The following is a 55,448-nucleotide window of genomic DNA, read 5'->3' on the forward strand; positions in this document are numbered from 1 at the left end:
TTGGTGATAATGGCGGAAGGGAACCACGCGTACCCATCCCGAACACGAACGTTAAGCCTTCCAGCGCCGATGGTACTTGGACCGCAGGGTCCCGGGAGAGTAGGACGTCGCCAAGCCGACATAACAAGAACGCCTCCGATTCGCTTAGCCGATCGGAGGTGTTTTTGCATTGGAAGAAGCTGTCGGTCGCCGTGCGGGGAAGCATCGCAGCGGCGGAAACAGGGAAAAATCCATGTGACGATTATACCGAATAAGGAAATATGAGGAAGAATCAGCGGAGAGGAGGTACTGCGATATGAAAAAAACGCCGCGGTCCGGGTGGACGCTGCAGCGAAGAATCGCATGGTTTACAGTGTTCCTTGTTTTACTGCTTATCGTTCAAATCGGCATCCTGACTTATTATTCCGTGTCCCGCACGGTCGAGGAAGAAATCGGCAGTCGCGCGCTTCATATCGCTTCTCAGGTCGCGGCATCTCCGGAAGTGCTTCATGGATTCAAAGAAGAAGATCCGTCAGCGACGATTCAACCGTTCGTTGAGCGCATTCGCATCCTTACGGAAGCCGAATTTATCGTCGTCGGCAACGCCGAGGGCATCCGTTATTCTCATCCGATCCCGTCTCGCATCGGGAAAGAGATGGTCGGCGGCGACAACGATCGCGCGCTGCTGCATGGGGAATCCTATACGTCGGTGGCAAGGGGATCGCTCGGCTTGTCGCTTCGGGGGAAAGTCCCTATTCGCGACGAAGCCGGGAACGTCATCGGCATCGTATCGGTCGGATTTCTGTTGGAGGATATTCGTCAAATGACGATCGACTACGGGAAAAGGATCGCTTGGGTCGCGGGGGCGGGCTTGTTCGTCGGCATCGCGGGCGCCATGCTGCTGGCGAGAAATATCAAGCGAACGATGTTCGGACTCGAGCCGGAAGAAATTTCGTCGCTGTATCAAATTAGGGATACCGTCATCCAATCGATCCGCGAAGGCATTATGGTCGTGAATAAGGACGGAAACATCGAACTGCTTAATCAGACGGCCCGAAACATCTTGTCGGTGCCCAAGGGGAAAAATATGATCGGACAACCCGTGATCGAGTACGTGCCGAACGGCGAATTGCTCGAAGTGCTGCGCACCGGGGAGCGCCAACTGGATCAGGAGAGCGACTTGGGCGGGAAAACGATCATCGCCAACCGGATCCCCGTGAAATCCGGAGGAGAGGTGATCGGCGTCGTATCCAGCTTCCGCTTAAAATCGGAGATCGATCAGCTGACTGAGGAATTGTCCCAAGTCAAACGTTATACGGAAGCGCTCCGGGCGCAAACCCATGAGTATAATAACTTTCTATATACCGTCTCGGGCCTCATTCAGTTAGGAGCTTATGACGAAGCGTTGGAACTGATCCATAAAGAATCGAGCGATACGCAGGACTGGATCCAGGCGATTACGGACCGGATTCGCGACCCGGCGGTGGGCGGCATCTTGCTTGGTTTTGTAAACCGTTCCAGGGAGTTGAAGGTCGATTTGACGTTGGACCGGGAGAGTTCGCTGAAGAAGCTGCCGGCTCGAATCCGAAGCGAGGCCGTCGTTTCGATTCTCGGCAATTTGGTCACGAACGCGTTCGAAGCGGTCGGGAGGAACGACGAAGCCGACCGCAAGGTACGAATTTTCTTGCTCGATCTCGGTGACGATCTGCTGCTTGAGGTTGAAGATTCCGGTCCGGGAATCGCCGAGGAGGATATGCCGCACCTATTCGAGCTCGGGTTTACAACGAAGGAAGCGAAACACGGAAAACGCGGCTTCGGTTTAACGAGAGTCGCGGAGCTTACTAAGCAGTTGGGAGGCACCGTCTCCGTAGAGGAAGGCGAATGGGGCGGCGCTCGTTTTGTCGTAGCGATACCGAAGGAAGGACGGCAGGGAAATGAATCCGAATCAAGAACCGCCTATTGAGGTGCTGATCGTCGAGGACGATCTGCGGATCGCGGAAATTCATCGCCGATTTACGGAGAAGAACGAAGGATTCCGAATCGTGGCGACGGCGTCGACCGGAGAGGAAGCCAAGGATTGGTTAAGCGTCGTCAAGCCGAACCTGGTGTTATTGGACGTCTATCTACCTGATATGTTGGGAATCGATCTCGTACGGTTTATCCGGAGCGAAAACTTCGATACGGATATTATTATGATCACCGCCGCGTCGGAGACGGATGTCGTGAAGCATGCGATGCACGGCGGCGTATTCGATTTCATCATGAAGCCGCTTACCTATGAACGCTTCAAGAGCAGTCTGGACCGGTATCGCGAGGCGCGGGCGCATCTGCGGGGAAGCACCCGGCTGTCCTCGGAGCAGATCGAACGGCTGTGGCAGGGAACGGGGGCGGCGACGGGCGCAGCGCTTCGGGAATCGGGCGAAGCGATGCCCAAAGGAATCGACCCGCTAACGTTGGAGAAGGTGATGGAAAGCATTCGTCTCTCCGGACCGGAGGGCGTTACGGCGGAATCGGTGAGCGGCAATACCGGGCTCAGCCGTTCCACCTCGCGCAGATATTTGGAATACCTCGTATCGCAAAAAAGGCTCGCCGCGCAGCTGAACTACGGCACGATCGGAAGGCCGGAGCGAAGGTACGTCGCAAAGCCGTGAATTTTATGAACAAAAGGAACGAAAAGACGTTAATGCCGTTTATGACCGCAAACTAGGAGCGGTCATTTTTTTTTGGTACAGTAAGTGAGCGCTTTCATTCCGGCGTAATCATCTGGTCCAGGGGGTCCAACCATGAAAAAACGGTTTTCCAAAACGATACCTGCACTCCTAATTGCAAGCGCTTTAGTCGCAACGCTCACCGCATGTTCGACGGGAGGCGCCGGCGGCGGCAGCGCCTATCCGGAGCGGGCGATTACGATCGTAGCGCCGTCCGGTGCGGGCGGCGGCTGGGATAAGACGGCTCGCTCGGTCGCGAAGGTGTTAAGCGAAACGAAGCTCGTTGAAAAATCGATCACGGTCGAAAATAAACCGGGCGGCGGCGGCGCCGTATTCATGGCGGAATACGCGACGGCGGACGCGAAAAACGATTACAAGCTGTTCGTCAATTCGCCGCCGATTTTGATCAACCATAACAAGAAGGAAGGGAACAGCCCTTACGGGTTCAAGGATACGACGCCTCTCGCGCAATTGACGAAAGATTTCGGAGCGATCGTCGTCGGCGCGGATTCGCCGTATAACGATCTTCCGAGCTTGCTGGAAGCGATCAAAGCCGATCCTACGTCGATCACCGTGGCCGGCGGATCGGCTCCGGGCTCGATGGACCACCTGATCGCCGTGCTGCCTGCCTTCAAATACGGCATCGATCCGAAGCAAGTGAAGTATGTGTCGTACGACGGCGGTGGCGAAGCGGTCGCCGCGCTGCTTGGCGGGTCGGCCGACGTCATCGCGACGGACGTGTCCGGCGTAGGCGAGTACTTGAAGGCCGGGAAGGTGAAGGTGCTCGGGATTAGCGCGCCGGAACGGCTGGGCGGCGAGCTCGGCGAGCTGAAGACGTTCAAGGAGCAGGGCGTCGAAGCGGAATTTTTAATTTGGCGCGGCGTGTTCGGCCCGAAAGAGATGTCCGACGACGCGAAGACGTTCTGGTCGAAGAAGCTCAAAGCGCTCACCGATGCAGAGGGTTGGAAGTCCGAACTGCAAGCGAACGCATGGGAAAGCGATTATAAAGATGCCGAAGCGTTCGCGGCGTTCCTTAACGAACAGGACAAGTTGGTGCAAGAGTTGTTATCCGCGCTCGGTATGTCGAAATAACGATGCTGCCGGCCGAGAGAAGGGGGATCCCCTTCTCTCCTTTTTCACCTTAGAGAGGAGGTTTCCTTCATGAGCAATACGTTCAGCCGGATCGTCAGCGTCGCGCTGTTCGTCCTTGGGGCGGCCTTCGTTACGGAGAGCGGGCGGATTTCGGAAAGCGCGTACGGGAGCAACGTCGGTCCGAACCTGTTTCCGATGGGGCTCGGCATTGTTCTGATGCTGCTATGCGTCCGATTGTTTTATGAAACGTTCCGGTATCCCAAAGAAGAAGGCGCTCCTTCGGTCAAACTCGATCATAAGCGTTTTCTTATGATTTTGGGGGCGGCGCTGCTATATGCGATGCTGCTGCAACCGCTCGGTTATTTAATTACGACCTTCGCGTTCCTGGCGTTTAGTTTTCAGGTGATGGAGAAGGGGACGCTGTGGAAGAGCTTGGCCATTGCCGCCGCTTTCGCGTTCGGGGTGTATCTCTTATTCGTCGTCGTGCTGGAAGGCTCGCTGCCGGGCCTCCCGGTCTGGTTCCGGTAAACAGAGAGAAAAGGAGGGATAGAGAGTGGATACGATCCAATTTTTAATGAACGGCTTCGCCGAAGCGCTGCAATGGCATAATCTCGTCTTCGCCTTCGTCGGCGTGCTGATCGGGACGGCGGTCGGCGTGCTGCCGGGCATCGGACCGATGAGCGGGGTGGCGCTCCTCATCCCGGTCACCGCGTCGCTGACCGCTGGCCAGGACCCGGAATCCGCGGCGGCCAGCGCCATCATCCTGTTGGCCGGCGTCTACTACGGCGCCATGTACGGCGGGTCGACGACGTCGATTCTTCTGAATACGCCAGGGGAGTCGTCGTCGGTCGTAACCGCGCTGGACGGCTACCAGCTCGCGCGGCAAGGGCGAGCCGGCTCGGCGCTCGCGATCGCGGCGATCGGCTCCTTCGTCGCCGGCATCGTGGCGCTCGTCGGACTCGTGGCGCTGGCGCAGCCGTTGTCGGCCGTCGCGTTGTCGTTCGGGCCGGCGGAATACTTTTCGCTCATGTTATTGGGCTTGTGCGCGGTCAGCGGTCTCGCCGGAAAGTCGATGACGAAGGCGCTTCTGATGACGGTGCTCGGGCTGCTGCTCGCGACGATCGGGATCGACAACGTGTCCGGGGTGGCCCGCTTTACGTACGACATTCCGGTGTTATACTCCGGATTGGAGTTTTTGACGGTAGCGGTCGGTTTGTTCGCGCTCGGGGAAGTGTTTAAGACGATTTTGGAACGAGAAAAGGGCGGGGGTACGATCGCGAAGGTCGGACGCATCCTGCCGACGAGGCAGGATATAAGGGACAGCGGCGGTCCGATTTTGCGAGGCTCGATCTTAGGCTTCTTCATCGGCATCTTGCCGGGCGCGGGCGCGACGCTCGCTTCGTTCTTCTCTTACATTCTAGAGAAAAAAATCAGCAAACATCCGAAGAAGTTCGGCCAAGGCGCCATCGAAGGCGTCGCCGCGCCGGAATCGGCGAATAACGGGGCGTCGGGCGGAGCGTTGATTCCGCTGCTGACCCTGGGCATCCCCGGTTCGGGCACGACGGCGATCTTAATGGGCGCGCTGATCATGTACAACGTCCAACCGGGTCCGCTGTTATTCACGGATCATCCGACGATCGCTTGGGGGCTGATCGCCAGCATGTTTATCGGCAACTTGATGCTGCTCGTGCTGAACATGCCGCTCGTGAAAATTTTCGCGAAAATTATCGACACGCCGGCCAAATATTTGCTGCCGATCATTATCGCGATCTCGATCTTCGGCGTATATGCGGTGCAGTTTACGACGTTCGATCTGGTGCTCTTGATCGGATGCGGCGTCGTCGGATATTTCTTATCGAAGCACGATTTCCCGATCGCCCCGCTCGTGTTGGGACTCGTGCTCGGACCGATGATCGAAACCAACTTGAGGCGCGCGCTGACGATTTCCAACGGCGACTTCATGATTTTCCTTCAGAAGCCGGTTTCGGTCTTGTTTTTAGCGATCGCCATGCTTTGGATGGTCGTGCCGCTCCTACTGAAGAGCAGAGGCAAGAATGTCATTGTGAGCGAAGAAGCATGAGCGTCTTGGCCCTGATCGTGCAAGAGGTGATGGTTCCGTTCTTCCTGTTGGCCGGGCTAGGCGCTTTCTTGCAACGACGGTTCCGCTTGGATATGGGAACGTTGTCTAAGGTATTAAATATTTATTTGTTGCCGGCGGTATGCTTCGTAAAGCTATATGACAGCTCGATCGACGCGGCGCTTGCCGGAGCGACGATCGGTTTCTGGTTGTTGTTGAACGCGACGGTCAGCGTTCTCTCCGCCGCGGCGGTCAAGGCGGTTCGCGTCGGGAAGGAAGACGCGGACGTCGTCCAGAACAGCTTCATCCTAAGCAACCAAGGAAATTACGGGTTGCCCGTCAGCGAGCTCGTATTCGCGCAGCATCCGCTCGGCGTGTCCGTACAGGTCATCATTTCCGTGATTCAAAATGTGTTCACGTACACCTTCGGCACGTTCCGAATGATCCCCGGCAAAGGCAAACAGCTTGCGGCGGCCCTTGCCGTTCATACCGTTCGGCTTCCGGTCATCTATGCGATGCTGGGGGCGGCGGCCCTTCGAATGCTGGACGTTCGAATCCCGGCGATCCTATGGGAGCCCGTCGAGGGGGTATCGGATGCGTTCTTCGCGATCGCCTTGTTGACGCTCGGAGCGCAGCTGGCGAACGTTCAAGCGGTAAGCCTGGGGCGATCGGTCCTGCTGGGCACGATCGGACGGTTGCTGCTCGCGCCGGCCGTCGCGTTCGCGCTGATCCGCGGTTTCGGCTGGGACGGCGTCTTCGCTCAAGCGTTATTCATGGCCAGCGCTTACCCGGTTTCCCGGAATAGTTCGTTGATCGCTTTGGAATACGGCCGAAGTCCGGAGCTGGCCGCCCAATTGGTGGCGGTCACCACTGCAATCAGTTGCATCACGGTGACGGCGGTCATCTCTTTGGCGCAGCATATTTGGTAAAAAGGGGTTTTGAAACATGGCGAGTCCAACTAGCGCAAGCACCACGATCGTATTGAGATTGGAAATCGACAAGGAGAAGGCGACGTTCGGTAACATCGCGACAGCGATCGGGGAAGCGGGCGGCGACATCGTCGCCGTCGACGTGAATCGGCCGGGACGAACGACGACCGTTCGCGATATTACGGTGAACGTCATGGATGCTCAACAAAGCAAGACGATCGAACGGGTTTTGAACGATATGGACGGCGTACAAGTCCTGCAGGTGTCCGACCAGACGTTCCTGCTGCATCTCGGCGGTAAAATCGAGGTGACGCCGAAAATCGCCATTAAGACGCGCGACGATTTATCCCGCGTCTATACGCCGGGCGTCGCGCGCGTGTGCACCGCGATCCATGAACAACCGAGCCGCGCGCACTCGCTGACGATCAAGCGAAACACGATCGCCGTCGTATCCGACGGTTCGGCGGTGCTCGGACTCGGAAATATCGGTCCGCTGGCCGCCATGCCCGTCATGGAAGGGAAAGCGATGCTGTTTAAACAACTGGCGGGCGTGGACGCCTTCCCGATCTGCTTGGACACGCAGGATACCGAGGAGATTATTCGAACCATTAAGCTGATCGCGCCTGCGTTCGGCGGCATCAACCTGGAAGACATCTCGTCGCCGCGCTGCTTCGAGATCGAGGAACGGTTGACGCAAGAGCTGGATATTCCCGTCTTTCACGACGATCAACACGGTACGGCCGTCGTTCTGCTGGCGGGGTTGTATAATGCCGTGAAGGTCGTGCGGAAGCGGTTGGAGGATTGCAAGGTCGTCCTCTGCGGCGTCGGCGCGGCGGGCATCGCCTGCACGAAAATTTTGCTTGCGGCGGGCGTACGAAACATCATCGGAGTCGATCGGGACGGCGCGCTCGTTCGCGGGAAACCTTACGCGCATGGCGCTTGGAGCTGGTATGCGGAGCATACGAATCCGAACGGGGAAACCGGATCGTTGTCGGACGTCATCGACGGCGCGGATATATTCATCGGCGTATCCGGTCCGGGCGCGTTGAAGCCGGAGGACGTGAAACGAATGGCTCCGGATCCGATCGTCTTCGCCATGGCGAACCCGACGCCGGAAATTTCGCCGGAGGAGGCGGAAGGGTACGTGCGCGTCATGGCGACCGGGCGATCCGATTACCCTAATCAGATCAATAACGTGTTGTGCTTCCCGGGGCTGTTCCGGGGGGTGCTCAATTGCAGAGCTTCGCGCGTGACGGAACGAATGAAATTGGCCGCTGCGCAAGCGATCGCCTCCGTCGTAACGAGCGAAGAATTGAACGAGCACTATATTATCCCGAGCGTGTTCAACCAATCGGTGGCGGATCGGGTGAAGGACGCAGTCATGGCTGCGGCGATCGAAGACGGCGTGGCGCGCCGTCGGCCGCGATAAATTTTTCTTCGGAGGTGCTTGTATGAGCGGAATCGAAACGCGGACGATCGTGGACATCAACAAGGAGGCGAACCGTTTCCGATCCAGCATCGTACTGCGATGGGACGAGAAGGTTATCGACGTCAAGAGCATCCTGGGGTTAAGCTTGACGTTGTTGGGGTCTCAGAGCTACGCGCTGGAGATCCACGGACCGGACGAGGCCGAGGCGAAAGCCGCCATGCTTGCGGTATTTCGCAAGCATCATCTTACGATCGAGGCCATGTAGTCCGCGATCCGATCCATGCGGATTCCGAAAAACCCCGCGAGATCCCGATCTCGCGGTTTTTTTTCGTCGAGCGGCGGAGAAAACCGGCCATTTTTACAGCGGCGGAGCAAAGGGACAAGCTATTTCCGTAAAATCGCCCTTGATCGCCGCCCTTGCCGCTGCATCGACGTTGAAGCGGAGAAAAAAATTAGTATATTAGTAATTGTTGGCACTCTATCGGTGAGACTGCTAACAAAATATCACCTTTTTTAGGAGGGCAAAGTCGATGTTGAAGCCTCTAGGCGACCGTGTCGTAGTTGAACCCCTGAAACAGGAGGACCGAACCGAGAGCGGCATCGTGCTACCGGAGAAGGCGAAGGAGAAGCCGATGCGCGGCGTGGTCGCGGCCGTCGGCCGAGGGCGGGTCGAGAACGGCAAGACGATTTCGCCGGACGTGAAGGTCGGCGATCTGGTGCTCTATAACAAATACGCAGGCACCGAAATCAAGTACGAGCAGAAAGAACTGCTCATTATGAGAGAATCCGATGTGTTAGGCATTCTGGAGCCTTCGAAGGAAAAGGAGCTGGTCCACAATGGCTAAACAGATTGTATTCAGCGAAACGTCTCGTCAGAAAATGCTGCGCGGCGTCGACACGCTGGCCGACGCGGTGAAGGTGACGCTCGGGCCGAAAGGGCGCAACGTCGTGCTCGAGAAGAAATTCGGATCCCCCCTCATCACGAACGACGGGGTTACGATCGCGAAGGAGATCGAGCTGGAAGACCCGTTCGAGAACATGGGCGCGAAGCTCGTGAAGGAGGTCGCCACGAAGACGAACGACGTCGCGGGCGACGGCACGACGACGGCGACGGTGCTGGCGCAAGCGATGATTCGCGAAGGCCTCAAGAACGTGACCTCCGGCGCGAATCCGATCGGCATCCGTCGCGGCATCGAGAAGGCGGTGCGCGTCGCCGTCGAAGAAATCCGGAACATCTCGAAGGCGGTCGAGACGAAGGCGGAGATCGCGCAGGTCGCCTCCATCTCGGCGGCGGACGAAGAGATCGGCCGTATGATCGCGGAGGCGATGGAGGCAGTCGGCAGGGACGGCGTCATTACAGTGGAAGAGTCGAAGGGGTTCACGACCGAGCTCGAAACCGTAGAGGGTATGCAGTTCGATCGCGGCTACATATCGCCGTACATGGTGACCGACTCCGATAAGATGGAAGCGGTGCTGGACAACCCTTACATTCTGATCACCGACAAGAAGGTGTCGAACGTCCAAGAGCTGCTGCCGGTGCTCGAGAAGGTGATGAAGACGGGCAAGCCGCTGCTCCTGATTGCCGAGGACGTCGAGGGCGAGGCGCTCGCGACGCTCGTCGTCAACAAGCTGCGCGGCACGTTCACCTGCGTCGCCGTGAAGGCGCCGGGCTTCGGCGATCGCCGCAAGGCGATGCTTCAGGACATCGCGACGCTCGCCGGCGGGCAGACGATAACGCAAGAGCTCGGCTTGGAGCTGAAGAGCGCGGAGCTCGACCAGCTCGGGACGGCGCGTCAGGTCCGCGTCGCGAAGGAGTCGACGACGATCGTCGACGGCGGAGGCGCGAAGCAAGACATCGACGCGCGCGTGCAGCAGATTAAGAAGCAAATCGAGGAGACGACGTCGGATTTCGACCGCGAGAAGCTGCAGGAGCGCCTCGCGAAGCTCTCGGGCGGCGTCGCCGTCGTGAAGGTGGGCGCCGCTACGGAGACGGAGTTGAAGGAGAAAAAGCTGCGCATCGAAGACGCGTTGAACGCGACGAGAGCGGCGGTCGAAGAAGGCATCGTCTCGGGCGGAGGCGTCGCGCTCGCGAATGTCGTCAAGGCCGTGGAATCGCTTAAGACGGATGTCGAGGACGAGGCGACCGGCGTCAGAATCGTGCTGCGCGCCCTGGAGGCGCCGCTTCGCGCGATCGCTCAGAACGCCGGCGTGGACGGCTCTGTCGTCGTCGAACGCATGAAGCGCGAACCGGTCGGAGTCGGCTACAACGCGGCCACGGGCGAATGGGTGAATATGATCGAGAGCGGCATCGTCGATCCGGCGAAGGTGACGCGATCGGCGCTGCAGAACGCCGCCTCGGTCGCCGCGATATTGCTCACGACGGAGGCCGTCGTCAGCGACAAGCCGGAGCCGAAGAAATCGAGTCCGACGCCGGCCGATCACGATATGTAAACCGGCGCATCCGTTCTTCGCGAGTCGGGTGAGAAACCGTGCGCGAATTTTTGCTCTATTGTACCGATTGCCGTCAGTACACGGCGCTTGGAAGATTCGTCGAGAACGAAGGGCATTTCGAGGGCGAATACTCGCTGTTGCATAATCGAAGGGCGAACCACGACGAATTGCTGTGCCGGTTTTTGATTCGCCATGCGAGACATCCGCTTCGAATGGAGGAAAACCGGACGAAGACGTACGCCGACGTTCTAAGAACGGCGGAACGATTCATGGAGTCGGACATCGACGACTTCGTCGAACGACAGGCCGACCGAGACGTAAATCGAGAAAGAGAACGGGCGTTGGAGAGAAATCTGGGTCAGCTTCAACTGAACGTATTGAGCGGGCTGCTGGCGCAAGAAGCGGAATCGATCTCGCGGGTGAAAGCCGATCACGCGGCGAAGGCGCAATTCCTGCTCGGGAAGGAAGAGGGGCTGAAGCTCGCGGCGAAGCTGCTCGACGAGCTGTCGCAAAAGACGAATGCGCTGTTCCGGTAAAATTCCTAGGAAAGCGCAGAAATCGATTGCAGACAACCCCGAAATACCTATTCCATAATACCTAAGTTTGGTATATACTAGACGTATAACTTTTGTAAAAGGGCAAATCCGGCGAAAGTCGGAGACGCAAAGCCACGGGCCTACCGCGTAAGCAACGGCAGCCGGGTTCCCAAGAGATATACGTCGATTTGGACGCTATCCCCTGGGATGGCGTTTATTTTTATTTCATGGGAGGAATGGAAGATGAAGAAGAAAATTGCGTTACTCTTGGGAGCCGCGATCGTCGCTCAAGCCGTAATGGCGATGTCCGCTTCGGCGGCGCACAAATCCGCTTACGACATCAACATCCGTTTGAACTCGTCGTTGCTCGGCAAGGTCGTACAGCCGTTGACCGGCACGGGAGAGACGACGTACCAGCTTCAAGAAGGCGTACATAGCTTGTTGGGCAACACGACGGGACTGGAGCTCGATTATTTCTACGTCAATCTGTACGTGAACGACCAACATGTAGCCGCAATCGATCCGCCGCTTCCGATGTATTAATCGATACGTTATAGCGCAAAGAACGCGCCCGCAGCCCTCTTCAGCGAGAGGGAAGCGGGCGCGTTCGTCGTTCGTCGAACTAACCGTCGAGCCGATCCGCATTCAGGAACAGCGCTTCGACGGCTTCCGGGTGGTACGTCTTGCGGCTCCGGTCGATCTCGTCGAGCGCTTCCGCCTTCGGGATGCCGGGACGGTACACTCGATTGGTCGTGAGCGCGTCGTAAGAATCGACCACCGCCACGATCGCCGAAGCGAGGGAGATCTCGGAAGCTTTCAGTCGGAGGGGATATCCCGAACCGTCGAATCGCTCGTGATGCTGTTCTACGATCGGACCCGCCGACAGCAGGCTGGGCAGTCCGGTCTCGTGCAGCATCTGCCTTCCGAACGTCGGGTGCAGACGCATGACGCGCCATTCCTCGTCCGTCAGCTTGCCGGGCTTGCCGAGAATCGAGTCGGGCACTTTGATTTTTCCGACGTCGTGCAGGAACGATCCGAAATTCAAGTAAGCGAGCTCCGTGGAGGACAGCGCCATCGTCTCTCCGAGCATCATCGATAGCCGCATGATTCTATGGCAATGGTCCGCTGTGTATCCATCCTTTTGCTCGATATCGACGGCGAGACTCATCAATTCGCGAATTTGATTGCTGTAATGATGGAACACCGGTTGGGAGGAGCAATATAGAAACTCGACGTCGGTCTCCGCGACGAAGACGGCTTCCTTCAACACCGGAGAAGCCGAGAGGAAATCGCCCGCCTGCAGCAATCGCTTGTCGCCCGCGCCTCCGGTCCAACGCAGCCGCCCCGAGATCATGAACAACCCTTCCAGGGCTGTCCACCCGTCCGCCGGACTAAGTCCCCAATGCGATCCCGCCGATAGCTTATGTAAAATCAATTCCGTGCCGTCCCCCGAGGCCAGAAGTCGCAGCTCCAACCCCTTCAAGGTGACCCGTTCCAACCCTTCGCCGGAACGCAGCAGCGTAATTCCGGAATCGGGTTCGTCTTTGTGCATGATCGTATCCCCCTTTCGTACAGGCTATTTATACCATTATAAGCGACATAAATAAAAAATGGATGTCTTTTGCGCGAGTCAAAATGCGCTTTTTTGTATTTAGGCGGCGTTTTCGGTAAAATGGTTCAGATAATAAAGAAGAAACAGCGAACGGAAAGCGGTGAGTAGGGATATGTTATGGCACGAGCTTACGATATATACGACCGAAGAAGCGACGGAAGCGATCGCCGATTGGCTGCACGCGCAAGGCGCCGGCGGCGTCTCCATCGAAGAATCCGGAACGCTCGAGCGCAAGCGCGACACGTCGCTCGGACAGTGGTACGAGAAGCCGCTGAACGATATCCCGGAGGGAGACGCGGTCATGCAGGCGTATTTCGGAGAGGATACGGATATGGAAGCGATTCAAGCGGGCGTAAGAGCACTGCTCGCGAATTTGCCTTCCTTCGGACTGAACCCCGGTCGCGGAGAGTTATCGTTGGCGTCCATCCAGGAGGAGGCGTGGGCGGAGGCGTGGAAGCAATATTTCAAGCCGACGCACGTATCGGATCGCCTCGTCATTAAGCCGACGTGGGAGACGTACGAGCCGAAGCCGCACGAGACGATTATCGAGCTGGACCCGGGCATGGCGTTCGGCACGGGCACGCACGCGACGACGGCGCTATGCATGCGCACGCTCGAGACGGTCGTGAAGCCGGGAGATCATGTGATCGACGTCGGCACCGGATCCGGCATTCTCGCCGTCACGGCGATCCGCCTCGGCGCGGAGCACGTGCTTGCGCTCGACCTCGATCCGGTGGCGGTATCGAGCGCGAAGGAGAACGCCAAGCTCAACCGTCTCGAAGATCGGATTACAGTCCAGCTTAGCGATCTGCTCGGCGCGTTGAAGATGACCGAGGCGTCGCCGGTGAAACTGCCCGTGCAGGTCGTCGTCGCGAACATTCTCGCCGAGATTATCGCGACGTTCGCGGACGACGTCTACCAAGCGTTGGAGACGGGAGGCGCCTACGTCGCGTCCGGCATCATTACGAGCAAGGAAGACCTTGTGACCGAGGCGCTTACGCGGGCCGGCTTCGCGATGGAGAGCCGAAGCGAGGAGAACGGTTGGGTTGCGCTCGTCGCGAGAAAGAGGTAACCGATGGACTTCCGATTGCCGTTCGAACCGGAACATCTGCCGTTTCTGTTTCTCGCGATCGTGATCGCCTTCACGGTGCACGAGTTCGCTCACGCCGCGACCGCGTATCGGTTCGGCGATCCGACGGCACAAAAGCTCGGACGGGTGACGCTTAATCCGATGCCGCACGTCAGCTTGCTGGGCCTGCTCTTCATCTTGTTCCTCGGGTTCGGCTGGGCCCGGCCCGTGCCGGTCAATCGTTCCAACTTCAAAAATCCGAGGTTGATGAGCATCGTCGTGTCCGCGGTCGGACCGCTCAGCAACCTCGTCGTCGCGATCGTCTCGGCAGCGGCCGCATACGGCCTCTTCGCGACGGGGGCGTTGGACGCCGCGTCGCCCGGGTTGTATCGGGCGGTCGGACTTATCTTTTTCTATCTCGTTCACATCAATATGTTGTTATTCATCTTTAACTTGATCCCGCTGCCGCCATTGGACGGGTATCGGATCGTCGAAGACCTCGCGCCGCTGCGGCTGCGTTTGCAAATGATGAAGTACGAGGCTTGGGGCGTATACATCTTCCTCCTGATCGTCTTCATCACGCCGGTGTTCAACGTAACGCTCGGCCCGATTCTGGGTCAGGTCGTCGTCTGGCGCCACGCGCTGCTCGCCTTCATGTCCGCGCTGTTCGGCGCGAATATCGATTGGGTGTACGTCTTCGGAGGGTAATATTGGCGGAGCCGACACGGTTGGAAAACGATGCGGAAACGATGTAAACTGGAGTGAAGACAGCGGAATGCAAAGATATTTCGTGACGCCGGACAATATGCTCGAGGACAAAGCGATCGTTCGCGGCGACGACGCCCATCATTTGATGCGCGTCATGCGCGCCGCCCCGGGAGACAAGGTGATCGTCAGCGACGGGGCGAACCGCGAATGTCTCGCGGAAGTCGTAGAGCTGTACAAGGAGAACGTGCTGCTAAAGCTGCTGGAGGAACGTCCGATGGAGGGCGAGCCGAAGCTCGACGTCTGGATCGCGCAAAGCCTGCCGAAGGGCGATAAGCTCGAGACGGTCATCCAGAAGGGGACCGAGATCGGCGCGACCGCGTTCCTGCCGTTCGCTTCGGCGCGCACGATCGTGCAATACGACGCGAAGAAGGAAGCGAAGCGGCTCGACCGCTGGCGGAAGATCGCCAAGGAAGCGGCCGAGCAGGCGCATCGGAGCAAGGTGCCCGACGTGCGCGACGCCATGCGTTGGAGCGACGTGCTCTCGGCCGCCGAGCGGGCGCAGCTCGCTTTGTTGTGCTACGAGAAGGAGAGCGGCCGGCAGCTGAAGGACGCGCTTCGCGAAGCGAAGCTCGATCCGGCGCGCGGACCGGTGCTTGTCATCGTAGGGCCCGAAGGCGGCTTTACCGAAGAAGAAGCGGCGGAAGCCGAACGGCGCGGCTGCGTCGCCGTAAGCCTCGGGCGGCGCATTCTGCGCACCGAGACGGCAGGCTTGGTCGCGGCGGCCTGCATCCTGTACGAGTCCGGGGAGATGGGAGGATAAAAGAAAAGATGCCAACTGTGGCGTTCCATACGTTAGGTTGTAAAGTAAATTTCTACGATACCGAGGCGATCTGGCAGTTGTTCAAGAACGACGGCTACGAGCAGGTCGACTTCGAATCGCAAACGGCGGACGTCTACGTGATCAATACGTGTACCGTCACGAACACGGGCGACAAGAAGAGCCGACAAATCATCCGCCGCGCCGTACGGCGTAATCCGGACGCGGTCATCGCGGTGACGGGCTGCTACGCGCAGACGTCGCCGGCGGAAATTCTCGCGATTCCCGGCGTCGATCTCGTCATCGGCACGCAGGGGCGGGGCGAGATCATCGAGCTCGTCAATCACGTGCGCGCCGATCGAGAGCCGATCAACGCGGTGCGGAACATTATGAAGACGCGGCAGTTCGAAGAGCTCGACGTGCCGGATTTCGCGGATCGGACGCGCGCGTTCTTGAAGATTCAAGAGGGCTGCAACAACTTCTGTACGTTCTGCATCATTCCGTGGTCGCGCGGCTTGCTGCGCTCCCGGGAGCCGGAGAGCGTCGTCAAGCAAGCGCGGATGCTGGTCGAGGCGGGGTACAAGGAAATCGTCCTGACGGGCATTCATACGGCGGGATACGGCGAAGACTTGGACGATTACAACTTCGCCGCGCTGCTTCGCGATCTCGCGAAGGTCGAAGGCGTGGAGAGACTTCGAATTTCTTCCATCGAAGCGAGCCAGATCACCGACGAAGTCATCGACGTGCTGATGAGCTCGAACAAGTTTTGCCGGCACTTGCACGTGCCGCTGCAGGCGGGCGACGATGCCGTGTTGAAGCGGATGCGCCGCAAGTATACGGTCGCCGAGTACGCGGAGCGGATCGCGCGCATTCGGGAGCGCTGGCCGGAGGTGGCCATCACCACGGACGTGATCGTCGGCTTCCCCGGCGAGACGGACGAGATGTTCGAGAACGGCTTCCGGTATATGAAGCAGATCGGATTTTCCGAGATGCACGTCTTCCCTTACTCCAAGCGGACCGGTACGCCGGCGGCGCGCATGGAGGATCAGGTGGACGAAGAGCTGAAGAACGAGCGCGTGCATAAGCTGATCGACCTGTCCGAGGAGATGCAGCTCGCCTACGGCCAACGCTTCGTCGGCCGGGAGCTCGAGGTCATTCCGGAACGCGAAGCGAAGGGCGCCGAAGGACAAGGGCTCCTTAGCGGGTACACCGACAACTATATTCAGGTCGTCTTCCCGGGCGATCCGTCGATGATCGGCCGTCTGGTGAAGGTGCGCGTGACGGAAGCGGGCGTCAACGAATGCAAGGGCGTCGCGATCGAGGCGGAGCGCCTGACGAAGGCGTCGTCGTTTTAAATCGGGAGAAGGCGAAGGAGGGGAACGGCGTTCGAGTGCGGCGCGCGGTTCTCCTTTTTCGTAACTTAGTAATGAGAGGTGAGTCCGATGAAAGAAATTTCTGCCGGAGGAGTCGTCTATCGGAAGATCGGCGGCAAGCTTCAGATTCAATTGATTCAAGACCGATACGGACGGACGTCGCTGCCGAAGGGCAAGATGGAGCCGGGGGAAACCGTCGAACAGACGGCGTTGCGGGAAATTCTCGAGGAGACCGGCATCCGGGGCGATATCCGGGGACCGCTCGCCTTGATTCAATATCAGTACAAGCATCCGGAGAAAGGGATGATCGACAAGGAAGTGCACTACTACCTCGTCGAAGCGTCCGGCGGCGAACTGGTACCTCAAATCGAAGAGATTCGCGGCGTCGCGTGGTACGAGCCCCTCGACGCATGGGAGAAACAGAAAGCTTCGGGGTACGATAATAACGATGCCATCTTACGGAACGCGTTACATAAGCTGGGGGTTCGAACCGAGGAGGACGAAGCATGAGCTTTGAAGTGAAACATATCGAAAAGTATATCGACCACACGTTCCTGAAGGCCGACGCGACGACGAAGGACATCTCGAAGCTGTGCGACGAAGCGAAGACGCACGGCTTCTACAGCGTCTGCGTGAACGGCGCGTGGGTGCCGTATTGCGCCAAGGCGCTCGAGGGGACCGGCGTGAAGGTAGCCGCGGTCGTCGGGTTCCCGCTCGGCGCGGGCGCTTCCGAAGCGAAGGCGTTCGAAGCCGCGACGGCGGCGAAGCAGGGCGCGGAGGAGATCGACATGGTGCTGTCGATCGGTCGGCTGCTCGAAGGCCGTCATGACGACGTTCGCGCGGACATGAAGGCCGTCGTCGACGCCGTCCGGGGCAAGGCCATCGTGAAGGTCATTTTCGAGACGGGATTTCTGACGCCGGAGCAGATCAAGATCGCCTGCGTGCTGTCGGAGGAGGCCGGCGCGCATTTCGTGAAGACGTCGACGGGCTTCGGGCCGGGCGGCGCGACGGTCGAGCATATCGAGCTGATGCGCGCGAGCGTCTCCCCGTCCGTCGGCGTGAAGGCGTCCGGCGGCGTGCGGGATTACGACGCGGCGGTGAAGATGATTCTCGCCGGCGCGAACCGGCTCGGCACGAGCTCGGGCGTCTCGATCGTTACGGGCGGATCCGCTGCGGCCGGAGCTTATTAAGTCCGAGGTAACATAGCGGCAAGGCGATCAGCGAACAGAGCACGTTGAAGATCGTCTGGGCTCTCGCGATCTGGTCGTAGGGCGATTCGGTCCAGAAGGCGGACAAGGCGGCGAGCTGGTCGATGAACGGGAAGAACAGCAGACTGCCGCCGAGGTTCAACGCGATATGGGACCAGGCGACGTACCGGCCGGACTTGGAACCGCCGAGGCTGGCCAGCAGCGCCGTGGAGCAGGTGCCGATATTGGCGCCGAGCACGATGGCGATGCCGAGCTCGATCGGGACCGCCTGCACGCTGGCGAGGCCCATCGTAACGGCGATCGTCGCGGCGCTCGACTGGATGACGGCGGTGACGAGCGCGCCGGCGAGCAGCCCCCACGCGATGCTCTGCTGGGACATGTCCAGAAACCAGACGAACAATCCGCGCGACTGCAGCACGGGAACGATCGTGTTCATTCGTTCCATGCCGATCAGGACGCAGGCGAAGCCGCAGACCGTCAGCGACAGATGCCTAAGCGACGGCGCCACACGGGCGAGGCGGGATGCGGACGGGCGGAACCGCTCGACGGCGAGGCAGGCGAACCAGCTTGCGCCGGCGCAGACGAGCATCGGCAGCGCATCGGCGGACATGTCGAGGCCGAGCATATCCGCGGTGATGCTGCCGCCGACGTTCGCGCCGAGCACGATGCCGAGCGTCTGTCGGAACGAGAGCACGCCCGCGTTAACGAGGCCGATGGTCACGACAGTGACCGCGTCGCTCGATTGAAGTACGGTCGTCGCGAGCGTGCCCGCGACGAGTCCGCGGAACGGCGTGCTCGTAAACCGGCGGATGAGGCCCGATAGGATCGGTCCGGCCCATTCGTGGAGCCCGATCTCCATCGCCTTCATACCGAACAGGAAGACGGCGAAGCCGAGACCGAACGGGATCGCTAACTCTTGCCACATTCGAGAGTCCCTCCCGTCTTCGCGTTTCGGATGGATATGCAATGCATCGAATTATTTATATGAATCGAGCGGGACGGGCATGACAGGCTCTCCGCTCGCCGGAAGAGGTGCAAGACGCCATTGGCGACGATGATACTAACGAAGACGCGGAAGAAGCGTCTGGAAGCGGGCCATCCGTGGATATTCAAGAACGAGGTCGAACGTTTCGACGGCGAACCGGAGCCGGGCGGGATCGTTGCGGTAACGGACCATAGAGGTAAATTTTTGGCTTCGGCGTACGCGAACCCCGCGTCCCAGATGATCGGCCGGGTCGTATCCCGCGGGCAGCTCGAACGAATGGATAAGGCGTTCTTCCTGGAACGGTTCCGGACGTGCCTCGAGGTGCGGGAGCGGTTCGTCGACGACCCGCGCTATTGCCGCATCGCTTACGGCGAAGCGGATTTTCTGCCGGGATTGACCGTCGACCGGTTCGGCGATACGCTCGTCGTACAGATCGTCACGCTCGGCATGGATCGGGTGCGCGAACCGATCGTCGAGGCGTTGGTCGAGTTGTTCGCCCCGCGCACGATTTACGAGCGGAGCGACGTCGGCATCCGGGCGCTCGAAGGGCTCGAAGAACGGACGGGCACGCTGTACGGCGAAGCGCCGAGCGGTCCGATCGTCATTCGGGAGAACGGGCTGGAGATCGAGGTCGACGTCGTGAACGGACAGAAGACCGGTTATTTCTTCGACCAACGGGAAAATCGGGCGGCGATTCGTCCGCTGATGACCGGCTGGGGGCGCCGAAGCGGCATCGCGGTGCGGGAGCTGACCGAAGCGGACGGCACGACGCGATCCGCGCCCGTCAATGCGAACGGCAAAGAGGTAACGTTCCCGTATTGGGACGGCGCGACCGTGCTCGAGTGCTTCTCGCATACAGGCAGCTTCACGCTGCACGCCTGCAAATACGGCGCCAAGAAGGTGACGTGCCTCGACATCTCGGAGCACGCGATCGAGACGGCGCGCCGCAACGTCGAGCGGAACGCCTTCTCGGAGCGCGTCGAGTTCGTCGTCGCGAACGCGTTCGATTACTTGCGGGAGCAGGCGAAAGGGCTGGAGGAGCGCGCGGCGCGCGCGAAGGCGGGCGAAGCCGGAACGAAGGTGGATACGTCCAAGCCGATCGCGGCGGGCGCCGGCCGGTCTTGGGACGTCGTCATTCTCGATCCGCCCGCGTTCGCGAAAAACCGCGGCGCGGTCGAAGGCGCATGCCGCGGCTATAAGGATATCAACTTGCACGGCATGAAGCTCGTGAACGAAGGCGGCTATCTCGTGACGGCGAGCTGCTCGTACCACGTCCGTCCGGATGTATTCCTCGAGACGATCCGCGCGGCGGCGGACGATGCCGGCAAGACGCTGCGTCTCGTCGAGTTCCGCGGCGCCGGCAAGGATCATCCGCAGCTGCTCGGCGTGGACGAGGGCAATTATTTGAAGTTCGCGATTTTCGAGGTGCGGAGCCGCTAACGCGGCGGGTGCTTCGGCTATTAGCCGTCCGATGGATATCGGGCGGCTTTTTTTTCGAGGGGAATGTTCCGTTATGAAAAAAACCGACGGGACTTCGCTTGTCCCGTCGGTTCGCCGTTATACCGCTTTGATGTCGAGCAGCTCGTACGTAATTTCGCCCATCGGGGCGTTCACCGTGATTTTGCTGCCGATCGATTTGCCCATGAGCGCTTGGCCCAAGGGACTCTCATACGAAATTTTATTATCGGCGACATCCGCCTCGGCCGGTCCGACGATCCGGTAATCGATCTTCTCGTCGAATTCCAAGTCGTGCAGCGTCACCACCGAGCCGACCTGGACGGTCGACGTGTCGATCGATTCGACGACGCGGGCTTTCCGCAAAATGTTTTCGATCGTCAAAATTCTCGTTTCCATGAACGCTTGATCGTCTTTCGCCGAGTGGTACTCGCTGTTCTCCTTCAGGTCGCCGTAGCTGATCGCCGTCTTCAACCGAGCCGCCAGCTCGCTCCGCTTGACCGTCTTCAGCTCCTCCAGCTCGTCCTTCAATTTTTGCAGTCCCTCAGGGGTCAGCACGATTCCTTCCGCCATGCGACGCAACTCCTTCTTCCACCCATTTTTCTTCTACATCTCATTGTACTCTATTTTGCGATCGAAATACGATTCGCCTCGGCAAAAAAATCCATTGCAAACACCCGTTCGACGGTGTACCTTGGAAAAAAAGACACTCTCGGAGGGGTTCGGTTTGGGTATTCGATTCGTGCTGGGACGCGCGGGGGCGGGCAAGAGCCGAAGCGCGTTCGAGCAAATCGGGGAAGAGCTGGAGCGCTCTCCCGACGGTCCGCCGCTGATCCTGCTCGTGCCCGAGCAGATGACGCAAGCGGCCGACCGCGCGTTCGTCGCCCGCTTCGGCGGAACGATCCGCGCGCAATCCTTAAGCTTTCGACGGCTGGCGTTCCGCGTCATGCAAGAGGCGGGGGGCGCATCCCGTTTACATATCGACGATACGGGCAAGAAGATGCTTCTATATAAAATCGCGCGGTCGCGAGGCCGCGACTTCCGCGCGTTCCGGCGCTTCGCGGAAGGCGGCGGCTGGATCGACGCGGCGAACGAATGGTTCGCGGAGTGCAAGCGGTACGCGGTCGACGCGGCGCGGCTGCGCGAAGCGGCGGAGGACGATGCGTTCCCGCCTGCGCTGCGGGACAAGCTGCACGATCTGGCGCTTCTGATCGGCGGCATGGAGACGGAGCTCTCCGGCAAATACGTCGATTCGGAGGATTATTTAACGCTGCTAGGCGAGCATGCATCGTCGTCGGAGACGATCCGCGGCGCGCGGATCTGGGTGGACGGCTTCCACGGCTTCACGCCGACGGAGCTCGCGGCGCTGCGGCAGCTGTGCAAGCATGCGGAGCGCGTCACGTTCGCGTTGACGATCGACAGGGCGTACGGCGCTCATGAAACGCCGGACGATCTGGAGCTGTTCCATCCGACCGCGTCGACGATGACGACGCTGCTGCGCATGGCGGAAGAAGAGGGCATTCCCGTAGAAGGGGCGACGATGCTGGAAGGCGGCGCGGCGGGACGGTACGCTTCCGCGCCGGCGCTGGCCGCCCTTGAGCGGGCGTTCGTGGACAAAGCGAACGGCCGACTCGTTACGCCGGCGCTCGATGCAGGCGAAGCGGTGAGCGTCGTGTCCGCGGCGAATCCGCGGGCCGAAGCCGAAGCGGCCGCGCGCGACATCGTCCGCCTCGTCTCGTCCGGCGCGGCGAGGTGGCGGGATATCGCGGTTTACGTCCGGAACTGGGAAGGGTACGGCGACGTAATCGCGGCGGCGTTCCGGGATCACGGCATACCGTGCTTCCTGGATCAGAAGCGCGCCGTCGCTCACCATCCGCTCAGCGAGCTCGTCCGTTCGGCGATCGACGTCGTCCAGTCCCGGTGGACGTACGATGCCGTGTTCCGTGCCGCGAAGACCGATTTGTTGTTTCCGAGAGGCGCGTTCCGGACCGAGTCGGAGGCGAGATACGCCATGGACCAGTTGGAAAACGTCGTTCTCGAGTACGGCATCAAGGGGACGCGGTGGACCGACGGGAAACCTTGGCGGCTGAACGCGGGCGCGCCGCTGGAAGGGGACGAAGCGGCGCACGCGGAACGCCAGCGGGCGCGGGAAGAGCGCGTCGAACGGTGGCGATCGCTCGTCGTCGCTCCGCTGCACGCCTTCGAGAAGCGGTTTAAGAAAGCCAAGACGATCGAGCAGCAGGCGGCGGCGTTGTTCGCGTTCCTGGAAGACGCCGGCGCGGCCGATACGCTCGCGCGCTGGCGCGATTCCGCGGAACGCGCGGGGGATCCCGATCGGGCGAAGGAGCACGAGCAGCTGTGGGACCGCGTCGTCGACACGCTCGATCAGCTGGTCGAGCTCGTCGGCGACGAGCCGGCGGACGCGGAGCTGTTCGCCGGCATGATCTCGGCCGGTCTCGACGGCATTCGCATGGGACTCGTGCCGCCGGCGCTCGATCAGGTGCTCGTCGGTAGCTTGGATCGGACGCGCGCGTTCGGCGTCAAGCGGTTATACCTGCTCGGCGTGAACGACGGCGTCATCCCGATGCGGCCGAAGGAGAAGGGCGTCGTGTCCGAAGCGGATCGCGAGCGGATGCACGCAGCCGGTCTCGAGCTCGCGCCGGACAGCCGCAGGCGTATGCTCGACGAGCGTTTTCTACTGTATAACGCCTTGTTTCTGCCGTCCGAAGGGCTCTGGGTCAGTTACGCTCTCTCGGACCCCGAGGGGACGACGCTGCTGCCGTCCGAATGGATTCGCACGCTGAAGCGGCTCGCGCCCGACGCGAAGACGATGTACGTGCCGAGCGACGTGCCGGCCGGGGCGAGCGACGAGGAGGCGCTGGAGCGCCTCTCCACGCCTTCCCGCGCCTTGGCGGAGCTGCTGCCGCAGCTGCGTCGCTGGAAGCGCGGCGAGCCCGTCTCGGGCGTATGGTGGGCCGCGTACAACTGGCTGACGGAACGCCCGTATTGGCGCGAGCGTCTGCTCGGGCTGCTCCCGTCGCTCGATTACGACAACCGGCGCGGCCGGTTGTCGGAGGAAACGGCGATCGCGCTGTACGGCGAGACGTTCCGCACGAGCGTGTCCCGGCTCGAGACGTTCGCCGGTTGTCCGTTCGCCCATTTCGCGGGATACGGACTCGGTTTGAAGGAGCGCCGGCTGTACCGGCTCGAAGCGCCCGACATCGGGCAGCTGTACCATGCGGCGCTCAGCCAGCTGTCGAAGAAGCTCGCCGAAGAAGGCCGGACGTGGGCGGAGCTCGACGAGGCGGAGTGCGCGGAGCTCGCGTTTCGGACGGTCGAGGAGCTGGCGCCGAAGCTGCTGTCGGAAATATTGTTCAGCTCGAACCGGCATCGCTACATGACTCGGAAGCTGCAAGCGGTCGTCGGCCGCGCGTCGGAGGCGCTGCGGGGCCAAGCGGCGCGCAGCGGCTTCCGCCAAGCGGCGGCGGAGCTCGCGTTCGGCGAGGACGGCGGCATGCCGGCGATCAAGCTGCCGCTGCCGGACGGCCGAGAGATGGAGCTGCGGGGACGCATCGACCGGATCGACGGAGCGCGCACCGAACGCGGCGAATGGTACATCAGAATCGTCGATTATAAGTCGAGGGCGCATCGGCTGCGCTTGTCCGACGTGTATTACGGGCTGTCGCTGCAGCTGCTCGCTTATCTTGACGCGGCTTCGGAGGAGGCGAGAGCGTGGCTCGGCGCCGAAGCGGCGCCGGCGGGGGCGCTGTATTTCCACGTGCACAAGCCGATGCTGACGCTGCATAACGCGGTCGAGCCGGAACAAGCGGCGCAGGAGCTGTTCAAGAGGTTCAAGATGCAGGGGCTGCTTCTCGACGATGACGAGGCGGCGCAGCTGATGGATACGGAGCTGCGCTCCGGCATCTCCCCGATCGTGCCGCTCGAACGGAAGACCGACGGGTCGCTCGGCGCGCGGTCGAAGGCGGTCGACGCCAAGAAGTGGAGCCGGCTGCGCGCGTTCGTGCGCGGCAAGATGACGGAGCTCGGCGCCAAAGCCGCGTGCGGGGACGTCGAAGCGGCGCCGTACCGCAGCAAACAGGAGACGCCGTGCACGTTTTGCAAGTTCAAGCCCGTCTGCGGGTTCGATCCGGAGATCGGCGGCAACGAATATCGAGTGCTGCCGCCGCTCGCGGACGAAGACGTCTGGGCGCGCATCGACGGAGAGGAGAGAGACGCATGACGAAGAGAGGCATCGAACCGAAGCCCGCGGGCGCGACCTGGACGGACGAGCAATGGCAGGCGATCGCCGCCCGCGGCGATCATCTGCTCGTCGCGGCCGCGGCCGGGTCGGGCAAGACGGCGGTGCTCGTCGAGCGCATCATTCGAACGGTGACCGACGAAGCGCGGCCGATCGACATCGATCGGCTGCTCGTCGCCACGTTCACGAACGCGGCCGCCGCGGAGATGCGCCACCGGATGCGCGACGCGTTGGAGAAGGCGCTCGCGTCGAACCCCGGTTCGCGTCATCTGCGCAGGCAGCTGGCGCTCGTCGGCAGAGCGTCGATCACGACGCTGCATTCCTTCTGCCTCGACGCGGTGCGCCGCTACGTACACCTGACCGATCTCGATCCGGCGTTTCGGATCGCGAACGAAACCGAAGCGGCGCTGCTGCGGCAAGAGGCGCTGGAGAGCGTGCTCGAGGAGCGGTACGGCGCGGCCGAGGAGGACGGGCCGTTCTGGGCGCTCGCCGACCGTTTCGGCGGCGAACGGGGCGACGACGGGCTGATGAAGCTGATCGATCGGCTATACGACTTCTCGCGCAGCCATCCGTTCCCCGAAGCGTGGCTGCGCGAAGCGGCGGCGGCGTTCCGCCTCGGCGCGACGGCCGGCGACGGCGGCGGGGCCGGGATCGAAGGCGAGGCCGGCATCGAAGGCGGCTTGCCGGAAGATCACCCATGGCTGCTGAGCATCGGCGCGGACGTCAAGCTGGAGCTCGAGGGCATCGCGGCCGGTCTTCGCGCCGCGCTCGAGCTCGCGCTGCAGCCGGGAGGTCCGCACGCGTACGCCGACAACTTCCGCGCCGACATGGCCGGCGTCGAACGGCTGCTCGCGGCGCTGGCCTCGGGCGGTTGGCGCGCGCTGCGGGACGCGGCGTTCGCGGACGACGGCGGGGCGTTCGGGCGGCTGAAGCCCCAGAAGGGCGATTCCGTCGACGCCGCGTTGAGCGATCGGGCGAAGAAGCTGCGGAAGGACGCCAAGGACCGCCTCGACGGCCTGAAGGAGCAGCTGCTCGCGCGAACGCTCGAAGACTATGCGGAGGAATGCTTCGCGCTCGCGCCGCTGATGGACGAGCTGACGCGCCTCGTACTCGATTACGCCGAGGCGTTCCGGCAGGCGAAGACGGCGAAGGGCCTCGTCGACTTCGGCGATCTCGAACACGCCTGTCTTCAGGTGCTGCGGGATCCTGCGTCGACGCCGGAACGCATCGTTCCGACCGAAGCGGCGCTCCAATACCGGGAGCAATTCGAAGAGGTATACGTCGACGAATACCAGGATACGAACGCGGTGCAGGAGACGATTCTTCGGCTCGTCTCGCGAGGAGACGGGACGGACGGAACGGACGCGCCGCGGGCGGGGAACCGATTCATGGTCGGGGACGTCAAACAGAGTATATACCGGTTCCGCCTTGCGGAGCCCGGGTTGTTCCTGCGCAAGTACAAGACGTACCGCGCGCTCTCGGAAGCGGCGGAGAACGTCGCGGCCGGCGGCGGCATCCGCATCGACCTGGCGCGTAACTTCCGCTCCCGGCGCGAAGTCGTCGACGCGGTCAACTTCGTCTTCCGTCAGACGATGCACGAAGAAGCCGCGGAGCTCGATTACGACGAACGGGCCGAGCTCGCGCTCGGGGCGTCGTACCCGGAACCGGACGGCGAGCACGATCTCGCCGCGGACGTCGTGCTGATCGACCGCGACGGCGGGCCGGACGAGGAGGCGGAAGGAGACGGTCCCGCGACGGAAGCGCCGGATCTGGACGCCGCGGAGGCCGAAGGCCGCGCGATCGGGCGCCGCATTCTAGAGCTGACGGGCGGCGCGGGTCGACCGGCGATGCAAGTGTACGACAAGGGCGTAGGAGGCATGCGCCCGATTATGTACCGCGACATCGTCATCTTGCTGCGTGCGGACAAGGCTTGGGCGCCGTCTCTGATCGAGCAATTGCGGTTGTACGGCGTTCCCGCCCACGCCGAGCTCGGCGGCGGGTACTTCGAAGCGGTCGAGGTGGAGACGCTGCTCTCGATGCTGCAGACGATCGACAATCCGCTGCAGGACATTCCGCTCGCCGCGACGATGATGTCGCCGGCGTTCGGCTTCACGGCGGAGGAGCTGGCGCGCATCCGCGTAGCCGGGGGACGGAGCCGTCCCTACTACGAAGCGGTCGGCTCCGTCGCTTCCGGCAAGGAGCCGAATCCGGGCTCGGTCGGTAGCGCGCTTAGGGAGAAAGCCGCTCGTTTCGTGACGACGCTGGAGCCGTGGCGGACGGCGGCGCGGCAAGGGCCGCTCGCCGACCTGATTCTGAAGCTGTACCGCGAGACCGGCTACTTCGACTTCGTCGGCGGCCTGCCGGGCGGCGTGCAGCGGCAGGCGAACCTGCGGGCGCTGTACGACCGGGCGCGGCAATACGAAGCGACGAGCTTCCGAGGCCTGTTCCGCTTCATTCGATTCATCGAGCGTCTGCGGGACTCCGGCTCCGATCTCGCGCCGGCCCGAGCGCTCGGCGAGACGGAGGACGTCGTACGCATCATGTCCATCCATAAGAGCAAGGGGCTCGAATTTCCCGTCGTATTCGTCGCGGGCCTCGGCAAGTCGTTCAACCGAGGAGACGAACGGGAACCGTTCCTGCTTCACAAGGAGCTGGGGTTCGGGCCGCGCTACGTCGATCCGGAGCTCGGCGCGGCGCATCCGACGCTGCCGCAGCTGGCCATTCGGCGCCGCCTGCGCGCGGAGTCGCTCGCCGAGGAGATGCGGGTGCTGTACGTGGCGCTGACCCGGGCGAAGGAGAAGCTCATCCTCGTCGGGTCGGCCAAAGGGCTTACGAAGCGGCTGGAGGATTGGAACGCGGTCGCGGCAAGCCCCGGTCCGAAGCTGCCGGCGCATGCGATTCATCGAGGCGCCTGCTTCCTCGACTGGCTGCTGCCGTCGCTGCTGCGACATCCCGCGGCGGAACCGGTGCGCGACGCCTACGGGCTGCCGGCGCTTCCGCCGGGGGCGCGCGTGGCCGACGGCTCCCGTTGGCGGCTCATGGTCGAGCTGCCGGACGCGATGGCGGAAGCGGCGGCGGCCGGCGGGCGTACGGAGCCATGGGGGCAGCACGCGGTGACGGAAGGGCTGCCAGTGCCGGACGACTGGACGGCGCGGGACCGAGACGTGCTGCGCGCGCTCGGCTGGACGGATCCGCGGCCGTCGGCGTCGGCGTTGTACGCGAAGACGTCCGTTACGGAATGGAAGAGAAGGCTGCTCGAAGAGGACGAGGAGGAAGCGGAAGCGCCGTTCGCGGCGCCTTCGCCGGCGCGGGGGCCGTCCGGCGCGGCGGTCGCGAAGCGGCCGCGGTTTCTCGCGAAGCGCGGACTGACGCCGGTGGAACGCGGCGTCGCGTACCACGCGGTCATGCAGCATCTGCGCCTCGCCCCGGGCCTGACGACGAGCGACGTAGAGGCGCTGCTGTCCGATATGGTGCTGCGGGAATTGCTGACGGAGGAACAGCGCGCGGCCGTAGACGTCGAATCGGTCTGGCGGTTCGCGGCGAGCGAGCCCGGTCTGCGCTTGGCATCGGCCGCGAGGACGCATCGAGAGCTCCCGTTCAGCGTCGGACTGCCTGCCGCGGAAGTGTACGGCGAGGCGCCGAACGGCGTCCCGCTCGACGCCGAGACGGCCGCGGAGACGGTGTTGGTGCAAGGGATCATCGACTGCCTGTTCGAGGACGACCGGGGGCTGGCCATCGTCGATTACAAGACGGATGCGATTCGAGGCGATACGGGACTTAGCGAGCTGACCGAGCGTTATCGGCTGCAGCTGTCCGTCTATGCGAAGGCGGCGGAGAAGGCGCTGGGCCGGGACGTGCCGGACCGATATTTATATTTCTTCGACGGCGCGCGCGCCGTGAAGCTGTAGGGAGAGGTGGCGGAACAGGATGCGATTGCTGCATACGGCGGATTGGCATTTCGGCAGAACGTTGGAAGGAAGAAGCCGACAGGCGGAGCATGAAGCGTTCGTGGACGAGCTCGCGCGAATCGCCGACGAGGCGGACGTCGACGCGGTGCTGCTCGCGGGGGACGTATACGACTCCGTCAATCCGCCGGCGGACGCGGAGACGTTGTTTTACGAGGCATTGACGCGCTTGTCGAACGGGGGGCGGCGGCCGGTCGTCGCGATCGCGGGCAATCACGACCACCCGGATCGCTTGAGCGCGGCGGGGCCGCTCGCTCGCGCGCAAGGCGTCGCGCTCGTCGGGCTGCCGACGTTGGACGTCGTTCGGCTTACGATCCCGCGAACGGGGGAGCGGGCGAACGTGTACGCGCTGCCGTATCCGTCCGAGTCGCGGCTGAAGGAGCTGTTGTCCGCCGAGGCGGACGAGCAGGCGCTGCAGCTCGCGTATTCCGCGCGCATCGCGGCGTTGGTGCGGGATGCGACGGGGGACATGTTCGGGAAAGGGAGCGTCGACGTCGTCATGAGCCACCTGCACGCGCTGGGCGGGTCGCCGACCGACTCGGAGCGGCCGATCGAGGTCGGCGGCGCGTATACGGTCGATCCGTCCGCCTTCGGAAGAGCCGCGCAGTACGTCGCGCTCGGTCATCTCCATCGCCCGCAGGACGTGCGCGTGCGCGACGACGGCGAGAACGGAGCGGCGGGAGCCGCGCCGCGTATCCGCTACAGCGGTTCGCCGCTCGCGTTCAGCTTCTCCGAAGCGGGACAAGCGAAGTCCGTGTCGATCGTCGATCTCGCGCCGGGCGGGACGCCTCGGGTCGAGGAGGTGCCGCTCTCGGCCGGCCGCCCGCTTGTGCGCTGGATCGCCAAAGAGGGGCTCGCGGACGTGCATCGCTGGTTCGACGAGGGAAGGGACGCCCGCGCCTGGATCGATCTCGAGCTGCACGTGACCGACGCGCTGACGATGGAACAAATCCAGACGCTGCGCCGGTCGCATGAGGGGCTCGTCCTCATCCGGCCGGTGTTCGCGTCCGCGCCGGAGTCCTTAAGCGTTCGCGCGGAACGGGCGCTGCCGATCGACGAGCTGTTCCGACGGTTTTACGCCCGGCAGACCGGCGGCGCGACGCCGGACGAGGCGACGGTCCGGCTGTTCCTCGAGCTGGTGCAGGAGGAAGCGGAGGAGGAGAGCGCATGAAGCCGATTCGCTTAACGATCCAAGGCTTGCAGAGCTACCGGGAGGAGCAGACGATCGACTTCTCCCGGCTGGCCGAGGCGGGCGTGTTCGGCATCTTCGGACCGACCGGCAGCGGCAAGTCGACTATTCTCGACGCGGTGACGCTGGCGATGTACGGTGCGGTGGAGCGCGCCGGCAGCGGCATTCAGAGCATTATGAACGCGCAGGAGGATACGCTGTCCGTGTCGTTCGCGTTCCAATTGTCGGACGGGGCCGACCGACGTACATACCGCGCGGAGCGAACGTACCGGCGCAAGCCCGACGGGACGGTCGAGCAGCGTCTATGCCGTCTGTGCGAGGAGACGAGCGAAGGCGCGATCGTGCTGGCGGACAAGGCGGGCGAGGTGAACGCCGCGGTGGCGTCGCTCATCGGCTTGTCGATGACCGATTTTACGCGCGCCGTCGTACTGCCGCAGGGCAAGTTTTCGGAGTTTCTCGCTCTGAAGGGGAAGGAGCGCCGGGAGATGCTGCAGCGGCTGTTCCGCCTCGAGCGGTACGGCGACGAGCTCGCCGCCCGTCTGACGGCGCGTCTGCGCCGGACGGAGGCGCTTGCGCGGGAGGCGGCGGCGGAGCTGCAAGGGCTCGGCGACGCGTCTCCGGAGGCGCTCTCCGCGGCGGAGGCGGCGTTCCGCGACGCGTCCGAGGCCGAGGCGCGTTTGAAGGAAGCGCTGCTGGCCGCGGAGACGGCGCACGCGGAAGCGGCGCGCATCCGCGAGGCGATGCAGGAAGCGGCCGCGAGCGAGGCGGCGTGGGCCGCGCTGGAGCGCCGCCGGCCCGAGATCGCGGCGATCGAGGAACGGCTCGCGTCGGCGGCCGCGGCGGAAGTGCTGCTGCCGACGTGGCGCGCGCGGGAGGAAGCGGCGTCGCGGGCCGAGCGGCTCGCGCGCGAAGCGGTCGACGCGGCGGGCGAGCGCGAGCGCGCGGCGGCGCGGCAGGCGGCCGCGCAAGAGGCGCATGCCGCGGCGGAACGGGAGCTGCGGGAGCAGGAAGCGCCGACGGCGGTGCGGCTCGAGCGGCTGCGCCAAGCGGTCGCGCTGGCGGAGCAGGCGTCCGTCGACGCGGCGGCGCTCGAGCGCGCTCGCGCCGAGCTGGCGAGCGGCCGAGCGGAGCGGGAGGCGGCGGCGAACGCCCTCGCCGCCGCGCAGCAGCAGCGCGCCAGGGCGCTGCAGCTCCAAGCGGAGCTGAAGGCCGCGTACGCCGCGCTGGCGACGCCGCCGGAGCAGCGCCGCCGGATGGCCGCCGCGGAGCGGGAGCGGACCGCGGCGACGACGGCCGCGGCGCAGGCCGCCGCGCTGCGCGGGGAAGCGTCCGCGCTCGCGGCGGCGGCGAAGCGCGGCGAGGCGGAGACCGCCCGCTTGGACGAAACCGTGCGGACGTCGATCGCGCAGCTGGGCGCGGCCCGCGCCTTGTTCGCGCAAGGCGCGGCGGTGCTCAATGCGGCGGAAGACGACCTGCTGCGCGAGGAGCGCCGGCTCGGCGAACGCATCCTAGCGGCGAAGACCGCTGCGATCGGCGGCGAACGGCATGCCTGGGCGCATGCGCTCGCGGCCGGCCTCGCGCCGGGCGAGCCGTGCCCGGTATGCGGCTCGGCGAGCCATCCGGCGCCCGCTCCGCCCCCGTCCGGCGCGCCGGACGCCGGCGGCGAGGCCGAACGCCTCGAGCGGCTGCAGCGCGACGCGCGGGAGCTGGCCGAGGCGGTACGCCGGGAAGCCGGTCGCGCGAACGAGACGATGCATCGGCTGAACGCGGCGCTGGAAGGGAGCGAAGCGCCTTCGGCCGTCGACGAAACGGCGGCCGCGGCCGAAGAGCCTTACCCGGCCGGGGACGCCGGCGAGACGCCGCAGGCCGAGTCGCTCGAGAAGCGTCGCCGCGTCGTCGAGAGGGTCGTCGCCCGGCTGAACGCCGTAGCGCCGGAGCTGAGGGCGCTGCTAGAGCGGTTCGAAACGGCCCGCGCCGCCTTGCGGAACGAGCGGGCGACGCTCGCGGCCGCCGCCCAATCGGCGCGCGCGGCGGATTCGAAGGCCGAGGCGGCGGAACGGGAGGCGGCGATCGCCGCGGCGCGATGGCGGGAGGCGTATCCGGAGTGGACGCCGGAGACGTTCGAAGAGGCGCTTCGCGACGCCGAACGCAAGGAGCGCGAAGCCGAGGACATTCGGCTTCGTCTGGAGAAGAGCGAGCCGTTCCTCGCGCAGAACGCGGAGGAGCTGGAGCGCCTCCAACAGCGGCAGTCGCTCGCGGAGCGCCGTCTCGCGCAGGCGGAGGCGGAGGCGGCCGCCGCCGAACGGCAGCTGGCCGCGCGCCGCGAGGAGATCGCCGCGCTGACCGGCGGCGACGCAACGCCGCCGGCCGAGCTGGCGGCGGCGCTGAGCGCGCGCCTCGAGCGGTGGCGCGCGGAGGAGCAAGCGGCGCGAGAGGCGGCGGACGCGGCGCGGGCCGCGGCGGAGACCGCCGGCCGGCGGCTGGCCGCGGCCGAGGAGGCGCTGCGAGGCGCGGCGGACGCGAGGGAGCGCGCCGAGCGGCAGTGGAGCGACGCGCTGGCGGCCAGCCCCTTCGACGGCGTAGAAGCCGTGCAGCGCGCTGCGCTCGAGCCGGAGCGGCGCGAGGCGCTCGCCAACGAGGCGTCCGGGTACAAGGAGGCGCTCGCGGCGGCCGCGGCGAAGCGGGACGCGGCGCTTGCTCGGCTCGGCGGGCGGGCGATCGACGAAGCCGCGATGCTGGAGGCGGGGCGCCGTCTCGCCGAAGCGAAGGCGAAGCGCGAAGAAGCGCTCGCGGCGCGGGCGAAGGCGGAGCGGGCCGCTTGGGAGCTGCGGCAGCGGCACGAGCGGTGGCGGCTCGTCACGCGGCAGCATGAAGAGGCGGTCGCCTTGCAGCAGCAGCTAGCGAAGCTGCAAGCCGTGTTTCGGGGCAACGCGTTCGTCGAGTTTCTCGCGGAGGAGCAGCTGCTCGGCGTGACGCGCGCCGCGTCGGAGCGGCTCGCCGGCCTGACGCGGGGGCGGTACGCCATCGAACTCGATTCGACCGGCGGCTTCGTCATCCGCGACGACGCGAACGGCGGCGTGCGCCGCCCCGTGTCGACGTTGTCGGGCGGGGAGACGTTCCTGACGTCGCTCGCGCTCGCGCTCGCTTTATCGGCGCAAATCCAGCTCAGCGGCAAATATCCGCTCGAGTTTTTCTTCCTCGACGAAGGGTTCGGCACGCTCGATCCGGAGCTGCTGGACAACGTCGTGTCGGCGCTCGAACGGCTGCACGTCGAACGGCTCGCGGTCGGCGTCATCTCGCACGTGCCGGAGCTGCAGGCTCGGCTGCCGCGCAAGCTGATCGTTACGCCGGCCGATCCGATGGGCGCGGGCAGCCGCGTTCGGATCGAGACGACCTAGGAATCGAGGAAAATTTTCTCCGGACAAAGACGTACATGCGCCCATCTCCCTCTGCCGGAATAGGATATCGGCATAGGGAGGTGCTATGGGATGCACGCGCATGAAGCAATGGAGATTTGCAAGCAACATATGCACAAGTACGTTCTCATCCATACGACGGACGGCATGCAGTACGACGGCATCGTCGAGAGCATGGACGACGAATACGTGTACCTGGCGGTGCCGGTGGGCACGACGGAGCTGATGCCGCCGCAGGTCCGCGGGCTGCCGGGCTATTACGGGTACGGCCCGGGCTACGGCTACGGCTATCCGGGCTATTATCCGGGGTACGGCTACGGGTACCCGGGCTACGGCTATGGCGGCCGGTTCCGCCGCTTGGCGCTGCCGCTCGCCGCGCTCGCCGCGATTTCGCTGCTGCCTTATTTCTGAAATCAAACGAGCGAGGACCGGCCGTCAGGCAGGTCCTCGCTTCGTGTATAAGGCGACATATAGACTGTCGATATCGTTCCATTCCGCGAAGAAAACGTCCGTATACTTGGCGATGCCTTGCTTCTTCAGTTGCTCCTGTAGCCAAGCTTCGTCCACGCCGGCTTCCTTAAGGTTGTCGCGAATGAGTTCGCCGTCGAGGATGAGCGACACGGGAAGGACCGCGGTTCGATCCGGCAGCCCGAACTCGTACCGGTCGGGGTTGCCGTATTTCGACTTCGGCATGACGCTGAGCGCTCCGTTCGTCTCGAGGATGGCGTATTCGACCCATTCCATGGAGAAGTATTGCTGCTGACGCAGCATCGTCTGCAGCTCGTTCAAATCCAGCTTGCAGCGCTTCATGGCGTCGTATTCCAGCTTTCCTTTGCGTATAATGATCGTCGGCTCGCCTTCCAGCGGTTTGCGGATGCGATTCCATTTTTGCGTCATCCACACGATCGTCCAGATGAGCAGTCCCCATAGCGTCGTCGCGAACAGGACGTGCCCGACATGGATATGCTTGTCGTAAATCGCGTTGCCTAGCAGCTCGCCGAGCGTGAGGGCGGAGACGAAATCGAACGGCGTCAGCTTCGAAAAGTGAGCCTTGCCCAAAATTTTCGTATATAGAAAAAGTGCCACGAACCCGATCACGAGCTCGATCGCGATGAGGCCGTATTCCATTAGCATGGTCCTTCTCCTCCTAATTGAATAGGATTGTCTTCTTACGGGATTTACAAACGTTTATAAATTGGACGAGCGGACCGCCATGATGTAAAATATGGAATCGACAACGAAAAACGGAGGCATCCCCATGGCGGACTGCATTTTCTGCAAAATCGTCGAAGGCGCCATTCCCTCCAAGAAGGTTTTGGAGACGGACACGGTGCTCGCGTTCCACGACATTCAGCCGGCCGCGCCGGTTCACGTGCTGCTCATTCCGAAGAAGCATATTCCGACGATGAACGACGTGACGGCGGAGGACGCGGCGGCGATCGGCGACATCGCGCTGGCCGCGCAGCAAGTCGCGGAAGCGCTCGGCATCAAGGACAGAGGGTACCGATTGATCAACAATTGCAACGACGAAGGCGGGCAGGTCGTGTACCATTTGCACTTCCATTTGCTCGGCGGAGAAAAGCTTGGACCGATTCTCCGATAATAAAGTTGACACCCCCTTTCCGCATCACATATAATATTGTTTGATATACCGTGTTTCTTGGAGTGCATGGTCGGAGGGAGGGAAAACACGTGTCCGAAACGAAAGTTCGCAAAAACGAGACAATCGACGCTGCTCTTCGCCGATTCAAGAGATCCATCTCCAAAGACGGCGTATTGGCTGAAGTAAAGAAACGCAGACATTACGAGAAGCCAAGCGTGAAGCGCAAGAAGAAGTCCGAAGCTGCCCGTAAGCGTAAATTCTAGGAGGCTGTCCGAAGCATGAATTTGAGCGAACGTCTGAACGAGGATATGAAAGCATTGATGAAGAGCGGTGATAAGTTCGCGCTCACCGTCGTGCGCATGATTCGTTCGGCGGTCAAGAATGCCGAGATCGACGCCCGCAGGCCGCTTAGCGATGAGGAAGTCATGGACATCCTCACGCGGGAGGTCAAGCAGCGCCGAGACGCCCTTCAGGAATTCGAGAAAGCGGGTCGCGAAGACCTTGCGGATCAAGCGAAGGCGGAAGTCGAAGTAATCCAGCGTTATATGCCTCAGCCGTTAACCGAAGCAGAGCTGACTCGGATCGTCGAAGAGACGATTCAAGAAGTCGGCGCCTCCTCCAAGGCCGACATGGGTAAAGTGATGAGCGCATTAATGCCGAAAGTCAAAGGTCGGGCCGACGGCAAGCAAGTGAACGCCGCCGTGCAACGGCTGTTGGTATAAACCTATAAGACGCTCCCGAATAACCTTCGGGGGCGTTTTTTGGCATGATAGGGTAAAATAATGAAAGAACTGAAACAGCGCAAGCCTTCTTGCGTAATACCGTGCAGGAAGCAGAGGGGGGAAGAGATGGTCAACATCATTCGTCGTTGGAGAACGGGATGGTTCGGACTGGTCGCGATGCTCGCCTCGATCGCGCTCGCCTCGATCGGAGCGTCGGCTTCGGAAGCGCCTTCCGGCGCCGCCGCGGGCGATGTCGCCGTCATCCGCGTCGATCGCACGATCGAGACGGGGCTGCAGCGGTTTCTCGAACGAGCGCTCGGCGAAGCGGAGGCGTCCGGGGCGGAGACGGCGGTCCTCGTCATCAATACGTTCGGAGGCCGCGTCGACGCGGCAACGGAGATCGGCGAAGCGATCCGGTCCACTCCGCTCCGAACGATCGCGTACGTCGAAGGGAAAGCGATTTCGGCGGGGAGCTATATCGCGCTGAATGCGGATGAGATTTACATGGAGGAAACCAGTACGATCGGGGCTGCGGCGGTCGTAGACGGCTCGGGCAACCGCGTGCGGGACTCGAAGATCGTCTCGGTCTGGGTGAAGCAGATGGTCGCCGCCGCGGAGCGGAACGGGCGCAATCCGGCGATCGCGGAAGGCATGGTCGACGATTCGGCGAAGGTCGACATGCCCGAGATCGGGCAAGTCAGCGAACCGGGCGAGCTCATTACGTTAACCGCGCAAGAAGCGGTCGCCGTGGGGTACGCCGAGGGACTCGCGACATCGTTCGACGAGTTCTTATCGACGATCGGCTCGACTTCGCAGCAGACGATCGAGCCGACGCTCGCCGAACAGGCGGCCCGGTTCCTGACGCATCCGGCGACGACGACGGTCTTGTTCATCTTAGGCATCGCCGGTCTGGTCATCGAGCTGCTCGTGCCGGGGTTCGGCGTTCCCGGCATCGTCGGCATCGTCGCGTTCGGGTTGTATTTTCTCGGAAATTACGTGGCGGGATTCGCGGGGGTGGAGCACTTGGCGATGTTCGTGGTCGGTGTCTTGCTGCTTGCACTGGAGCTGTTTATCCCGAGCTTCGGCATTCTGGGCGTAATGGGCATCGCGGCGCTGATCGCCGGCGTCGTGCTCGCCGCGTACGATACGGGGGACGCGCTGACGTCGCTCGGCATCGCGACGCTGTTCGCGGCCGTGATCGTGGCCGTGTTCGTCCGGTACTTCAAGCATCGCGGCATCTGGAACAAGTTTATTTTGCGGGATGCGTTGAAGACGGAAGAAGGTTACGTGTCGCACGCGACGCGATCGGATTTGACCGGTAAGGTCGGCAAGGCGGTTACTCCGCTGCGGCCTTCGGGGACGGCGGTGTTCGATGACGAACGCGTCGACGTCGTGACGGACGGGGCGTTCGTCGCGGCGGGCGCCTCCGTCGTCGTCGTGTTGGTGGACGGCGGACGCATCGTCGTACGGGAAACGGAACGACTTCACTTAAAATAAGAGAGGCAGGAATTTGTCTATGTTTGGACCGGATGTATTTACGTTGCTTATTATCGCCGTCGTGATCATCGCTTTCGTCGTATTTATGAGCTTCTTCCCGATCATGCTGTGGATTTCGGCGCTCGCTTCCGGCGTGCGCGTCGGCATCATCACGCTGGTCGCGATGCGGCTGCGCCGCGTCATTCCGAGCCGGATCGTCAATCCGATGATTAAGGCTAGGAAGGCGGGCCTCGGCGTCTCGGTGAATCAGCTCGAGAGCCATTATCTCGCGGGCGGCAACGTCGACCGCGTCGTGAACGCGCTGATCGCGGCGGAACGCGCCAACATCCAGCTTCCGTTCGAGCGGGCCGCGGCGATCGACCTCGCGGGTCGGGATGTGCTTCAAGCGGTGCAGATGAGCGTTAACCCGAAGGTGATCGAGACGCCTTGGGTCGCTGCCGTAGCGAAGGACGGCATCGAGGTGAAGGTCAAAGCGCGGGTGACGGTTCGCGCGAACATCGACCGTCTCGTCGGCGGCGCCGGCGAAGAGACGATTATGGCGCGCGTCGGCGAAGGCATCGTCACGACGGTCGGCTCCTCGAACACGCATAAGGAAGTCTTGGAGAATCCGGATTTGATTTCCCGCACGGTTCTTGGCAAAGGGTTGGACGCCGGGACGGCGTTCGAAATTTTGTCTATCGACATCGCGGATATCGACGTCGGCAAGAACATCGGCGCCAATCTGCAAACCGAGCAGGCCGAAGCCGATAAGCGCATCGCGCAGGCGAAAGCCGAAGAGCGTCGGGCGATGGCCGTCGCGCACGAACAGGAGATGAAGGCCCGCGTCGAGGAGATGCGCGCGAAGGTCGTCGAAGCCGAATCGCAGGTGCCGCAAGCGATGGCCGAAGCGCTTCGCAGCGGCAAGCTCGGCGTCATGGACTACATGAACCTGAAGAACATCGAATCGGATACGCAAATGCGGGATGCGTTCGGCAAGATGAATCCGGACGATTCGGACAAAAAGTGATCGCCGATCGAGGGGACGCTTGCGGAAGGGGTGACGTACCGTGGAGGATGTAATTCGCATCCTATTGAACATCGTCTTCGACAATCCGTTGATCGCACTGATCGCGTTCGGCATCGTGTCGTTCGTGCTGAACAAGGCGCGGGGCGCCGGAGCGGGCAAGGGCGATCCTCGTCGAGGAAGCATGCCGCCGTTCGGCGGCGGCGGTCCGCTCGCGCCGCCGAACGGCGGGGGCGGCATGAGCCGAGGCGAGCCGGGCGGTTCCGAGCGGCCCTCGGCCCATGAGCGGGAGCCGGCGCATTACGAGCCGTCGGTCCAACCGGCGGCGGCCTACGAGCATGCCTCGAGCGAGCCGGCGGCGGCGCCGTCGCCAAGCGCGGCGACGATGTCGCGGCGGCGTCCTGCGGCAGCGCCCGCCGCATCGAAGCCGGCGCCGGCGCGTTCGGCGGGCGTGCATGCGCGTAACGCCGCGCAAGGCATGATTTGGTCCGAGATTTACGGACCGCCGCGGGCCATCCGCCCGCACCGCGCGACGAAGCGATAGGAAAGACGAAATCGGCCGACCTTTCGGAGGATGTTTCTCCGAAAGGTCGGCTTTTTTCGCGTTGTTTTAAAGGATGGCGAGCGCTCCCTCTTCCCCGTCCGACGCCCCCCGAGTTCGCTTCATATTTCCCCGCCGCGCCGCATATTTTGATAAGAGCAACAGGAGGGGGGCGCCCACGGACCATATGCGACGCTGGACTCGCAAGCTAACGAAATGGACAACGGATATGCTGGACCTTCCCCAGGACGTCGTCTTCGACCTTCCGCGCGTCACGATGATCGGCAATATGCAGTTGTACGTGGAAAACCATCGCGGCGTGCTTCATTTTTCGGAAACGTATTTGAAGCTCGCTTTGACGCAAGGAAGCATGGAAATCCGAGGGAAGCAGCTGTCGATCCGCGCGATTCTTGCGGAGGAAGTGTTTATCGAAGGATTGATCGACGAAGTGAAGTACTCGTAACGCGAAGGGGGAAGACGGATGAACGCGCAGCTGGTCCGATACATAAGAGGGTATGTGAAATTGAACGTGGCAGGTCCGTCGTTCGAAGAGCTGATCAACCGGCTCGTCCAGGAGAACGTCCCCGCCTGGGACATCCGGAGGAGCGGCGAAGGCAGAGGCGAATTTCTTATCGCGCTGCCCGACTACTTCCGCTTAAAGCCGCTCCTCAAGGAGACGGGCTGTCGGGTGCGGACGAGGGAGAGGCATGGGTTTCCCTTTTTCTTGGACAAACTCGGGAAGCGCAAGTGGTTCGTGGCGGGGGCGGCCGCGTTCCTGATCGGAATGTATTTGCTCGCGCAGGTCGTCTGGACGGTGCAGGTGGACGGCAACGAAACGATTCCGAAGGAGCATATCCTGCAGGCGGCGTCGGAGCAAGGCATCTACCCGCTGCAATGGAAAATTCGGATGGGCGATCCCGGCGTGTTGGCGGACAGGCTTGCGCGGACGATCCCGAACGTCGCCTGGGTCGGCGTCGACGTGCAAGGGACGACGGTAACGATCCGCGTCGTGGAAGCGACCGTGCCGGAGAAGCGGATTCCGCAAAACCCGAGGCATCTCGTCTCGACGTCCGACGCCGTCATCACGCGCATTATCGCGGACCGCGGCGTCCCGCTCGTCGGCGTTCATTCCCGGGTGAAGCGCGGAGATATTTTAATTTCGGGTATTCTAGGGGATGAGGAGAATCGGGAAGTCGTCGTGGCGGAGGGCGACGTTCGCGGTCTCGTCTGGTACGAATACAACGTGCAAGCGCCGATCGCCAAGCAGCACAAGGCGTTGACCGGCGAGTCGCGGTCGACGTTCCACCTCGTGCTCGGCGGCCGCGCGCTGCAGCTGAGCGGATATTGGCAGAAGCCGTACGCCAACGAGCAGGTCGAGACGGACCGCAAGCAGCTGCGGTTCGGGCCGTGGACGGCGCCGATCGGATGGATGACGGTGACGCACCGCGAAGCGACGATCGTCGAAGAGACGCGGACCGTAGCGGAGGCGAAGGAGACGGGGCTGGCGAACGCGAGGGCGGATTTGATCGCGACGTTGGGCGGAAACACGGTCATCCGGGCGGAAAAAATTTTGCATGAGCGTACCGACAATGGTAAAGTGGTAATGAATGTATTGTTCGAGGCCGAGGTCGATCTGGCGACCGAACGGCCGATTCTGGAAGAGGAATTGGCGCCGCCCGACAAGAAAGACGGGCCTTGACTATGTACAAGGAGTGAAGGACGCTATTGAACGAACGCATCGCTGACCATACCGTAAAGATCCCGCTGAGGAACGCGGCCGAAGGGCTTGCGCTGTTCGGACCGGGAGACGCTTACCTTCACTTGATCGAGAAAGAGACGGAAGCTCAACTGTTCTCCCGCGACGCCGAGATCGCGGTGCAAGGCACGAAGCAGCAAGTGGAATCGCTGCAGCAGCTGTTCGAGGTGCTGCTCGAACTGATTCGCGGCGGTTATACGCTGTCGGAGCGGGACGTCATGTACGCCGTAGAACTCGCCAAGACGATGCAGGCCGACCAGCTGCTCGACCTGTTCAAGGGCGATATCGCCGCGACGTATAAGGGCAAGCCCATTAAAGTGAAGACGATCGGACAGAAGCAATACGTATCGACGATCCGGAAGAAAGACATCGTCTTCGGGATCGGCCCGGCCGGGACAGGCAAGACGTATCTCGCCGTCGTGCTGGCCGTCGTCGCCCTGAAGGAGGGCAAGGTGAAGCGCATCGTCCTGACCCGGCCTGCCGTGGAGGCGGGCGAAAGCCTCGGCTTCCTGCCCGGCGATTTACAGGAGAAGGTGGATCCGTACTTAAGGCCGTTGTACGACGCGCTGAACGACATGCTCGGCCCGGAGGCGGTCGCCAAGTCGCTCGAGCGGGGATTGATCGAGGTCGCTCCTCTCGCTTACATGCGCGGCCGGACGCTGGAGGATTCGTTCATTATTTTGGACGAGGCCCAGAACACGACGCCGGAGCAGATGAAGATGTTCCTGACGCGTCTCGGCTTCGGCTCGAAGATGGTCGTGACCGGCGACGTCACGCAGATCGACTTGCCGAGAGGGAAAACCTCCGGCCTCATCGAGGCGGAGCGCATTCTGAAGAATATCCCGGAGATCGGATTTATCATGTTCGGCGAGTCCGACGTCGTGCGCCACGCGTTGGTGCAGAAGATTATCATGGCGTATGACCGCGTCAAGGATCAATAGTCATAGGAGTAGGAGGATACCCTAATGACGCAGAAAGAGGTCCGCATCCGCGGCAAGCATCGTTATAAAATCGGAGGTTGGCGATACAGCATGGGTGTAAGGGCGGCATTATTGCTGTCGTTCGCCCTTCTTTTTTATTTTTCCCTAGCGGAAAACGTGATCCCGCCCACCTACGACGTACAACCGAATACGGTGAGCAAGGAGACGATTTACGCGAACGCCCGCATCGAAGACGAGCTGGCGACGGAAGCCGCGCGGGCCGATGCGGTCCGCCGCGTCCAGCCGGTGTCGACGATCGTGCCGATGCGCAATACCGACCTGGTGGAGCGGCTGTTCGACGAGATCGCCCGCATCAACGCCGACGAAGGCCTGACGACGGACGAGAAGGTGAGCGTGTATCGCAACAAGCTGCCGGATCTATTCCGCCAAACGTACGAAACGACGTTAACGAAGTGGTTGAACGCGGATACGTACAGCGCGACGTTGATCGACGAAATTCGGCTTCGGCTGAACGAACAGCAGTATCGTCTCCAAGAGGAGGACTTGTTCAAGCTTCCGAAGTTGACGCAAGAACAGCTTCTCGAGATGGAGCCCGTCGTCATCGATATCGTGAACCGGTTAATGAGCGATCCGACGGGCGACGCGGAGAGCGTTCGGATGCAGGTGCCGGAGTGGGTCAACGCGTCGACGTTAACGAGCAACGTGACGCGGGGACTGGCGCAAGAAATCATCCGCTTCGCGCTGACGCCGAACCGGTTTTACGACGAGGACGCGACCGTTCGCGCGCGGGAGGCGGCGGAGCGGGATACCGAGACGATCTATATCGAGAAAGGCGACGCCATCGTCCGCGCCGGCCAGACGATTACGGAGGAGCTCTATCAGAAGCTCGAACAGATGAACCTGATCCAAAACGGCAACAATAACGTGCTGCCGCGGCTCGGCTTGGCGGCGCTCTGCTTCTTGTTCTTAGGCGCGCTCCACGCGTTCGTCCGCCACTCGCGTCTTGCGATCCGGAACGATAACCGTCTGCTCCTGATGCTCTTTATCATCTATGTCATTAATCTGGCGACGATGAAGATCGTCTCCATCGCGCAAGGACTCGATACATCGCTTGCCTATCTGGCTCCGGTCGCGCTCGGAACGATGCTGATCGCGGTGCTGCTCGACGATCAGCTCGCCACGATCTCCACGGTGCTGTTCAGCATCGTCGCCAGCATCGTATTCCATGCTGAGCAGGACGCTTTATTCGACTTCCGCTACGGCTTCGTGGCGCTCGTCGTCGGCTACGTCGCCATCTTCGCGATTCGGCGCGTCAGCCAGCGGGCCTCGATTTTGCGAGCGGGCATCGCGGTATCCGTCTTTTCGGCGCTGTCGGTCGCGCTGCTCGCCGTCATCGAGAATCCCGAGATGGCCAACTACCAGGACGTGCTGCTTGCGGTAGCCTACGCGTTCACGGGCGGCGTCGTGACGGCGGTGTTCGTGCTCGGCTTGATGCCGTTCTTCGAAGCGACGTTCGGCATCTTGTCGCCGCTGAAGCTCGTCGAGCTGTCGAACCCGAACCATCCGCTGCTTCGCAAGCTGCTTACCGAAGCGCCGGGAACGTACCACCACAGCGTCATGGTGGGCAATCTTTCCGAGGCGGCCGCCGAGGCGATCGGCGCGAACGGCTTGCTGTGTCGGGTAGGCTCGTTCTACCACGACATCGGAAAGACCCGACGTCCGTCGTATTTCATCGAAAATCAAATGAACCGCGACAACCCGCACGACACGCTCGAGCCGAGCGTTAGCAAGGCGATCATCGTGGCGCATGCGAAGGACGGCGTCGATATGCTGAACGAAGCGAAAATTCCGAAGCCGATTCGGGATATCGCCGAACAGCATCACGGAACGACGTTATTGAAATACTTCTATTATAAGGCCGTGAAGCAGCGGGAGGAGTACGCCGCGCGCATCGCGGAGAGCGCCGGCGACGCGGAAGCGGCCGCCGCGGTCGAGCCGATACCGGAGTCGGATTACCGGTATCCGGGACCGAAAGCGCAGACGAAGGAAGCGGCCATCGTCGGCATCGCGGATTGCGTCGAGGCGGCGGTGCGCAGCCTCCGCAACCCGACGGTCGAGCATGTCGATTCCATGGTGCGCAAGATCATTAAGGATCGTCTGGACGACCAACAGTTCCACGAATGCGATATGACGCTCAAGGAACTGGACATCGTCGCGAAGAGCATGAAGGAGACGCTGCTGGGCGTATTCCACTCTCGCATCGAATATCCGGGAGACGCGCCGCAGAACGGCGCGGCTAAGACGAAAGGGGGGGCGTAGGCCCGATGACGCTGCGTTTGGATTTCGCCAACGAACAAGAAGAAGTGACGCTGCCGGAAGGACTGGAGCGACGGCTCGAGGAGCTCCTCGCGCTCGCGGGCGAGATGGAGTCGATCGAGACGGGCGACGTCTCGGTGACGATCGTCGACGACGAGGCTATCCGGGAGTTGAATTTGCAATATCGGAAGCTGGATAAGCCTACCGACGTGCTGTCGTTCTCGATGTGGGAATCCGCCGGCGAAGAGACGCCGATCGTCTACGGCGACGAGTCGGAAGACGACGACGCGGAAGACGGCGAGACGGTCGAACTGCCGGACGAGCCGATCGGCGACATCGTCATCTCGGCGGCGACGGCGAAACGGCAGAGCGAAGAGTACGGACATTCGCTGGAGCGGGAATTGGGCTTCTTGTTCGTGCACGGCTTCCTGCACCTGATCGGCTATGACCATGAAGACGAGGCGGCCGAGCGCGTCATGACCGAGAAGCAGGAGCAGGTGTTGCAGCGCGCCGGATTGTCCCGGTGAAAAAGAAGAAGGGGATCGGTCTTCGCTACGCCGCTTGGGGATGGTGGCATGCGCTCCGTCACGAACGCAATATGCGGATCCACGCCGTCGCCGCTGCGGCCGCCGTCGCGGTCGGCGCGTACGCGCGGCTCGATCGCGACGATTGGCTGTGGGTGGCGCTGTCTATCGCGCTCGTGTGGAGCGCCGAGTGCGTCAACACGGCGATGGAGCGGGTCGTCGATCTCGTCGTCGGCACCGAACGCGAGCCCCTCGCTAAAGCGGCTAAGGATACGGCGGCGGCCGCCGTGCTCGTCTTAACGGCGTTCTCGCTCGTCGTCGCCGGTACGGTGCTCGTCCCCGCCGCGCTCGCGCGGCTCGTCGAGTGACGCGGTTTTCCTATTTTCGGAACCAACGAGAAGGAGTACGACGATGAATCTAACGAACGAACAATTATTGGAGCATGCGACGGAAGCTCGGAAGCGGGCGTACGTACCCTATTCGAAATTCGCCGTCGGCAGCGCGCTGCTGGATACGAACGGCCATATTCATTACGGCTGCAACGTGGAGAACGGGGCGTACAGCCCGACGAACTGCGCCGAGCGGACGTCGCTGCACCGCGCGATCGCGGACGGCGTCAAGCGAGGCGACTTCGCCGCGATCGCGGTCGTCGCCGACACGAACGGGCCGTGCACGCCTTGCGGCGTCTGCCGCCAGGTGCTTTCGGAATTGTGCCCGCCGGACATGCCGGTCATTATGAGCAACCTGCGAGGCGAGACGAAGGTGATGACGGTGGCGGAGCTGCTGCCGGGCGCGTTCGTACTGGAGGAGCATAAAAACATATGACGGACATCAAAACCCACCCGCAAGCGAAGTACCGCTCGGGCTTCGTGACGATCGTCGGACGGCCGAACGTCGGCAAGTCTACGCTCATGAACCAAGTGATCGGCCAGAAGATCGCTATCATGTCGGACAAACCCCAGACGACCCGGAACAAAATTCAAGGCGTATACACGCAAGGCAGCGTACAAATGGTGTTCCTCGACACGCCGGGCATCCATAAGCCGGATTCGAAGCTCGGCAATTACATGGTCAAGGTGGCCACGGATACGCTGAAGGAAGTCGACGTCGTTCTGTTCCTGATCGACGTGTCGGCCGGACTCGGCGGGGGCGACCGGTTCATCATCGAGCAATTAAAGAACGTGCGCACGCCCGTCGTATTGGGGCTCAACAAGATCGACCTCGTTCATCCGGAAGCGCTGCTCCCGATCATCGCGCAATATAAGGATTTATATCCGTTCGCGGAGATCGTGCCGGTGTCGGCGCTGAAAGGCAACAACGTAAGCACGCTGCTGGAGCAGCTAGGCAAGTACATGCCGGAGGGCCCGCAATATTATCCGGCCGACCAGGTGACGGATCACCCCGAGCAATTCGTATGCGCGGAGCTGGTGCGGGAGAAGATTCTTCATTTGACCCGGGAAGAAATTCCCCATTCGGTCGCGGTGCAGATCGAAGCGATGAGCGTTCGGGACAACGGCGTCGTCGACGTCTCCGCCGTCATCTACGTCGAACGCGATTCGCAGAAGGCGATCGTGATCGGGAAGAAAGGCGCGCTCCTGAAGCAAATCGGAGAAGCCGCCCGCAAGGATATGGAGACGCTGCTCGGCTCCCGCATTTTCCTGGAGCTGTGGGTGAAAGTGAAGAAGGACTGGCGAAACACGGAGCACGTCTTGAAGGATCTCGGGTTTCGACACGACTGAGACAAACGTTTGCCATGAAATGTATCGCATAGGAAACTCGCGTCCGTACATCCTAAGACTATAGCGTCAAAGTCGCCACAGCGGAAAGGATGAATTCGGATGCGAGATTTTTCGTGGACGTATTTTACTTTGACTGGGGATGTAGATGCTTATATGCTTTACCGCGAATGGGACCAGATGAAAGACGTGTCCGGCATCGACGTCGACGTCATCCCGGGAGATGAAGAAGCCGAGGGATGTTACATCGAGTAGAGGGAATCGTCATTCGGTCCGTCGAATACGGAGAGGGTAACTTGATCGTTACCCTAATGACCGGCGAGCTCGGTAAAGTCGGGGTGATGGTCCGCGGGGCGAAGAAGACGCGAAGTCGCCACGCCGCCGTCACCCAATTGTATACATATGGCGAGTATGTGTACTACAAATCGAATACAGGTACGCTCGGTACGCTGAATCACGCAGAGCTGCTGGACGCCTTCCCGGGCATCCGCGGCGACCTGCGTCGTTCGGCGTATGCGGCGTATTTCGCCGAGTTGACCGATCGGCTCGTCCCCGACGGCGAAGCGAGCGCCTTCTTGTACGAACAGCTGAAGGCCGCATACGAAGCGATGTCGGGGGGCAAGGATCCGGCCGTCGTCGGCGCGATGCTCGAGCTGAAGCTGTTCGCGTTCTCGGGCGTGTCGCCGATCACGCAGGAGTGCGCCGAATGCGGGCGCGTCCCGGAGTCGCAAGAGGCCGCGTTTTGGAGCCCGGCCGCCGGGGGACTCGTTTGCGTCCGCTGCGCGGGCGCGTTCGCCGACCGTACGCCGCTCGCCCCGGGCGTACGGAAGCTGCTCCCGGTGCTGCAGCGCGCCGACCTGCGGCGGCTCGGCGACGTCAACGTGAAGCCGCGCACGAGAGCGGACCTCAAGCAGACGATGCGGCGTTGGTTCGAGACGCATGCCGACGTTCGTCTCCGGACGCGCGCCGTCCTGGATCAGATCGAAGCGGTGTATGCGGATGACGACGCGGAAGACGATTCGACGAAGCTCCCGGACGGAAATGGCTCTTGACATCATTAAGGAACGTTGTTATAATTCACCACAATATGTGTATTGGACGAATGTCCGGAAGCGTCGGATGGGAAAACAAGTAACTGATGTGCGGCGGATCGCAGCGACCGGGGACGGTGAGAGCCCGGATCCGAGACATGAGCGAAGGCGTTCCCGTAGCGGAAGGCAATTCGGTAAAAGAGGGCGTCTTCGGCGCCAAGTAGGGTGGAACCGCGGGAGAACAACCCGTCCCTACGTCCTAACAGGGCGTAGAGACGGGATTTTTTGCATATAAGGAGAGGTTATCGAACATGTCAGCGAAGTCGATGGACGCGATTACGGCGTTAGCGAAGCACAGGGGGTTCATTTTCCCGGGGTCCGAAATTTACGGCGGTCTCGCCAACACATGGGATTACGGGCCGCTCGGCGTCGAGCTCAAGAACAATATCAAACGAGCCTGGTGGAAGAAATTCATTCAAGAATCGCCGTATAACGTCGGCTTGGACGCGGCCATTCTGATGAATCCGCAGACGTGGGTCGCATCGGGACACGTGGGCAACTTCAACGACCCGATGATCGACTGCAAGCAGTGCAAGTCGCGCCACCGCGCCGACAAGCTGATCGAGAACGCGGTCGCGGAGAAGGGCCAGGAAATCATCGTCGACGGCATGTCGTTCGATCAGATGATGGAACTCATCAAGGAACACCATATCGTCTGCCCGGATTGCGGGGCCTTCGATTATACGGACATTCGCCAGTTCAACCTGATGTTCAAGACGCACCAAGGCGTTACGGCTTCGAGCGCCAACGAAGTGTATTTGCGTCCGGAGACGGCGCAGGGCATCTTCGTTAACTTCAAGAACGTGCAGCGCACGATGCGCAAGAAGCTGCCGTTCGGCATCGGCCAGATCGGCAAGAGCTTCCGGAACGAAATCACGCCCGGCAACTTCACGTTCCGCACGCGGGAATTCGAGCAGATGGAGCTTGAATTTTTCTGCAAGCCGGGCGAAGATTTGCAATGGTTCGAATACTGGCGCGCCTTCTGCAAGGAGTGGCTGCTGAAGCTGAACATGAAGGAAGACAGTATCCGCCTTCGCGATCACTCGGATGACGAACTGTCGCATTACAGCAACGCGACCGTCGACATCGAGTTCAAGTTCCCGTTCGGCTGGGGCGAGCTGTGGGGCATCGCCGATCGGACCGACTACGACCTCAAGCAGCACATGCAGCATTCCGGCGAAGACTTTCACTACCACGACCAAGAAACCGGGGAAAAGTACGTCGCGTACTGCATCGAGCCGTCGCTCGGCGCGGATCGCGTCACGCTCGCGTTCCTGATCGACGCGTACGAGGAGCAGCAGTTGGAAGGCGACGACAGCCGCGTCGTGCTTCGCCTGCATCCGGCGCTTGCGCCGTATAAGGCAGCCGTGTTCCCGCTCTCCAAGAAGCTGAACGACGGCGCTCGCAAGGTGTTCGAGAAGCTGGCCGCCGATTACATGGTCGACTTCGACGACGCGGGCTCGATCGGGAAGCGGTACCGCCGCCACGACGAGATCGGCACGCCGTTCTGCATTACGTACGACTTCGAATCGGAAACGGACGGCCAAGTGACGGTGCGCGACCGCGATACGATGGAGCAGGTGCGCATGCCGATCGACGAGCTGCCGGCTTACATCGCAAGCAAGCTCGCGTTCTAATTTCCAAGGGGAAAATTTGCGAGGGCGCCGGAAGCAGGAGTTTTCCGCGGCGCCCTCGTATATATTAGTAAGGACTTTTATTTTCGTAAACTTTATCGATACGAAGAACGGCGGTGAACGCATGAACGCCGCACAACCGAAGATCGTCGTCGACGCGGACGCATGCCCGGTGAAGGAGCAAGTGTCGATCGCCGCCGTTCGACACGGGGTTCCGGCTTGGATGGTGTCGTCTTATAATCATGTGTTGCCGGAGCTTCCCGGCGTTACGAACTTCCAAGTCGACGCGTCGGACCAGTCCGCGGATTTATTCATCGCGAACCGACTCGCGCCGGGCGACGTGCTCGTCACGCAGGACTATGGACTTGCGACGATTGGGCTGGCGAAGCGAACGACGGTACTGTCACCGAGAGGGACGATGTTCACGAACGACAACATCGACAGGCTGCTGGAGGAGCGGCATCAGTCCGCCAAGCGCAGGCGTGCCGGCGGCCGCACGAAGGGACCGAGGCCGTTCACCGGGGAGGATCGGGACAGGTTTCTACATGTTTTGACAAAAGTTTTATCGGGTTTGCAGGAGAATGGTCCAATATAGCGAATACTAATATTTGCAATTTCGGAATGTGGTGATATGGGATGAGGACAGGATCGATTCCGGAGGACGTCATTCAATCCGTGCTCGAGAAGACCGATATCGTCGAGCTGATCGGTCGAACGGTATCGCTCGCGAGGAGCGGCCGCGGGTATCTCGGTTTGTGCCCCTTCCATTCCGAAAAGACGCCCTCCTTCAACGTGTTGCCGGAGAAGCGCATCTTTCACTGCTTCGGCTGCGGAACCGGAGGCAACGCCATCCGGTTCTTGATGAAATCCGAAGGCTTATCGTTCCCGGAAGCGGTACGCGCCTTGGCGGAAACAACGGGCGTCGCATACGATTTCGCCCCGGCGCCTTCCGAGATGACGGAAGAGCAGCGGCAAGCGCTGCGATATATCAGCGCGAACGAAGAGGCCGCGAAGTTTTTCCACTTCGTGCTCGGCGGAACGGAGCAGGGACAGGCGGGATACGAGTATTTGAAGCGCCGCGGCTTTTCCCAGAAGCTGATCGACGAATTCGAGATCGGGTTCGCGCCGCCGCTGCGGGATAGTCTTCTGCAGTTCCTGCAGACGAAGGGGTTCTCGCCGCAAATCGCCGAGCGCGCCGGATTGATCGCCGCTCGCAACGATTCGACGGATTACTTCGACCGGTTTCGCGACCGGGTGATGTTCCCGATCTGGGATGCGGCAGGGAAGATCGTCGCCTTCAACGGACGCGCCGTCGGAGACGCGCAGCCGAAGTACTTGCATTCGCCCGAGACGCCTCTGTTTCAGAAGAGCAAGGTGTTGTACCCGCTCCATCTCGCGAAGGCTTCCATTCGGAAGCAACGTCAAGCGGTGTTGTTCGAGGGGATGGTCGACGTGATCAAAGCCCGGGAAGCCGGCGTGGAGAACGGCGTCGCGACGCTCGGCACGGCGCTTACGGAGACGCATCTGGCATTGCTCCGAAGGTACTGCGACTCGATCCTCGTCTGTTACGACGGCGATCGCGCGGGACAGGCGGCGGCGCATAAGACCGTGTTGCTCTGCGAGAAGGCCGGCATGAAATGCGAGGTGGCGCTGCTGCCGGAAGGCAAGGATCCGGACGAATATATCGCCGCTTTCGGTCCCGAAGCGTTCCTCGCGAACGTCATCCGAAACCCCGTTTCTTCGACAAAATATAAAATACTATATTTAAAGAAGGAACATACACTACAAGATGACGGGGGCAAATTATCGTTCGTTCGATCGGCGCTTCGCATCGTAGCGGCGCTCGAATCCCCTACCGAGCGGGAACATTACGTAAAAGAACTCGCCGTAGAAACCCAATACGCCTTTGAAACTTTGAAACAAGAGATGAACGAAATTCGTCAAAAAGTGAGAGGGCAAGGGGATAAGAACGAAATTCCGTGGAATACTGATATGAATGAAAAGGGGAGTTCCGCCCCGGCGGTCCCCGCGCTGCGGCCGGCTTATTATTCGGCGGAGCGGCAGCTCTTGGCCGCTATGATGTACAGCGAAGATGCCGCTAAGCTCGTCCAAGAGAAGTTGGGCGGGGAATTTCACGTGGAAGCTCATGCGGCGATCGCTGCTTATTTATATGCTTACTATGCCGCCGGCAGGGAGCCGAATCCTAGCGGATTCGTCGGCACTTTGCATGACGACGCCTTGGAGGCAATGGCGAGCAGCATCTTGCTCTCGGTCCCCCAGGACGCCATCAACGAGAAGGTGCTCGAGGACTGCTTGACGGAAGTGCGCAAACACGACTTGGAGCTCAAGTTAAAGCAGAAGCAACAGAAGCTTGCAAGAGCCGAACGCGCGGAGGAGTTCGCCGCCGCCGCGCAAATCGGAATCGAGATCATTACCTTAGAGAGAGAGCTCAAGCAGTTGGGGCAACGGATCTAAGGAGGAGGGAGTTGTCGAATGACGAACGAACAGCATACGGAGCAAGAGACCGAACTGACCTTGGAACAAGTCAAAGAGCAACTATTGGAACAAGGGAAGAAGCGCTCGACGCTTACGTATAAAGATATCACGGAGAGACTGTCCCCGTTCGATCAGGACGCGGAGCAGATCGACGAGTTTTTCGAGGTGCTCGCGGAGCAGGGCATCGAAGTCGTGAACGAGAACGAAGACGGAGGCATGGCGCTTCCGGAAGACGATCACGACGACTTCCAATTCGACGAAGATTTGTCGCTGCCGCCGGGCGTGAAGATCAACGATCCCGTACGGATGTACTTGAAGGAAATCGGACGGGTGCCGCTGTTATCGGCGGAAGACGAAATTCAACTGGCCAAAAGGATCGAAAACGGGGACGAAGAAGCGAAGCGGCGCCTAGCGGAAGCGAATCTTCGACTCGTCGTCAGCATCGCCAAGCGGTACGTCGGCCGCGGCATGCTGTTCCTCGACCTGATTCAGGAAGGGAACATGGGCCTGATCAAGGCGGTCGAGAAGTTCGACCACGACAAGGGCTTTAAATTCAGTACGTACGCGACTTGGTGGATTCGCCAAGCGATTACCCGCGCGATCGCCGATCAGGCGAGAACGATCCGCATCCCCGTACATATGGTGGAGACGATCAATAAGCTGATCCGCGTATCGAGGCAGCTGTTGCAGGAATTAGGACGGGAGCCGACGCCGGAGGAAATCGCGAAGGAGATGGATCTCAGCACCGAGAAGGTTCGGGAGATCATGAAGATCGCGCAAGAGCCGGTATCGCTCGAGACGCCGATCGGCGAAGAGGACGACAGTCACTTAGGCGACTTCATCGAGGATCAAGAGGCGCTCGCGCCGGCCGACGCCGCGGCGTACGAGCTGCTGAAGGAACAGCTCGAAGATGTGCTCGATACGCTTACCGAGCGGGAAGAGAACGTGCTGCGCCTCCGCTTCGGCTTGGACGACGGCCGCACTCGGACGCTTGAAGAGGTGGGCAAGGTGTTCGGCGTTACGCGCGAGCGCATCCGCCAGATCGAAGCCAAGGCGCTTCGGAAGCTGCGCCACCCGAGCCGCAGCAAGCGGTTGAAAGATTTCTTAGAATAATTCGTCGAGAAGGACCTCCATCCGCCGTGCGGTCGGGGTCTTTTTCCCTATATAGCGGGAGGCGGCGTTGCCGAATGGACCAAGAGAAGCGAGCTTTGATCGTCAAGGAAATCGAACATTGGCAGCGAAGCAAGCTGCTCCCGGATCAATATTGCGATTTCCTGCTTAACTTGTATCGCGACCCCGAAGCGTCGGGGACGGTCGTGCAGCAAGAGCGCAAACGAAAAATCGTGGAAAGCAACCCGCTGCATTGGCTGTTACTAATTGGCAGCATTGGTTTGTTTTGTTACGTTGGTCTACATTTTAGCTTGTTTCCTCCGCTATTGCAAATCGGGGTATTCCTCGCGGTCGTGCTTGCCGCGCACGGCGTCAGCGCCTATTTTCGAAACCGAAAGCCGTTGCTATCCTATGCGTTGTTCGGCGTCGGAGCGGGCGCCCTGTTGGCCGGAGGAGCGTTTCTTCTCGGCGGCGAAGGCGGGGTCGGAGCGACGGGGGATTGGACCGCTCCTGCTTTCTATACCGCGTGCTGCGCGATCATCTGGATCGCGTTCGGGGTCGCGCTTCGGGTGCCTTGGATTCATCTCTGCGGCTGGATCGTGCTCATGTTCGTGTATTCGGCGGCGGTCAACCGCATCGTTATGCCGGAGGGTTGGGTCGCTTTAGAGCTTAGCTGGATTCCGCTCGCCGGCGTGTTCGGTTGGATCGGTTGGCTGCTCAGCCGCCGCGCGAAGCAGTCCGGCGCCGTGTTCCTGATCCTGGCCTGCTTGCTCTGGTTCGTACCGGAGACGTACGCCTACGCGTTCACCGAGCAGCCGCTCGCCGTAACGCAATCGTTGATGCTGGGGAAGCTGGCCGCGCTCGGCGCGACGGCGTTCTTCTTAAGAAAATTATGGACGGAATGGGTTGTATAAGATGATTCAACTATCCAAGCGGCTGACGGCCGTCGCGGAATTCGCGCTGCCGGGCGGAGCGCTCGCGGATATCGGAACGGACCATGCCCTATTGCCCGTATCGCTCGTGCAGCGCGGGATCATCCCGAACGCCGTGGCCGGCGACGTGCATGTCGGCCCGGCCCGGGCCGCGGAACGACAAGTGCTGTCGGCGGGGCTCGCAAGCAAAATCGATGTTCGGATCGGGGACGGCCTGGCCGTGCTCAAGCCGAACGAAGTCAAGACGATTACGATCGCGGGCATGGGCGGAGGAACGATCGTCGACATTTTGTCGGGGGGCGCCGCCGCGCTCGCGGGGGTGCAGCGGCTCGTGCTGCAGCCGAACGTGGGCGAGCGGCTCGTGCGCGCGTGGCTGCTCGAGAACGGTTGGAAGCTTGTTCAGGAGACGCTGCTCGAGGAAGACGGATTAATGTACGAGGTGCTGGCGGCGGATGCGCCGTCGGATAAAGCGGAAGCGGCCGCTTGGAACGAAGCCTTATACGAAGGCGTTCCCGCGCCGAGCGGCGGCGGTACGCTGCCGCGGTCGGTCCTTCTGCTGATGGGACCGCATCTGCTTCGTGCGCCGACGCGGCTGTTCGCCCGGAAGTGGACCGCTTACGTCGCGAAGCTGGACGAATTGATCGAACGGATCGGCCGCTCCGAACAGCCGGAAGCGCTCAAGAAGCGCGCGGAGCTGACGGCCGAGCGGAACGAGGTTAGCGAGGTGCTGCAATGGCTGTCGACGTGAGACAGATCGTCTATTGGATGGAATCGTGGGCGCCGCCCGCGTTAGCGGAGCCCGACGACAAGATCGGATTGCAAATCGGTTCCTTGAAGAACAAGGTCGAGCGGGTCGCGGTCGCGCTCGACGTCACGGATGCGGTGGTCGACGAAGCGATCGCACGCGGGGCGGGACTCATTATCGCGCATCATCCGATCCTCTTTCGACCGCTCGCCGCGATCCGGACGGACCGCGCCGACGGGAAGCTGATCAAAAAGCTGCTCGCGAGCGACGTCTCGGTGTATGCGTCGCATACGAATCTCGATGTCGCGACGGGCGGCGTCAACGACTTGCTCGCCGACGCGCTCGGCTTGACGTCGACGAAGCCGCTGAAGACGTCCGCGGTGGAGACGCTGTACAAGCTAGTCGCGTACGTGCCGCTTTCGCACGCGGACGAGGTGCGGGAAGCCGTATTCGCGGCCGGCGCCGGCCAGATCGGCAAATACAGCCATTGCGGCTTCTCGGCCGAAGGCACCGGCACGTTCCTGCCGGAGGAAGGGTCGACCCCTTATCTCGGCGAGCCGGGACGGCTCGAGACCGCCTCCGAGCTCCGGTTCGAGACGATCGTGCCCGAGCGGCGCAAGGCGGCCGCGGTGAAGGCGCTCTTGGCGGCGCATCCGTACGAGGAGGTCGCTTACGATGTGTTCCGGCTGGAGCTGCCGGGCGAAGCGTTCGGCCTCGGGCGAGTCGGATCGCTCCCTTCGCCGACGACGCTGAAGGCATTCGCCGAGCAGGCGAAAACCGCGTTCGGCGTACCGGCGCTGCGCTTCGTCGGCGACCCGGACAAGGTCGTTCGGAACGTCGCCGTGCTGGGCGGCTCGGGACGAAGCTACGTCAAGCATGCGATTTCCGCCGGGGCGGACGCGTTCGTCACCGGCGACCTCGATCACCATACGGCTCACGACGCGCTGGCCGCCGGCATCGCGTTGATCGATCCGGGACACCACATCGAGCAAATCATGAAAGCGGCGGTCGCCGCGCGGCTGAACGCGCACGCGGCGGCGCAAGGGTGGGACGTAGAGGCGTACGCGTCGGCCGGGTCGACCGAGCCGTTCGTCTTCTTGTAGCGCCGCGTTCGTCGCGCTGGCAGCGTTGGTAACTTCCGAGCATTGCATCGCGACCCGAATGCGCGTATACTTGTTCTAGTCGAGAAGTTTGACAGACAATCGCCGGCGGGGGAACCCGCGGGAGGAAAGTCCGGGCTCCATAGGGCAGGGTGCTGGATAACGTCCAGTCGTCGCGAGACGAAGGATAGTGCCACAGAAACGGACCGCCGATGGCTTTCGCGAGAAAGCACAGGCAAGGGTGGAACCGTGGTGTAAGAGACCACGAGGGGGCATGGCGACATGTCTCCTGGTAAACCCCACTTGGAGCAAGACCTAAGAGGAACGCGGCAGCTTCGCGCTGCGACCCTTGCCCGGGGTGCGTTCGGGTTGGTCGCTGGAGCGGCGCAGCAATGCGTCGCCTAGATAGATGATTGTCGCTTCAACGGTGGGAGGGCAGGTGACC

50 protein-coding genes, 1 rRNA gene, 1 other RNA gene, 1 pseudogene and 1 riboswitch are annotated in these 55,448 nt (G+C 61.9%); of the genes and pseudogenes, 49 read left to right on the top strand and 4 right to left on the bottom strand.

Annotation, left to right across the window (positions count from 1 at the left end; all coding sequences use genetic code 11):
* From rrf to RIN49_RS25900, 13 genes are all read left to right on the top strand, one after another.
* A 5S ribosomal RNA gene (gene rrf, locus RIN49_RS25840) occupies positions 1-116 on the top strand.
* A 179-nt stretch (positions 117-295) separates the two neighbouring features.
* Positions 296-1,942 carry an ATP-binding protein gene (locus tag RIN49_RS25845; protein WP_309123014.1) on the top strand — a complete coding sequence of 549 codons (1,647 nt, stop codon included), beginning with the start codon at positions 296-298 and terminating at the stop codon, positions 1,940-1,942.
* Entirely contained in the window at positions 1,914-2,630 is a 717-nt protein-coding gene (locus tag RIN49_RS25850; protein WP_309123015.1) for a response regulator, read from the top strand. The genes RIN49_RS25845 and RIN49_RS25850 overlap by 29 nt, the downstream gene beginning before the upstream one ends.
* A gap of 132 nt (positions 2,631-2,762) precedes the next feature.
* A complete protein-coding gene (locus RIN49_RS25855; protein WP_309123016.1) occupies positions 2,763-3,779 on the top strand; it encodes a Bug family tripartite tricarboxylate transporter substrate binding protein in 1,017 nt (338 codons plus the stop codon).
* Positions 3,780-3,848: 69 nt separating this feature from the next.
* Complete coding sequence (locus RIN49_RS25860) at positions 3,849-4,307, top strand: tripartite tricarboxylate transporter TctB family protein (protein WP_309123017.1); 459 nt, start codon at positions 3,849-3,851, stop codon at positions 4,305-4,307.
* Between the two features lie 25 nt (positions 4,308-4,332).
* The gene (locus tag RIN49_RS25865) at positions 4,333-5,859 is read left to right on the top strand and encodes a tripartite tricarboxylate transporter permease (RefSeq protein WP_309123018.1); all 1,527 of its coding nucleotides are present in this window, start codon (positions 4,333-4,335) and stop codon (positions 5,857-5,859) included.
* Complete coding sequence (locus tag RIN49_RS25870) at positions 5,856-6,785, top strand: AEC family transporter (protein WP_309123019.1); 930 nt, start codon at positions 5,856-5,858, stop codon at positions 6,783-6,785. The genes RIN49_RS25865 and RIN49_RS25870 overlap by 4 nt, the downstream gene beginning before the upstream one ends.
* Before the next feature lie 16 nt (positions 6,786-6,801).
* A complete protein-coding gene (locus RIN49_RS25875; protein WP_309123020.1) occupies positions 6,802-8,214 on the top strand; it encodes an NAD-dependent malic enzyme in 1,413 nt (470 codons plus the stop codon).
* Positions 8,215-8,236: 22 nt separating this feature from the next.
* Positions 8,237-8,479 carry an HPr family phosphocarrier protein gene (locus RIN49_RS25880; protein WP_309123021.1) on the top strand — a complete coding sequence of 81 codons (243 nt, stop codon included), beginning with the start codon at positions 8,237-8,239 and terminating at the stop codon, positions 8,477-8,479.
* 265 nt (positions 8,480-8,744) lie between these two features.
* A complete protein-coding gene (groES, locus tag RIN49_RS25885) occupies positions 8,745-9,059 on the top strand; it encodes a co-chaperone GroES (RefSeq protein WP_309123022.1) in 315 nt (104 codons plus the stop codon).
* A complete protein-coding gene (gene groL / locus RIN49_RS25890; RefSeq protein WP_309123023.1) occupies positions 9,052-10,665 on the top strand; it encodes a chaperonin GroEL in 1,614 nt (537 codons plus the stop codon). Before groES ends, groL begins: the two co-directional genes overlap by 8 nt.
* 38 nt (positions 10,666-10,703) lie before the next feature.
* A complete protein-coding gene (locus RIN49_RS25895) occupies positions 10,704-11,201 on the top strand; it encodes a hypothetical protein (protein WP_309123024.1) in 498 nt (165 codons plus the stop codon).
* 91 nt (positions 11,202-11,292) lie between these two features.
* Positions 11,293-11,375: riboswitch (cyclic di-GMP riboswitch) on the top strand.
* 69 nt (positions 11,376-11,444) lie between these two features.
* The gene (locus RIN49_RS25900) at positions 11,445-11,744 is read left to right on the top strand and encodes a hypothetical protein (protein WP_309123025.1); all 300 of its coding nucleotides are present in this window, start codon (positions 11,445-11,447) and stop codon (positions 11,742-11,744) included.
* A 79-nt stretch (positions 11,745-11,823) separates the two neighbouring features.
* On the opposite strand, the gene RIN49_RS25905 is transcribed toward RIN49_RS25900, so the two are convergent.
* Positions 11,824-12,753 (bottom strand): HD domain-containing phosphohydrolase, encoded by a 930-nt coding sequence (locus tag RIN49_RS25905; RefSeq protein ID WP_309123026.1) that lies wholly within the window; start codon positions 12,751-12,753, stop codon positions 11,824-11,826.
* A gap of 172 nt (positions 12,754-12,925) precedes the next feature.
* Here RIN49_RS25905 and prmA point away from each other — a divergent pair, with 172 nt between their 5' ends.
* The 6 genes from prmA to deoC all read left to right on the top strand — a co-directional run bounded on the left by prmA (position 12,926) and on the right by deoC (position 17,970).
* The gene (prmA, locus tag RIN49_RS25910; protein ID WP_309123027.1) at positions 12,926-13,885 is read left to right on the top strand and encodes a 50S ribosomal protein L11 methyltransferase; all 960 of its coding nucleotides are present in this window, start codon (positions 12,926-12,928) and stop codon (positions 13,883-13,885) included.
* Between the two features lie 3 nt (positions 13,886-13,888).
* Complete coding sequence (locus RIN49_RS25915; RefSeq protein WP_309123028.1) at positions 13,889-14,590, top strand: site-2 protease family protein; 702 nt, start codon at positions 13,889-13,891, stop codon at positions 14,588-14,590.
* A 67-nt stretch (positions 14,591-14,657) separates the two neighbouring features.
* Positions 14,658-15,410: a 16S rRNA (uracil(1498)-N(3))-methyltransferase gene (locus tag RIN49_RS25920; RefSeq protein WP_309123029.1), complete on the top strand. Its 753-nt coding sequence runs from the start codon at positions 14,658-14,660 to the stop codon at positions 15,408-15,410.
* Between the two features lie 8 nt (positions 15,411-15,418).
* Positions 15,419-16,762, top strand: a complete 1,344-nt coding sequence (gene mtaB / locus RIN49_RS25925; RefSeq protein ID WP_309123030.1) for a tRNA (N(6)-L-threonylcarbamoyladenosine(37)-C(2))-methylthiotransferase MtaB — start codon at positions 15,419-15,421, stop codon at positions 16,760-16,762.
* Positions 16,763-16,849: 87 nt separating this feature from the next.
* Positions 16,850-17,290, top strand: coding sequence for an NUDIX hydrolase (locus RIN49_RS25930; RefSeq protein ID WP_309123031.1), 441 nt, complete (start codon positions 16,850-16,852; stop codon positions 17,288-17,290).
* Positions 17,287-17,970: a deoxyribose-phosphate aldolase gene (gene deoC, locus RIN49_RS25935; RefSeq protein ID WP_309123032.1), complete on the top strand. Its 684-nt coding sequence runs from the start codon at positions 17,287-17,289 to the stop codon at positions 17,968-17,970. Before RIN49_RS25930 ends, deoC begins: the two co-directional genes overlap by 4 nt.
* Here deoC and RIN49_RS25940 read toward each other — a convergent pair.
* Positions 17,936-18,913, bottom strand: a complete 978-nt coding sequence (locus RIN49_RS25940) for a Na/Pi cotransporter family protein (protein ID WP_309123033.1) — start codon at positions 18,911-18,913, stop codon at positions 17,936-17,938. The genes deoC and RIN49_RS25940 overlap by 35 nt on opposite strands.
* Before the next feature lie 129 nt (positions 18,914-19,042).
* Here RIN49_RS25940 and RIN49_RS25945 point away from each other — a divergent pair, with 129 nt between their 5' ends.
* On the top strand, positions 19,043-20,413 hold the full coding sequence (locus RIN49_RS25945) for a class I SAM-dependent rRNA methyltransferase (protein WP_375295289.1): 1,371 nt from the start codon (positions 19,043-19,045) through the stop codon (positions 20,411-20,413).
* A gap of 117 nt (positions 20,414-20,530) precedes the next feature.
* On the opposite strand, the gene greA is transcribed toward RIN49_RS25945, so the two are convergent.
* Positions 20,531-21,001, bottom strand: a complete 471-nt coding sequence (gene greA, locus RIN49_RS25950; RefSeq protein WP_309123035.1) for a transcription elongation factor GreA — start codon at positions 20,999-21,001, stop codon at positions 20,531-20,533.
* A 154-nt stretch (positions 21,002-21,155) separates the two neighbouring features.
* Here greA and addB point away from each other — a divergent pair, with 154 nt between their 5' ends.
* The 5 genes from addB (at position 21,156) to RIN49_RS25975 (ending at position 33,667) form a co-directional block, all read left to right on the top strand.
* A complete protein-coding gene (gene addB, locus RIN49_RS25955) occupies positions 21,156-24,668 on the top strand; it encodes a helicase-exonuclease AddAB subunit AddB (RefSeq protein WP_309123036.1) in 3,513 nt (1,170 codons plus the stop codon).
* Positions 24,665-28,594: a helicase-exonuclease AddAB subunit AddA gene (addA, locus tag RIN49_RS25960; RefSeq protein ID WP_309123037.1), complete on the top strand. Its 3,930-nt coding sequence runs from the start codon at positions 24,665-24,667 to the stop codon at positions 28,592-28,594. Before addB ends, addA begins: the two co-directional genes overlap by 4 nt.
* Positions 28,595-28,613: 19 nt before the next feature.
* Complete coding sequence (locus tag RIN49_RS25965) at positions 28,614-29,822, top strand: exonuclease SbcCD subunit D (protein WP_309123038.1); 1,209 nt, start codon at positions 28,614-28,616, stop codon at positions 29,820-29,822.
* Positions 29,819-33,238 carry an AAA family ATPase gene (locus tag RIN49_RS25970; RefSeq protein WP_309123039.1) on the top strand — a complete coding sequence of 1,140 codons (3,420 nt, stop codon included), beginning with the start codon at positions 29,819-29,821 and terminating at the stop codon, positions 33,236-33,238. Before RIN49_RS25965 ends, RIN49_RS25970 begins: the two co-directional genes overlap by 4 nt.
* A 90-nt stretch (positions 33,239-33,328) precedes the next feature.
* On the top strand, positions 33,329-33,667 hold the full coding sequence (locus RIN49_RS25975; protein ID WP_309123040.1) for a hypothetical protein: 339 nt from the start codon (positions 33,329-33,331) through the stop codon (positions 33,665-33,667).
* A gap of 24 nt (positions 33,668-33,691) precedes the next feature.
* On the opposite strand, the gene RIN49_RS25980 is transcribed toward RIN49_RS25975, so the two are convergent.
* Positions 33,692-34,384 carry a DUF421 domain-containing protein gene (locus RIN49_RS25980; RefSeq protein ID WP_309123057.1) on the bottom strand — a complete coding sequence of 231 codons (693 nt, stop codon included), beginning with the start codon at positions 34,382-34,384 and terminating at the stop codon, positions 33,692-33,694.
* Positions 34,385-34,514: 130 nt separating this feature from the next.
* On the opposite strand from RIN49_RS25980, the gene RIN49_RS25985 reads away from it, so the two are divergent.
* From RIN49_RS25985 to rnpB, 24 genes and pseudogenes are all read left to right on the top strand, one after another.
* Positions 34,515-34,859 carry a histidine triad nucleotide-binding protein gene (locus RIN49_RS25985; RefSeq protein WP_309123041.1) on the top strand — a complete coding sequence of 115 codons (345 nt, stop codon included), beginning with the start codon at positions 34,515-34,517 and terminating at the stop codon, positions 34,857-34,859.
* An 89-nt stretch (positions 34,860-34,948) separates the two neighbouring features.
* Positions 34,949-35,122, top strand: a complete 174-nt coding sequence (gene rpsU / locus RIN49_RS25990; RefSeq protein ID WP_138196048.1) for a 30S ribosomal protein S21 — start codon at positions 34,949-34,951, stop codon at positions 35,120-35,122.
* Positions 35,123-35,137: 15 nt separating this feature from the next.
* Positions 35,138-35,581, top strand: a complete 444-nt coding sequence (locus tag RIN49_RS25995; RefSeq protein WP_309123042.1) for a GatB/YqeY domain-containing protein — start codon at positions 35,138-35,140, stop codon at positions 35,579-35,581.
* A gap of 126 nt (positions 35,582-35,707) precedes the next feature.
* On the top strand, positions 35,708-37,078 hold the full coding sequence (locus tag RIN49_RS26000) for an NfeD family protein (protein ID WP_309123043.1): 1,371 nt from the start codon (positions 35,708-35,710) through the stop codon (positions 37,076-37,078).
* Between the two features lie 19 nt (positions 37,079-37,097).
* Positions 37,098-38,084 carry a flotillin-like protein FloA gene (gene floA, locus RIN49_RS26005; protein ID WP_138196051.1) on the top strand — a complete coding sequence of 329 codons (987 nt, stop codon included), beginning with the start codon at positions 37,098-37,100 and terminating at the stop codon, positions 38,082-38,084.
* Between the two features lie 40 nt (positions 38,085-38,124).
* Positions 38,125-38,625: a hypothetical protein gene (locus RIN49_RS26010; protein ID WP_309123044.1), complete on the top strand. Its 501-nt coding sequence runs from the start codon at positions 38,125-38,127 to the stop codon at positions 38,623-38,625.
* Between the two features lie 184 nt (positions 38,626-38,809).
* The gene (gene yqfC / locus RIN49_RS26015) at positions 38,810-39,085 is read left to right on the top strand and encodes a sporulation protein YqfC (RefSeq protein WP_138196053.1); all 276 of its coding nucleotides are present in this window, start codon (positions 38,810-38,812) and stop codon (positions 39,083-39,085) included.
* An 18-nt stretch (positions 39,086-39,103) separates the two neighbouring features.
* Positions 39,104-40,321, top strand: a complete 1,218-nt coding sequence (gene yqfD, locus RIN49_RS26020; protein WP_309123045.1) for a sporulation protein YqfD — start codon at positions 39,104-39,106, stop codon at positions 40,319-40,321.
* A gap of 26 nt (positions 40,322-40,347) precedes the next feature.
* The gene (locus RIN49_RS26025) at positions 40,348-41,319 is read left to right on the top strand and encodes a PhoH family protein (protein WP_138196055.1); all 972 of its coding nucleotides are present in this window, start codon (positions 40,348-40,350) and stop codon (positions 41,317-41,319) included.
* A gap of 24 nt (positions 41,320-41,343) precedes the next feature.
* Entirely contained in the window at positions 41,344-43,638 is a 2,295-nt protein-coding gene (locus RIN49_RS26030; RefSeq protein WP_309123046.1) for an HD family phosphohydrolase, read from the top strand.
* Between the two features lie 5 nt (positions 43,639-43,643).
* Positions 43,644-44,162 carry an rRNA maturation RNase YbeY gene (ybeY, locus tag RIN49_RS26035; RefSeq protein WP_309123047.1) on the top strand — a complete coding sequence of 173 codons (519 nt, stop codon included), beginning with the start codon at positions 43,644-43,646 and terminating at the stop codon, positions 44,160-44,162.
* Positions 44,159-44,527, top strand: coding sequence for a diacylglycerol kinase family protein (locus tag RIN49_RS26040; protein ID WP_309123048.1), 369 nt, complete (start codon positions 44,159-44,161; stop codon positions 44,525-44,527). The genes ybeY and RIN49_RS26040 overlap by 4 nt, the downstream gene beginning before the upstream one ends.
* A gap of 43 nt (positions 44,528-44,570) precedes the next feature.
* Positions 44,571-44,984: a cytidine deaminase gene (gene cdd / locus RIN49_RS26045; protein ID WP_375295288.1), complete on the top strand. Its 414-nt coding sequence runs from the start codon at positions 44,571-44,573 to the stop codon at positions 44,982-44,984.
* Positions 44,981-45,898 carry a GTPase Era gene (gene era / locus RIN49_RS26050; protein WP_309123049.1) on the top strand — a complete coding sequence of 306 codons (918 nt, stop codon included), beginning with the start codon at positions 44,981-44,983 and terminating at the stop codon, positions 45,896-45,898. Before cdd ends, era begins: the two co-directional genes overlap by 4 nt.
* A 99-nt stretch (positions 45,899-45,997) precedes the next feature.
* Positions 45,998-46,048: pseudogene (locus RIN49_RS28900) on the top strand (YqzL family protein); the annotation flags it as partial.
* A gap of 86 nt (positions 46,049-46,134) precedes the next feature.
* Positions 46,135-46,947 carry a DNA repair protein RecO gene (gene recO / locus RIN49_RS26060; RefSeq protein WP_309123050.1) on the top strand — a complete coding sequence of 271 codons (813 nt, stop codon included), beginning with the start codon at positions 46,135-46,137 and terminating at the stop codon, positions 46,945-46,947.
* A gap of 290 nt (positions 46,948-47,237) precedes the next feature.
* Entirely contained in the window at positions 47,238-48,623 is a 1,386-nt protein-coding gene (locus RIN49_RS26065; RefSeq protein ID WP_309123051.1) for a glycine--tRNA ligase, read from the top strand.
* 121 nt (positions 48,624-48,744) lie between these two features.
* Positions 48,745-49,215, top strand: a complete 471-nt coding sequence (locus RIN49_RS26070; protein WP_309123052.1) for a YaiI/YqxD family protein — start codon at positions 48,745-48,747, stop codon at positions 49,213-49,215.
* A 41-nt stretch (positions 49,216-49,256) separates the two neighbouring features.
* Complete coding sequence (gene dnaG, locus RIN49_RS26075) at positions 49,257-51,095, top strand: DNA primase (protein ID WP_309123053.1); 1,839 nt, start codon at positions 49,257-49,259, stop codon at positions 51,093-51,095.
* Between the two features lie 18 nt (positions 51,096-51,113).
* On the top strand, positions 51,114-52,229 hold the full coding sequence (gene rpoD / locus RIN49_RS26080) for an RNA polymerase sigma factor RpoD (RefSeq protein ID WP_138196065.1): 1,116 nt from the start codon (positions 51,114-51,116) through the stop codon (positions 52,227-52,229).
* A 74-nt stretch (positions 52,230-52,303) separates the two neighbouring features.
* Positions 52,304-53,140 (top strand): hypothetical protein, encoded by an 837-nt coding sequence (locus tag RIN49_RS26085; protein WP_309123054.1) that lies wholly within the window; start codon positions 52,304-52,306, stop codon positions 53,138-53,140.
* Position 53,141: 1 nt separating this feature from the next.
* On the top strand, positions 53,142-53,906 hold the full coding sequence (locus RIN49_RS26090; protein WP_309123055.1) for a tRNA (adenine(22)-N(1))-methyltransferase: 765 nt from the start codon (positions 53,142-53,144) through the stop codon (positions 53,904-53,906).
* Positions 53,891-55,006 carry a Nif3-like dinuclear metal center hexameric protein gene (locus RIN49_RS26095; protein ID WP_309123056.1) on the top strand — a complete coding sequence of 372 codons (1,116 nt, stop codon included), beginning with the start codon at positions 53,891-53,893 and terminating at the stop codon, positions 55,004-55,006. The genes RIN49_RS26090 and RIN49_RS26095 overlap by 16 nt, the downstream gene beginning before the upstream one ends.
* A 94-nt stretch (positions 55,007-55,100) precedes the next feature.
* Positions 55,101-55,428, top strand: an RNA gene (gene rnpB, locus RIN49_RS26100) — RNase P RNA component class A.
* Positions 55,429-55,448 lie beyond the last annotated feature (20 nt).

It is taken from the genome of Paenibacillus sp. (assembly GCF_031177825.1).
In the GTDB taxonomy this organism is placed as follows: Bacteria; Bacillota; Bacilli; order Paenibacillales; family YIM-B00363; genus Paenibacillus_AE.

What these genes read in the sequence shown, in the direction of transcription:
- RIN49_RS25845 (WP_309123014.1), top strand. Translation starts at nt 296, where the DNA reads ATGAAAAAAACGCCGCGGTCCGGGTGGACGCTGCAGCGAAGAATCGCA.
- RIN49_RS25850 (WP_309123015.1), top strand. Translation starts at nt 1,914, where the DNA reads ATGAATCCGAATCAAGAACCGCCTATTGAGGTGCTGATCGTCGAGGAC.
- RIN49_RS25855 (WP_309123016.1), top strand. Translation starts at nt 2,763, where the DNA reads ATGAAAAAACGGTTTTCCAAAACGATACCTGCACTCCTAATTGCAAGC.
- RIN49_RS25860 (WP_309123017.1), top strand. Translation starts at nt 3,849, where the DNA reads ATGAGCAATACGTTCAGCCGGATCGTCAGCGTCGCGCTGTTCGTCCTT.
- RIN49_RS25870 (WP_309123019.1), top strand. Translation starts at nt 5,856, where the DNA reads ATGAGCGTCTTGGCCCTGATCGTGCAAGAGGTGATGGTTCCGTTCTTC.
- RIN49_RS25875 (WP_309123020.1), top strand. Translation starts at nt 6,802, where the DNA reads ATGGCGAGTCCAACTAGCGCAAGCACCACGATCGTATTGAGATTGGAA.
- RIN49_RS25880 (WP_309123021.1), top strand. Translation starts at nt 8,237, where the DNA reads ATGAGCGGAATCGAAACGCGGACGATCGTGGACATCAACAAGGAGGCG.
- groES (WP_309123022.1), top strand. Translation starts at nt 8,745, where the DNA reads ATGTTGAAGCCTCTAGGCGACCGTGTCGTAGTTGAACCCCTGAAACAG.
- groL (WP_309123023.1), top strand. Translation starts at nt 9,052, where the DNA reads ATGGCTAAACAGATTGTATTCAGCGAAACGTCTCGTCAGAAAATGCTG.
- RIN49_RS25900 (WP_309123025.1), top strand. Translation starts at nt 11,445, where the DNA reads ATGAAGAAGAAAATTGCGTTACTCTTGGGAGCCGCGATCGTCGCTCAA.
- RIN49_RS25905 (WP_309123026.1), bottom strand. Translation starts at nt 12,753, where the DNA reads ATGCACAAAGACGAACCCGATTCCGGAATTACGCTGCTGCGTTCCGGC.
- prmA (WP_309123027.1), top strand. Translation starts at nt 12,926, where the DNA reads ATGTTATGGCACGAGCTTACGATATATACGACCGAAGAAGCGACGGAA.
- RIN49_RS25915 (WP_309123028.1), top strand. Translation starts at nt 13,889, where the DNA reads ATGGACTTCCGATTGCCGTTCGAACCGGAACATCTGCCGTTTCTGTTT.
- RIN49_RS25920 (WP_309123029.1), top strand. Translation starts at nt 14,658, where the DNA reads ATGCAAAGATATTTCGTGACGCCGGACAATATGCTCGAGGACAAAGCG.
- mtaB (WP_309123030.1), top strand. Translation starts at nt 15,419, where the DNA reads ATGCCAACTGTGGCGTTCCATACGTTAGGTTGTAAAGTAAATTTCTAC.
- RIN49_RS25930 (WP_309123031.1), top strand. Translation starts at nt 16,850, where the DNA reads ATGAAAGAAATTTCTGCCGGAGGAGTCGTCTATCGGAAGATCGGCGGC.
- deoC (WP_309123032.1), top strand. Translation starts at nt 17,287, where the DNA reads ATGAGCTTTGAAGTGAAACATATCGAAAAGTATATCGACCACACGTTC.
- RIN49_RS25940 (WP_309123033.1), bottom strand. Translation starts at nt 18,913, where the DNA reads ATGTGGCAAGAGTTAGCGATCCCGTTCGGTCTCGGCTTCGCCGTCTTC.
- RIN49_RS25945 (WP_375295289.1), top strand. Translation starts at nt 19,043, where the DNA reads ATGATACTAACGAAGACGCGGAAGAAGCGTCTGGAAGCGGGCCATCCG.
- greA (WP_309123035.1), bottom strand. Translation starts at nt 21,001, where the DNA reads ATGGCGGAAGGAATCGTGCTGACCCCTGAGGGACTGCAAAAATTGAAG.
- addA (WP_309123037.1), top strand. Translation starts at nt 24,665, where the DNA reads ATGACGAAGAGAGGCATCGAACCGAAGCCCGCGGGCGCGACCTGGACG.
- RIN49_RS25965 (WP_309123038.1), top strand. Translation starts at nt 28,614, where the DNA reads ATGCGATTGCTGCATACGGCGGATTGGCATTTCGGCAGAACGTTGGAA.
- RIN49_RS25970 (WP_309123039.1), top strand. Translation starts at nt 29,819, where the DNA reads ATGAAGCCGATTCGCTTAACGATCCAAGGCTTGCAGAGCTACCGGGAG.
- RIN49_RS25975 (WP_309123040.1), top strand. Translation starts at nt 33,329, where the DNA reads ATGCACGCGCATGAAGCAATGGAGATTTGCAAGCAACATATGCACAAG.
- RIN49_RS25980 (WP_309123057.1), bottom strand. Translation starts at nt 34,384, where the DNA reads ATGGAATACGGCCTCATCGCGATCGAGCTCGTGATCGGGTTCGTGGCA.
- RIN49_RS25985 (WP_309123041.1), top strand. Translation starts at nt 34,515, where the DNA reads ATGGCGGACTGCATTTTCTGCAAAATCGTCGAAGGCGCCATTCCCTCC.
- RIN49_RS25995 (WP_309123042.1), top strand. Translation starts at nt 35,138, where the DNA reads ATGAATTTGAGCGAACGTCTGAACGAGGATATGAAAGCATTGATGAAG.
- RIN49_RS26000 (WP_309123043.1), top strand. Translation starts at nt 35,708, where the DNA reads ATGGTCAACATCATTCGTCGTTGGAGAACGGGATGGTTCGGACTGGTC.
- floA (WP_138196051.1), top strand. Translation starts at nt 37,098, where the DNA reads ATGTTTGGACCGGATGTATTTACGTTGCTTATTATCGCCGTCGTGATC.
- yqfC (WP_138196053.1), top strand. Translation starts at nt 38,810, where the DNA reads ATGCGACGCTGGACTCGCAAGCTAACGAAATGGACAACGGATATGCTG.
- yqfD (WP_309123045.1), top strand. Translation starts at nt 39,104, where the DNA reads ATGAACGCGCAGCTGGTCCGATACATAAGAGGGTATGTGAAATTGAAC.
- RIN49_RS26030 (WP_309123046.1), top strand. Translation starts at nt 41,344, where the DNA reads ATGACGCAGAAAGAGGTCCGCATCCGCGGCAAGCATCGTTATAAAATC.
- ybeY (WP_309123047.1), top strand. Translation starts at nt 43,644, where the DNA reads ATGACGCTGCGTTTGGATTTCGCCAACGAACAAGAAGAAGTGACGCTG.
- cdd (WP_375295288.1), top strand. Translation starts at nt 44,571, where the DNA reads ATGAATCTAACGAACGAACAATTATTGGAGCATGCGACGGAAGCTCGG.
- era (WP_309123049.1), top strand. Translation starts at nt 44,981, where the DNA reads ATGACGGACATCAAAACCCACCCGCAAGCGAAGTACCGCTCGGGCTTC.
- recO (WP_309123050.1), top strand. Translation starts at nt 46,135, where the DNA reads ATGTTACATCGAGTAGAGGGAATCGTCATTCGGTCCGTCGAATACGGA.
- RIN49_RS26065 (WP_309123051.1), top strand. Translation starts at nt 47,238, where the DNA reads ATGTCAGCGAAGTCGATGGACGCGATTACGGCGTTAGCGAAGCACAGG.
- RIN49_RS26070 (WP_309123052.1), top strand. Translation starts at nt 48,745, where the DNA reads ATGAACGCCGCACAACCGAAGATCGTCGTCGACGCGGACGCATGCCCG.
- dnaG (WP_309123053.1), top strand. Translation starts at nt 49,257, where the DNA reads ATGAGGACAGGATCGATTCCGGAGGACGTCATTCAATCCGTGCTCGAG.
- rpoD (WP_138196065.1), top strand. Translation starts at nt 51,114, where the DNA reads ATGACGAACGAACAGCATACGGAGCAAGAGACCGAACTGACCTTGGAA.
- RIN49_RS26085 (WP_309123054.1), top strand. Translation starts at nt 52,304, where the DNA reads ATGGACCAAGAGAAGCGAGCTTTGATCGTCAAGGAAATCGAACATTGG.
- RIN49_RS26090 (WP_309123055.1), top strand. Translation starts at nt 53,142, where the DNA reads ATGATTCAACTATCCAAGCGGCTGACGGCCGTCGCGGAATTCGCGCTG.
- RIN49_RS26095 (WP_309123056.1), top strand. Translation starts at nt 53,891, where the DNA reads ATGGCTGTCGACGTGAGACAGATCGTCTATTGGATGGAATCGTGGGCG.